Below are 57,671 nucleotides of genomic sequence, written 5' to 3' on the forward strand. Positions count from 1 at the left end.
GCAGGCGCCCATCACTTGGCGGTCAGCGTGCTCCTCACCACGACGCCGGGAATGGACCCGAGCTTGCCGGTCAACGCCCCTACCTCGTCACTGGTCCCATCCACGATGAGGGCGATCACGGCGACGTCGCGCTCCTTGTACGGCAGGCCCATCCGCCCGACGATGATGTCACCGTGCTTGCTCAGGATGTCCTGGACCCTGGAAGCCACCCTGACCCTGTCCTCGACCACGATCCCGACCACGCCTATCCGCTTGTCCTGCTGTCTCACCGCACCCGGTTCGCTCATTGCGCTTCCCCCGTTCCTGCTGTTCTCGCCTGCAGGCGGCTCAGGCTTCATCCCGGCCGCAACAACCGACGGCCCCCTTTGGGACCGCAAAACGAAACCCACCGGGAAATGCCCGGTGGGCGGTACTGTCGCCAGTGTTTCCTGGGCGTCGTCTCAAGTCCTGCCACAACGCCCCCGCTACCAGGTATTCCCCTCTCCTCAGGTATCCTTTCAGGCAACCCCTCGGTTCAGGTACCCCGGTATAACCCTCCCGTTCCCCTGCCTCCGCGGACTGAGTCGCGACGGCAAGCGCACGGTCAGGTATTTGTCGTTCCAGTTCTGATTGTAGCACGTGATGCTCGTCACAATCAACCGGTTGCGTCTCCCGTTGTGTCTCGCGTATCGTCGAGGCCGGCTTCATTCCCCGCCCATTACAGGCAACTCTCCGGTGTCGAGGAAAATCACCCATGTATCGAGTACTCGCCGCTCAAGCGAGTGTATCCCGGCGTCATGTGAATTGTCAGAACCGCCCGGAACGGAATATGGCCAGCAGCAGCCACCCACCCATTACCACGGCCAGGACGAAACCGATTTCCAGGAAGGGCAGTCTTATCCATAAGAAACCCTCCCCGGTTCCCGCAGCCAGGGCGGACGCCACCACAAGCCCTGCGATGACGATGGAGAAACCAAGGAGTGCGACACTGAAGGACAACTTATTGCCGATCCGGTCGAGGCGGGAAAGGGTCTCCCTTAGCTCAGCGTGTTCCAGCCTTAGAGTCAACCGGCCATCCTCAATCTGCTCCAAAACGCGGTCCATCCGCCTGGGTAGCCCGAAAAAGATGTCGCCAACTTCCCAGGCGTACTCTCCGAACTCCTTCCACAGATGCTGTAACCTATCCCGCATCAGGCGGCGGCCGAAGGGCTCGGCCACCTCCACGATGCTGAAGGCCGGGTCTAGCTCCGCCACGATTCCTTCCAGGGTAATCAGCGCCTTGGCTACCAGGCCGAATTCGGTCGGGATGCGGATGCGGTACTTGAAGGCGAGGTCCAGGATCTCCCCGACGGCCTCGCCCAGTTTCACCTGGCTCAGCGACACCTCGTAATAGCGCTCCCGGACGCGATCAACGTCCCGGCGCAATCCCTCCATGTCCACTTCCCGGCCAATGACGCCCATCTCCGCCACCGCCCGGGCGATTTGCCCGCTGTTCCGCCTGACCAGTCCCAGCACCAGTCGGACCAATTGCCGCTGGCGCTCTTCGCTCAAGCGGCCCACCATACCGAAATCCATCAAAGCGATCGTTTCCCCCGGCAGCACAGCAATGTTCCCGGGGTGGGGGTCAGCGTGAAAGTAGCCATCTACCAGGATTTGCTGCAAGATCACCCTGCTGAGGTTGTGGGCAATTCTCTTGAGGTCCTTACCTTGCTGCTTTAACCGGGCGATGTCCCCCACCTTCACCCCCGCCACGTACTCCATGGTGAGTACCCTGGACGTCGAATCTTCCCAGTACACCTTGGGAATGTATACGGTATCTTCGCCCGCGAAGTTTTGCCGGAAGCGCTCGGCATTGCGTCCCTCCGCCAGGTAGTCCATTTCCTGTAAGAGCGTACGGTGGAATTCCTCTACCAGATCCCCCACCCTGTACAGTTGCCCCCAGGTCGTGCGTTTCTCCGCCAGTTGAGCAATCGCGTGAAGGATCTCCAAATCAACCGCGATGATCCCTTCGATCCCCGGGCGCTGGATCTTCACCACTGCCTCTTCGCCGGTGTGGAGCCGGGCACGATGCACCTGCCCGATGGAGGCCGCGGCCAGAGGCTCGGGATCGAAATGAAGGAAGATCTCCGCCAGGGGCCGGCCCAATTCGTGCTCGATCACAGCCTGGACTTGCATGAAAGGAAAGGGGGGGACCTGGTCCAGCAGTTTGGCCAGTTCGCAGCGGATGTCCTTCGGCAGCAGGTCAGGCCGGGTGCTGAGCATCTGGCCCATCTTGACGAAAGTGGGTCCCAATTCCTCCAGCACCCGGCGTACACGCTCTCCGCGGGTAGGCGGCGGTTGGGCCTCCTCCAACCCCTGCGGCGATCTCCGCCTGTAGGAAGCAAGGTATTCAGTTAACCCCAGATGCCCCAGCAGGTAACCGAAACCGTGGTGAACCAGCACCCGTGCTACTGTCCGGAATCGCCGCGCATGCCGGTACCGTCTGGCGATGGCCATGTTATGCTCCTTGGATTGGGTTTCCTATTCGTCCGCCAGTTTTTCCGCCGCTTCCGCGCTCATCCGCTATCTCCAACATCCCCAAATATCTCACAAAAACCCACGTTGTCTTCTCCAACGCTCGCGGCCGAGTTCTCAAGTATCAAAAGCCGCAGGATTATGTCCAGTAGTAATTGAATTCGTATGGCGCGAAGCACGCCCCGTCCAGGCGGGCCGGGCTCGACTATCAATGGGTGGTGGAAGCGGCGTTGCCTGATAAGGCAAGGATATCCCTCAAATTCTATAATCTGGTGCACGAGGTTGCCGGCACGGCCGGCGAAAGTCTCGAGGTGGACCAGGTCACCCCATGGGGAGAGGTCATCCACAGCGCCTGCGCCAAATTCGGGCCGGAATTCCGCAGCCTGGTGATGCCCTCGCCCGGCACGCTGGGTCCGCAGGTCCGCATCCTGTTGAATGGCCGCATCCTTCTGGATGATGACCTCGAGCGCCCGGTCGGCGACGGCGGGGAAGTCGTGTTCTTTTCGGCGATCTCCGGCGGATAGGAGGGTCGCGGTGGTGAGACTGCAGCCAGATCCCCCTGAATCCGCACGCGCGCTGATAGCGAAAGGGGCCGCGTCCCGCAAGGGCTAGCCGGGACTCATCCCCTACAGTGGGCCGGATGTCCAGTGATGCAGTCCAGCCCGAGTTCCTTGAGTTTATCCGGGGTGGGGATTCCATTCCGGTCCCAGCCACGGAGCTCGTAGTATTCGTCGATCATCCGGTCAAGATCGATGACAAGGCCCTCCCTGACAACCGCGCCCTTCACAGGCTCGCCGTCCGGCCCGATATCGTATCTCACTACCTTTCCAGTTTCGTGAGTAAACCGCTTCGGCAGGGCGTCGTCCTTCCTATCCAGCCCGCACCTCACGTTGAACATCCTCTCGATGTTCACTACCCGTTCCCCTGCCTTGAGAAGCTCTTTCTCCGTGAACTCCAGGCCCAGCGCGGTCAAGCCCGCCGCGACATCGTCCGGATAAAGCGCGTAATTCTCGAGGGTGGAGAATTTGCACACTCCCACACAGTCAGTCACAGCGCTGTATTCTTCCGTGAACTTCACCAGGCGCGCCTTGTGTTTCTCGGAAATGAAATCCATGAGTTCCGGCATGATATCCGGGAACAGCCTCTCGCCCGCCTCGACGTTCCCCGCAAGGTCAATCGTCGGCAGCGCGTACAGGTGATCCGCCCCGCGGTTGGATACCGCGTGCCCCAGGCCGAACGCCTTGCACACCCTGGGTTCCTGCCTGGGTATCTCCACTCCCTTCACATGCATCGCCACTTCCACAGCCCTGCCACCAATCTCGGTGGCGGCGTCCCTCACCCCGTTCGCGAGGATGGCACCCAGCCCCCGCCTGTTCGCAATGTCGTGGATGAGTCCCACGATGCTGCGCCCGTCCCCCCAGCCCAGGCTGTAGTCCGGGGATTTGAGCAATCCGAGTTCGCCACACTCCATGGCGAAAGCGATTACCACGCCGGTGGATATCGTGTCGATCCCCAACAGGTTGCAGAGCTTGTTGGCGTATATCACGAGTTCGGGGTCATTATTCCAGATCATGGGGCCAAGCGCGTCCACACTCTCGTATTCAGGGCCTTCCAGCTCGCACTTGTACGGGCCGTCGCTCACCGCCGTCAGGCGCGAGCACTTTATCGGGCACGCGAAGCATCCCCTCGTCCCCGTCGTGTATTTCGCCAGCGCCTCGGCGTCAACACGATAGGACCACGGGAACTGCAGGAGCTGATGGTTCTTCGATGGGAGGTCGCCCTTGAGATTCTTATACTTGATGAGAATCGGGGTCCCCCACTCTGCGAGTCCCTTGGAGCCAGGGTGTCGCGACACCTTGTTGAAGGCCTCCCTGGCCACCTCCCTGAACGCGTGGCTCACCGGAGGGGATGCCCCCTTCACCGCAGCCACGGCTTTCAGCCGCTTGGATCCCATCACGGCGCCCATCCCGGTGCGGGCGGCTGCGCGGCCATAATCGTTGATTACGGCCGCAAACCGGACGAGATTCTCCCCGGCGGGGCCTATGGACGCCACCCTGGAGCCCGGGTGACGCCCCCTGAGGATCATCTCGGCACCCTCAGTGGTCGAACCCCAGATATCCGACGCGTCTTTCACCGTTACCCTTCCCGCCTCAACCAGTAGATACACCGGGTTCCTCGCCTTACCCGTCACGAACAGCATGTCGAACCCGGCGCTCCTCAGGGCCGGCCCGAAATGCCCCGACGCATTTCCGTACCCGTAGGCCCCCGTCGCGGGAGACTTCGCCGTCACCACATACCTGGCGGCAGTAGGCCACGGAGTTCCCGTCAGTGGCCCCACGCTGAAGATGAGCGGATTGTCCGGCCCCAGCGGGTCTGTCGCGGGGCCGGCCATTTCGTACAACGACGACGCAGCCATTCCCCGGGATCCGACGAACTGCCGGTATATCGCCTCGTCAATTTCCTCGTAGTCTATTGACCCGGAACCAAGGTCGACGAACGCTACTCTCCCGATCATGCCTGTAGCACCCCGCAGTCCAAAATGTCCAGAGCGGTTATCAGGCCACGCAATTACGGGCTTTCATGGTTATATCCCGCGAGTCGAAGGGCACCCGTGGGACAGACTGACGCGCACAGGCCGCAGTTACGGCAGAGAGCCTCGTTGACCCCGGTCACCTTGTTTTCGAGCGTCCTGGCCCTGTACGGGCACAGGACCACACAGCGCCTGCATTCTTTGCAGGCCGGGGCCGCGTACTCGAACGCCAGGGCCCCATACTTCGTCTCGCCGCGCAGGTGTGCCAGAGCAGCCCTCGAGGCGGCCGCGGGAGAACCGTATCCGAGTGTGTCCAGCAGGCTCGCGATGGCGGAATTCAACCTGCCGAAGACTTCCAGCCCGTGCATGATGGGCGCGGAACACACTCCCACAGCCGTGGCCCCCGCCATGAGCATCTCGACGGCGTCCTCGGCGGTCATCACCCCTCCTACCCCGACGATGTCCACTTCATTCTCGAGGGCAATCTCCGCCACCACGCGCAGCGCGATGGGCTTAATCGCTGCGCCAGACAGCCAGCCGCAGCCGCCCCGGCTTCCGAGCAGCGGCCTGCCACTCCTGATATCCACTCTCAGAGCGGGTCCCAGCGAGTCCGCCGCGGTGATGCCGCTCGCACCGGCTCTTATGCATTCTCGGGCCACTTCGGGAAGCCCGGTCCAGTTCGGGCTGAGTTTCGCCAGGACGGGAACACCCGATCCGGCCGCGATCCCCACCATGGGGACCATATCTTCTTTCTCATATGAGACCAGCTCTATCATGTCGGCGCCCGCCCCGGCAGCCCTGCGGGCATAAGCCTGCGCCTCGCCAGTGGTGTGACCGATGCTGGCAATGAGCGTACACCCTGCGGACTTCGCCCTGGGGATTTCCTCGTCTATCCACGCCTCGGGAGGGAGGTCCGACCAGAGTTCGCAGTTGATCAGGCTCGTGGCAGAAGAACGAACCATGTGCGGGGTCGGATTCACGGCCCTGGCCGCCCTTATCGTCTTTGTCACGACAGCCCCGGCGCCGGCCTTCGTGGCCCTGACCAGCGCTTCGGCCGAAAAGGACAGCGGCCCCGAAGCCAGCACGAACGGAGTGCTGAGCCTCACCCCGCACAGTGATGTCTCTATCGAAGACAACCCGGTCACCCCCAGAGTAGGGCATTGTGAGCGCCATCTTCTTTGAGTCTACAACCCACTGCGGATACCTGTCCATCAGCGCGATGCCTTTGGCGCATACGTCCACGTCTGGCAGGTTATCAGGTGTTTTTCTTTTAGACTACTCTTCAACACCCGTCCTTTCCTCAAAGTCGGGTATGTCACTCCAGCAGTCCGGCGACTGCCAGCGGCAACAACGTGTAGAATTGGTTGGCCCTCACCAGCTCGTCGACCCCCACCTGATCCTCTTTCGAATGGCAGTGTTTCGGGTTCCCCGGCCCCATTCCGATGGTCGGTATCCCGGCCACTCCCATCGTGTAAGCAGCGTCGGTGCTGAACGCCCAGCGGCCGACGCCCGGAGACAACCCCAGCGCCGCCGCCGCCCTGGAGCCCGCCCTCACAAGTTCGTGGTCCTCGGGCAGAAACCACGAGGGAAAGTATTCATCCGCAACGATCCTGGCCCCGGTATAGGCGGAGCCTTCGAACCGCATGATCTCGACGGTGGACCCGGGAGGCACGATCGACCCGAGCTCGGACAGTATCCGCTCCCTGTCTTCTCCAGCAGTCAGGCGCCTGTCGATATATACCCTGCACAGTTCAGGAACGGTATTGATGGAAGCCGCGACGCATTCAACTCGCGTGGCCGCAATCGTCCCGCGACCGAGAAAATCGTGATACATGAGGGACGGCCCCATGGTTGACAGGGTCTCAATGAACCTGCCGGCCTTGTATAGCGGGTTGTCCCCAAGTTCGGGGGTGCTCGCGTGGACGGCCTTGCCGGGAACGGTGACTATTATCGTAGCGCGGCCTTTGTGTCCCCTTTTTACCTGCAACTCGCTGGACTCGGCTACCAGGACATAATCCGGCCGGATTCCGGTCTCCTGGAGAAGGCGGCCGGTTGCCAGGCCCTCGCAGTTCTCCTCCCCTACCGCCCCCGCGACATAGAGAGTCACCTGCTCACTCACGCCCAGCGACTTGAGGCCCGCCCCGGCTTTGACCATCGCGCCCAGTGAGCCCTTGTCATCGACTGCGCCAAGGCCGTATATGATCCCGTTCTCCACCTCAGCAGCCAGGGGTGGATGGCTCCAGGAACCGGGGTCCATCGCTTCCACCGTGTCCATGTGGGCATCGTACAGTATCTTCACCGGACCCGAGCCGATCTTGCCGAGCACGCTACCAAGCTTGTCTACGTAAACCTCATCAAAACCAGACGATTTCATTTCGGCTGCGACGAGCTCGGCGACCGCTCGCTCGTTACCGCTCGGGCTGGGAGTCCTGACCAGATCGCGGACAAACCTCACGAGGTCGGGTTCGAGGATCCCGCTGAGTTCCCTGACTCTTGCGACGATATTTCCAGTGATCATGATTATCCCCCGTAAAGTGCTGTCCGGCTTGCCGCCCAGTTCTTCCCGATTGGTAAGCGCGGCACTGCGCAGGAGTGACTTCATCGAGAAGATGGCGAGCAGAGGCCGATCCCGTCAGCATCACCTGTACTGTTTGAGTACCGACAGCGGTGGGAACGTTATGGCTTCCACCGGACACCGCGGAGCGCAGTTGCTGCAGCCTACGACGCAGTTGTGCGGGTTCGCCACCACGAGCTTCTGATCTCTCGGCACCTTGAATGTCATTATTCTCCCCTCCGCATCGGCTACTTCTTGAACCACGCCTTTATCTGGGCCTTCGTGGGGATCTTCCCCTCTATCACCGGGTTATATCGTTATTTGACGATATAAGCATATGACCAGGCGTAGGGGGATGTCAATAAGGACCTTGCTATCCCCCGAGTATCGGGCTTGACACTTCCACGATGTCGCCGGCCTCGACACGGTCTGATTCCCCCGCCTTGACGCCGTTGATGGCGCAGATGAAGTACTTCCTCTGGACCGCGTCGCGGAAGAGTCGCCGCAGCACTTCAACCCTGTCCCCCACCTCGTCCAGCAACCGTCCGAGCGTCATGCCTTCACCTGCAGCATGGGATCGGGGGATCTCGAGGGTTATCTCACCGGCCGAAGCAATCTCGTTGAAGGGACTACCCAGCCTCACTGTCACGGAATCCGGCACAGCGTTTCCTCCTTTGCGTAGCCGGGCGCATCCTCAGGCGCCCTCGAACGAACCACGGGTGCGCTTGACTGTATGTGGTGGATCAGGATGGACCGGCGGTCCACGCCCGCCGTCTCGGCGAGCATTCCGTCACCGTACAGACACCCCCCAGGGCAGGCAAGGGCTTCAATGAACCGCGATTCGCGTGTACTGGGTGATAGAGAGGCCAGGAGACTGCGGCACTGGTCCAGTCCGGATACATCCAGAGCCAGGAGCGAGACGAGCACCCATCGGGGCGCGACTGCGTCCGGTTCGGTGGGTTCCAGGCGTGCGAGGTCAATCCCCTCGTTCGCAAACCACAACGCAAGTTCCGAGAAGGACAGCACACCATCAGCGGAACCGCACCGCTCTGCCTCGAAGGCCTTGGCGGTGCACGGCCCGATGAATACTACGGGGCCGCCCACCCTTTCTCGCATCCCCCGGCAATGGCAGCTCATCGGGGATGGCGCGTCAACCAGGTAAGTGGCGGCGTGCGGGAATTCGTCTTTGACCATGCTGACTACTCTCGGGCACGAATTCGATATGACAGGCGAACGATGCGACTCCAGGAGGCGGCGACGCCGTTCGAATATCTCCGGTAACACGCACGCCGTTTCTTCCACCCTGGAGAACCCGAGAAGCCGGAGTGCGGACACAATTCGGCCCGCCTCCACACCCGGGAATGCGCAGACGTACGACGGGGCAAGACTCACGGCGGCCACGGGGCTTGCGGCAATGAGCTTCCTGATCTCCGATGGATCTCTGGCAATACGATGGCGTGTCAATACAGTCACCATCACTATCCTACCGCATAAAGGGTCGCGGAGCCAAGACCGTTGACATACCGTAAGCCGGCAGTCTACGATTTGACCAGGGGGTGACGGTCTTGACTGTGGAGAGTGGTCTCACCTTGTCACCGGCAACACCGTCCGACCTGGACTCCGTCGTAGGCCTCGTGCGGTCTGCGGGCCTTCCCACAGACGGCATCGCCGAGAACCTTCAGCACTTCAAGGTGGCCAGGGATCCCGCCGGCAGGCTGGCTGGGGTCGCGGGCGCGGAGATCTACGGCGACCAGGCCCTGCTGCGCTCGGTGTGCATCGCGCCTGAGTACCGTGGTAAGGCCCTGGGCTCGCGTTTGACCGGGGCCATTATGGATTACGTCCGCGACGCCGGCTGCAAAGAGGTCTACTTGCTGACGACCACCGCGGCCGGCTACTTTGCCAGGAAAGGGTTCGCGCGGGTGGACAGGTCCGCCGTGAGCGGGCCGGTGCTGAAGTCAGTGGAATTCGCGACCGCCTGTCCAAAGACGGCGACAGTAATGCTCGCGCAGATGGACACCACCGGTTGACCGTGGACTGGCCGTTTTCCGCAAGGTGCGGGACGAGATCGGGCAAAGGGTGACCGGCCTGCTGTCATCAAACGTGTAGGCGTGACGGCGTTCCGGCGGCCGGTCGGCTCACGGGCTTGAACGTGAGGGCGCGCATTACGCACGCGGCCACGCACGCCGGCTGCTCTCCCGCAGCGAGGAGGTCGCTGCACAGGTCGCACTTCGCGGCCTTTCCGCGGCCCCCCAGCACCTGGACTCCGCCGTTCGGGCAGGCGTCCGCACAGGCGCCGCAGCCAGTACATAGCGCTTCGTCGATCAGGACCGCTCCGTCCGCCCTCCTACTGACCGCGCCGCTCGGACACGCCCCGGCGCAGGCGGGGCTCTCGCAATGGTCGCACGATAGCGACAAATGATAGACCTCGGGCCTCGGGTATTCGCCCCCCTCGAACGTGTCGACGCGCCGGATGAACTCCCCCACGCCGAGGTTGTTCCTGTCCTTGCATGCGATCTGGCAGGCCTTGCACCCGATGCACAGACTCGAATCGAACTGTATGGGGCCGCCCTGCGACGCCCCCTGGCTGCCGTCGCGTCGCACGCGCCGTCCGCCGTCCGCAGGGGGCCGGCCCGAACCTCTGTACCTCTCAACCTGGACATTGCACGAGTTCCACCCGGAATGCCCCTGTCCCGTGGGTATGGCGCCTACCAGCACGTTTGCCGACGCGCCCCTGTCGACGCACTCGTTCTCGTCCATGTCCGCCCACGCGCCCTCCGGGAGCGACACCACACCCGGCATGACCCGCGCCGTGACACGTACAGGGCAGATGATCCGGCCGTGCTTGCTCGAAACCACGACGGTGTCGCCGTCCGTTATGCCCCGACTAGAGGCATCGGCCGAACTCATGAGCAATTCCTGAGGAAACGCCTCGGTGAGCCAGGGTACGCCGGCAAGGCTGGAGTTGGTCCTTCCCCGCGCGTGCGGGGTAATCATCTGCAGCGGGTACCCAGCTCCACCCTCGGAGGCATCCTCGTACCCTTCGACCGGCCTCCGGTACTCGGGTAGCGGCGAAATGCGGTCCCACCCACACGACCGGACGAACTCGGCGATGACCCTGCAGTGGATCTCGAGCCTGCCGCTCCGGGTGTCTAGCGGGTACCGGGCCGGGTCCGCGCGGAATCTCTCAAAGGCGATGTGCCCCAGGGAGTCGCAGGCGGCGCGCGGAACCTGATAGATGCCACGTTCCTTGAACTCACGGAACGGGATCCTCCCCCGTTGCGGCCGTCCCTCCACGCCGATCTCCTCGATGTCGGTGGCGCTGATATCGACCAGGGGCTCGAAGCCGGAGCCGTCCGCCCTGGCGACGACGGCGCCGGCCACCTGATTGAACACCTGCTGCTTGAGCGGTACAGGGTCGATGGCCCCGGGGTCAAGGCCGAGACGCCTGCCGATCTCGACAGCAATCCAGGAGTCGTCCCTGGATTCAAACAAAGGCTCGACAACCTGACTCGCGAAGACGATTATCTCGCGGTTACCCGTCTTCACCAAGCCGAAACGCTCCCACGGCGTCGTTACCGGGAGCACGATGTCGGAGTACCGCGCCTGCGTGCTGAAAAACGGGTCCTGCGTCACGACGAACTCGACCCTGCGGTGAGCGTCGATCCCCTTCACCAGCCCGGTGAGCTGGTTGAGCTTCGCGGCGCCCGCATGGTATATCAGCCGGATACCGGCTTCTCCCTCCACGCCATCCCCAAGGGTGTACCTTCCCGTGAGCACCGCGTCCCAGACCTCGTTGTTGTTTACGGCAAGTGAGGCCAGCGGGTTGGCGATGTCAGGCACCCCGGGGTCACCCGCCCGGACCAGCGCAGGCCCGCCGTTCCCGGCGGCGGCGTAGGCGCTGACCCCCGTCATCCTACCCGGGAGCCCGAAGTGCCCGGTCATGCAGCCCAGCGCCATAAACACCTGCGGCCACGAGTCGGCGCTGTTGACCCGAGCCGGCGCCCAGCCGGTAAGAAGCGCGACCCGTTTGCGGCAGCCGATCTCCCTGGCCAGCCTGCGGATGGTTTCGGGTTCCACGCCGCAGATCCGCGATGCCCAGTCCGGAGTCTTCGGCTGCCCATCCCGCGTTCCGAGCAAGTAATCCTTGAAGTTGCTGCGCGGGTCCTCGCCGCCGGGCATGTGTTCCCTGTCGAACCCCACCGTGCAGCGGTACAGGAAGTCCCAGTCCATCAACGGATCGGACGAGGGGTCGTCTTCCGTCAGCAGGGTGTGCGCTATACCCAGCGCCAGCGCATGGTCGGTCGCGGGACGGCAAGGGATCCAGTCCCCACCCAGCACGCGAACTGAATCAGTGTAGACGGGGTCGATGAAGATGAATCTCGCACCCGCCCTGGCAGCCTGGAGATAGTTGTAGGTCGGGTTTCCACCGCTCGACAGCGCGGGATTGGCCCCCCACACCACGACGACCTCGCTCCGGCGAAGGTCGAAGCGGTCGTTGATGTACATGCAGCCACTACCCCTGTCGAGGCCGATGGCGGGGCCTGTATTGAGCCACGTCCCCCAGGACGTTGAACCCCACGACGTCAGGTACCCGCCGTAAAGCGACAGCATGCGGCCTATTTCAGCGCCCCACGCCAGGATCGAAGCGTTGCCGTAAGCGGTCTTCACGCGCTCTATCTCACCGGAGACCACATCGAGCGCCTCGTCCCACGAGATCCGCTCCCACTCGTCCCGGCCGCGAAGGTCCTTCCTGCCGCCGGGCGCCCAGTGCTTGCGCTTCATAGGGTGCCTGACGCGGTTCGAACCGAACACAGCCTGCCGGTAGGCGCGTCCCCGAGCGCACGCCCTTTGCTGCGGGAAGTCGGGACTGTCTGAGTGAGTGTCGTCGGTCTTCTGACGGATCGGTACCTCGCCGGCAACGTACACCCTGTTCAGGCAGCGACCACCGCAGTCGCCCCAGCAGGCGGCGGTAACCCACCTGCCCCCTGCTGCAGTATTTCCGGTGCTATCAGTATTGCCGGTGTTATGCTCCACTCAGCCGCACCCCCGCCCCGGTTTTCTGCACCGTACTCGTGTTCGCCCCCGCGGGCCCAATTCCTGCCCGGAGTTCGCGCTGTTTGACACGATCTAAAAGGGATTCCCGTCAGTGTAATTGAATGAAACACGCGTACAAAGGGTGGCGCCAGCGGCGAACTCGCCCTTTTCGGCGCCATTTCCGGGGGATGACAGGAGGCAGACCATGAGATTACAGCCCAATCCGGAGAAATGCACAGGCTGCCAGATTTGCGAGGCGTTCTGCTCGTTCAAGAAAGAGAGGGCGGTGTGGCCCGCCAGATCGCGCATCAGCGTCCTGAAGTGGGAGAAGGAAGGGGTGTACATCCCCTTTACCTGCCAGCAGTGCGAGAGGCCGCTCTGCCAGGAGGCGTGCCCCGTCGGCGCCATAGGAAGGTGCGAGGCGACGGGCGCCCTTGAAGTCGACTCCAGGCGGTGCCTCGGCTGCAAGATGTGCGTCACCGCCTGTCCCTTCGGCGGTATGGCATACGACCCCGACCGCGGGCAGGCGATAAAGTGTGACCTCTGCGGCGGCGACCCCGAGTGCGTGCGGATGTGCCCATTCGGCGCCCTCACGTTCATCAGAGAAGAGAAATACGCGCAGGTCAAACGCCGTGAGGCGGCGCGTAAGCTCGCCGGCCTTCTCGACCTGGTGGGGAGGTGACGGGCGTGTTCAGGTATAAGGGATACACCGGCAAGTACCTCGAAGTCGACCTGTCGACAGGCAGCGTGGAGGTGTTGCCCATCGACGAAGCCCTGGCGGAGGCTTTCCTCGGGGGCAGCGGCTTCGGGACGAATCTCCTGTGGCGCCGCGTGCCGGCCGCCGTCGACCCCCTTTCTCCGGACAACCTGCTGATATTCGCCACCGGACCGCTCAACGGCACGCTCATGCCGAACAGCGGCCGGATGGAGATGATAAGCAAGTCCCCGCTCACCGGCATCTATGGCGACTCGAACACGGGCGGGTTCCTCGGGCCCGAGTTGAAGTTCGCCGGCTTCGACATGGTGGTGATCCGCGGGAAAGCGCCGGAACCCGTGTACCTTTGGATAGAGGACGGAAAGGCGGAAATCCGTAGCGCGAAGCACCTGTGGGGCAAGGACACCGTCGAAACCGAGGACGCGCTGGTGGAGGAACTCCACGACCCCGGCGTCAAGGTGGCCTGCATCGGCCCGGCGGGCGAGAACCTCGTCCGGTACGCGTGCATACAGGCGACATCGTCACGCTCCTTCGGGCGCACCGGCGGCGGCGCGGTCATGGGGTCGAAGAACCTCAAGGCCATGGCCGTACGCGGGTTCGGGGCGGTGAGGATCGCCGACCCCGACGGATTCTACCGCGTGGCCGTGCGCTGCCACGAAGGCATCAAGTCTAACGAGATATACCCTGCGGTCCATCGCTACGGTACCCCCGGCATCGTCTCGCTGATGAACGTCATCGGGCGATTCCCCACGAAGAACTTCCAGCTCGGCGGATACGCGGACGCCGACAAGATCAACGCCGAAGCGCTGCGCGCCGGCTTCTTCGTGAAGGACATCGCCTGCTTCGGGTGTCCGGTCGCGTGCGACAAGATATACCGCGTGAATGAGGGCGAGTACGCCGGCACGACCGTCAGGAGCTTCGAATACGAGACCATCAACGCGTTCGGCGCGAACATCCTCAACCCGAAGCTCGACGCGATACTCAAGGCCAGCGACATCTGCGACAGGCTCGGGCTCGACTCGATCACGACCGGACGGTGCATTTCGTTCGTAATGGAACTCCTCGACCGCGGGATCCTTACGCGCGCCGGCGTGGACGGTCTCGATCTGACCTGGGGCAACGTCGAGGCGGCGATGGAACTGGTGCGGAGGATCGCCTACAGGCAGGGGGTCGGGACGCTGCTCGCGGAGGGCGTGCGCCGCGCTGCAAAGGAGATCGGCAAGGGCGCCGCGGATTACGCGATGGATGTCAAGGGGCAGGAAATCGCCGCTCAGGACGGCCGCGCACAGCAATCGATGGGGCTCGCCCACGTCACCTCCAGCAGGGGCGCGGACCATCTGAAGGCGTTCCCCACCATTGACGAGACGGGTTATCCCACCGAGGCGCGGCGCCGTTACGGCGACGCGTACCTGCCGGACATGGCCGACCCCCGTTCGACGAAGTACAAGGGTTTCCTCGTAAAGGACGGTGAGGATTACGCCGCCGTGGTTGACTCGACGGGGACCTGCAAGTCCGGCGGCAACTTCGTCCTCGCCCAGATCTACTGGGACGACGTGGCCGAGGCGGTCAGGTACGCGACGGGGATGGACATCGACGTAGTGGGACTGAAAGCCGCCGGAGAGCGCATCGTCAATCTGCAGCGGGCTTACAACGCCATTCACGGGATATCCCGCAAGGACGACACGCTGCCCAAGCGGTTCATCGTGGAGCCTAACTACCAGGCTACCCCGGAGGGCGCCGTGTGCAGGCTGCACGAGATGCTCGATGACTACTACCGGCTCCGCGGCTGGGACCGCGAGGGGCTCCCGACCGCCGAAACCCTGCGCAGGCTGGGACTGGAAGACACGATCCCGCGGCTCGAGAGCGAACTGGCCGGTCGCCCGTCCAGGAGCCCGTAAACGAGGTCTCCGAACGAGCGCCAGCGATGGTCCGGAGATCCTGGAGGTGCCCAAACGCATCCCTCCGTCTCTCAGGCCTTGCCCATCGCTGCTATCCGCTCGGCCTTCGTCCTGAACGTCTTGACTATTCGGGCCAGATACGGGGGCGCGGAGGATGCGCGCCCGAAGGCCAGCAGCGAGTCCCTGTATGCCCCGCACCTGCACAACGATATACCCGCGAGGTTCCAGAGCGTCGAGTCGCCGCCCTCCATCTTCAGGGCGTTCCTGAACTCATCAATTCCCCCCGCCCTGTCACCGAGCACCTTGTGCAGGAGGAGCCCCTTCTCCAGGGTGCAGTCTGTATCCAGCGCAGGGCTTTCGGCGAGTCGTTCGAGGCGAGCCCTCGCAACCCTCGCGTACCGCGTGAGTATCATGTTGGTATCCACCCAGGCCGCGAGGAATACGGCGATCGACGCGATGCCGGCGGGCGACGTGGTCCGCCCTCCGGCCAAGACGCGCGCTGCGAGGAACGGCGCCAGGAAGGCGAGCCCCCTGTACGTCTGCCCGAGGATGTTGTACGGGACGAGCATTATCCATCCCCAGAAGGCGATGCCCAGCGCCATGAGGATGTTTATGGACTTCCTGTCGGTACCGTAAGCACGGACCACGTAGTCCCGGAGTGCTGCGTCGCCACCGAAAGCCGCCGGGTCGGTAAGCAGTACATCCTGCTGCAAGCAGGCATTCCCTCCTTCGCCGCGGCAACTCGCGTACGTCCCGGCTCAGTCGGTAATACTGCAAGTGCCCCTGATAATCCTGTCAACGGGCAGGCTGGGTCCGGACGCAGCGGGTAACCCGGCCCTGGAGACGGGGTCCTGGCGCTTCTGCTATAATCCAGTTATGGACGCATCCGATCCCGCCGGGACAGGCAGATTCCAGGAGACCAGATGGGGCAATTTCACCTGGTTGCGTGAGCCCTCCGACCCGGGTCGCGGCAGGTTGAGTATAGCCATGACCCGCTTCAACCCCGGCGCCCACCAGCCCCCGCACCGCCATGCATCCGAGGAGCAGCTCATTTACGTCATATCGGGCGGGGGCACTTCCGTCTACGACGGCGAGACGACAAACCTCGCCCCGGGCACCATCAGCCACATGCACGCCCACGGCATACACGAGGTGTGGGCTTCGCAGAGCGGTCTCGAAATGCTGATGGTGTTCGTCCCGGCGCCCGTCGACGTGCCGGCGGTCCCGCGTGGGCGGCTGGGCTTCGACCGGTCAATCCTCGGGTCAGTGCTGGCTGAGCAGATGATCCTCGAGTACGTCCGCAGGCTTGGCTCCCTCCTCGACATGGGAATCGCGCTTGCGGATCCCGCGGGCCGCATGCTCATCGAACCAGTCAACGCCCCGCCGGAATGCGTTTCGAAGTGCTTCCTCCGGGCACGGGGGCCATGGAAGGCTCTGGGCCAGGTGAACCAGGACACGATTATCGAGTGCTGTCCGGGCAATTACTTTGTCGCCGTCCCCGTGCTGGAATCCACGACTGGCGAACTGAGCCCGCTGTACCTGTTCGCCGGTCCCGTGAACCTCGGGCCCGAGCGCGCGGTCCCACGAAGCAGGCTGTATACTGCAGCGGAGGCCACGCAGACGCTGGCGAACCTGATCGAGACCGTCGCCAAGCAGAAAGAACAGGAGCTGGTGATGGCGGCGCAGATGTTGTCCATCGGCTTACCCAAAGACCAGCGCGTCGAGCAAAGCCTGTCGCCGTACCCCGCCATCCAGAACCGCGCGGTCTCCAGGGTCGTTTCCCTCCTGCACAAGAACCCGGACAGGCGGATAAACCTGGACGAGGCCTCGCGTGTAGCCGGGTTGAACCCCTCGCATCTGTCCAGGGTTTTCCGCAGGGACATGGGCATGAACTTCGTCAGGTACGCCACGTTCGTCAAGATGGCCAGGGCTAAAGCGTTGCTTGTCACTACCGACCTCACAGTAAAGGAGATCGCCGACAGGCTCGGCTTCTCGAGCTCCGCCTATTTCGGGCAGGTATTCCGGCGTCTCGAGGGCACTACTCCCCGCTCTTACCGCGTCTCATCAAAAAACCTATAATCTAACAATAAATTCTTAGCAGGTGACGGATCTCCCCTCGCAGAAGACTCCGACCAAAAGTCCGGCCCAGTATGTCCTCGTCGTTTCGTTCGTCTTCCTTCCGATCAAATCACTGGGAGGGGTTCACAGTTGATCAGCGATTCGGTTAAGAAGGGTATCGAGAGAGCACCGCACAGGTCATTGTTCTACGCCATGGGATACACCTCCGAGGAATTGTCCCGTCCGCTCGTGGCGGTGGTCAACGCCCATAACGAAGTCATCCCGGGACACCATCACCTGGATTCTCTTGCGGCAGCAGCCAAGAGAGGAATAATCGCAGAGGGCGGGACGCCCGTTGAGTTCCCGGTTATCGGGATCTGCGACGGCATCGCGATGAACCATCAGGGGATGAAGTACCCGCTCGCCTCCAGGGAACTCGTTTGCGACTCCATTGAGGCGATGATGATAGCGCACGGGTTCGATGCCATGGTGTGCATCGGCAACTGCGACAAGATCGTGCCGGGCATGCTGATGGCTGCCGCGAGACTGAACGTCCCGGCGGTCTACGTGAGTGGCGGGCCCATGCTCGCGGGCTGGCACAAGGGGAAAACAACGGACCTCATATCCGGCCCCTTTGAGGCGGTCGGCGCGTGCACCGGAGGAAAGATCTCGGAGGACGAACTCGAGCAGATAGCGATGGAAGCCTGCCCAGGGTGCGGCTCCTGCGCCGGCCTCTTCACAGCCAACAGCATGAACTGCATGGCCGAGGTATTGGGCATCGCCCTGCCGGGGAACGGCACCATCCCGGCGGTCACGGGCAAGCGCCTCCAGCTCGCGAACTACGCGGGGCGCCAGGCAGTGCGAATGCTGAAGAAGAACGTGCGTCCTCGCGACATCCTCACGCAGAAGGCGTTCGAAAACGCCATCGCCGTCGACATGGCGATAGGCGGATCGAGCAACACTGTACTCCACCTCATGGCGATCGCCCAGGAAGCAGGGGTCCCTCTGGACCTCGGCGCGTTCGATGGGATCTCGAGGAAGATGCCCAACCTGTGCAAGCTGAGCCCCGCCGGCGTCCACCACCTCGAGGACCTCGACAGGGCCGGAGGCATTCCCGCCGTACTCAACAGGGTCAAAGAGGCAGGGCTCCTCCACGCGGACGCGCTGAGCGTGAGTGGGAAGACCATCGGGGAAATCGCCACGGGCGGCCAGGTATTCAACGACTCCGTGATAAGGCGCCTCGATTCACCCTACCTGAACGAAGGCGGGCTGGCGGTACTGTACGGCAACGTAGCCCCCGAGGGCGCCGTCGTGAAGCAGTCCGCGGTCCTGCCCGAGATGATGCGCCACTCCGGCCCGGCAAGGGTGTTCGACTCGGAGGACGACGCCTTCAAAGCGATAACCGGCGGCCGCATCAAGCCCGGCGACGTAGTTGTCATCCGGTATGAAGGACCGAAGGGCGGCCCTGGTATGCGCGAGATGCTGAGCCCGACTGCCACGCTCGCGGGCATGGGCCTGGACAGCAAGGTAGCGCTCATTACCGACGGGCGTTTCTCGGGTGGGACCAAGGGCGCCTCCATAGGCCACGTTTCGCCCGAGGCTGCCGAAGGTGGGCCTATTGCGGCCGTGCGAGAGGGTGACATCATTTCCATCGACATCCCCGCCAGGAAGCTCAACGTCGAGCTATCGGCGGGGGAGATAGCGAAGCGCCTCGAGGAATGGAAGCGCCCCGAGATCCGCGCGACGAAGGGAACCTACCTGCACAGGTACGCCCGCCTCGTCACGTCGGCAAGCAAGGGTGCGATCATGTCGTAGGTCGGCGCCTCCGCGCACGCCATGGAGTTGCCCGTCGGAGAGAACAGATAGATCGAGGGAGGGGGATCTGGGTGAAAAGGTGATCGGCTTTACTTCTCGTAGCGGTGCTGGTATCGTCCCTGCTTCTCACCTCGTGCGGTGGCAGTCAGCCGGCGCAGCCCGCGCCGAAGCCCGCCGAGCAGCCCAAGGCTGAGCCGCTTAACGAGGCTATCGCCTCAGGTCTTCTGTCACTGTCCCGTAATAAGTACGTGATCCTGCTCCTGATCGACATCGTGATACTCATCGTCGGGACGTTCATGGAGACCGCCTTTACGTCGCGGGGTCGGTGTCGGGAATCTCAATGGAGCGCATCAGCAAGGCGGTGGTGCCGATGGTTGTGGCGCTTGTCCTCGTGCTACTGATTGTCACGTACGTTCCATGGACGGTGCTGATCGTCCCAAATACCCTGGTGCCGTAGCTACCGCGAATGCAGGAGTCCGATCGCTGCCCACCATGGCGCATATAGCAGCGCGACGCTCAGCAGCGTGAGCGCGGTGATGAATGGAGCGAACCGCATCGTTTCGACAATCCCGTAACCGTGCGGTTCGTCCTGCCCCACGAGTATGATCAAGTTCTGGAATGGGAACACGAACTGCATGTTGGATACTATGTAGACAATCAGGCAGGGTATCGCGGGGTTGAACCCCAGCCTTGTGCCCACAGGAATGAGGACCGGACCCGCGAGTGCCAACGCCGTAAGCGAACTGCCGACCAGCAGGTGCGTGACAATCACTGCGACCGCCGCCACCAGCGCGAATTCCAACACGCCGGCCGGGAAATTCACCGGCGTCAGGAGCGACGACAGCCACTCGGAGATGCCCGCGCTTCCGGCGACGTTGCCGATCGCGGATGCTCCGGCCACGAACACAACGGTCGGCCAGCTGACACTGCGGCTCAGGTCGTCCGCGGTGAGCACCCCGCCGGTATAAGGAAGGGCCAGTCCCACCGCGCACACAAGCGAGACCCACGCGGGGTTGACGCCGTGCAACCTGTCGGTCGCCCAGAGCACTACCGCTACCACCGTCCAGAGGAGGGTCCGCTTCTCCGCTGCGGTCATTGGGCCCATGAGACCCATCTCATCACGAAGAGCCCTGCCATCGATCTCTTCGGTGAGCTGGCGCCTCATCGCCGGGCCGAACACGGCCAGGAACAGGGCGCAGTGAAGCGCGCTGGTCAACAGCGACGGTACGGCCATCAGCTTTGCCCAGTCGAGCCAGGAGACCGTCCTGTCAAGGAGTGAAGTGGCCGCCAGGTTCAGGGTTGAGTCCGCTGTAAGAAATGCCATGGATGTAGCCGGAGAGGCTGAGAATACCGCGAAGCACATCCGCCTCAGTAGAATACCATGGTGACTGCGAACTTCGATTTGAGGGACACCGCGTTGAGCCGGGCCGCGGGCTCCAGGTGCAAGGCCCTGGCCCGTTTCAATTCTGTCGCATCCGGACCTGGCTGCCTCCGCCGTCTCCGGTGGCGGGAACCACTTCGAGATAGCGCGGCAGCCGGTCCCTGAGCTCCCTGACGTGACTGATGACACCGACCATCCGGTCCCTGTCGTGAAGATTCTCGAGCGCCGACACCACCAGCTCCAGTTTCTCCTCGTCCAGCGTCCCGAAACCCTCGTCGAGGAAGAAGAATCCGAGCGAGTACCTGCCACGGAGCTGTATCTTGGACGACAGCGCCAGCGCCAGCGCCAGTGAGATGAGGAACGTCTCCCCGCCGGAAAGGGTCGAGACCGGGCGCCGGAGCCCGCCGTTGAAGTCGTCTCTTATGGTGAATCCACAGCCATCGGACAATTCAAGGGCGTAACGCTGAGCCGTCAGCCTGCCGAGCCGCTGGGACGCCTCGGCCGCCATGTCCCTGAGGTGCTCCTCCGCGATGAACTGCACGAATTTGCGTCCCTGCAGGAGTCTCGCGAGCGTGCCCGCGAGGTCCATCCGGCGCCTGAACCGGGTGGCCTCCTCCTCGAGTCGCTGCCAGGCGGAGTGCTTCTCGTTGAGTGAGGCAAGCCGGTCCCTGGCCACGGCGAGGTCCTCCCTCGCCCTGGAGAGCGATCCCGCCAGTGCGTTCAGGGTGTCCTCGAGCGCTGAGAACCCCGCCTCGTCGAACGCCCTGCCGGCAATGGCTTTCTCGAGCCGGCTCAAGTTCACCCCGATCACCCTGCGCTGGTCGTCGTATTCCTTCATGTGTCGCTCGAGTTCGTCCTGCTCGGACTCCGCCAGCATCGCGGCTTCCGCCTGGTCCACTCCGGTGAAACCCGCCTTTTCCAGGGCGTCGAGAAGGGCGGCGCGGACGCGGTCGAGGGACTGACTGTTGGCCTCCAGGCGGGCCCTCAGCGCCACTACCGACGTCTCAAATCTCTCCACCCGGCTGCGCACGTCCTCATGGAGCGTGCGGGTCTGGGCGGCGGTCCGCCTTAGAGCCTCCAATTCCCCTTCGATCTCACGCGCCACGACCGTGGGCTCCCGCCCGCCTGTCACCGCATCGACCTCGGCCCGCAAGGCCTGCACCTGGTCGTCTATCCCCTCGATCTGCTTCTCTCCCGTAGCCACCGCCGTCTCCAGCGTCCTCAACTCCGAGTCCAGCCCCTGCCTGCGGGATTCAGCGCCGGCTCGCCTGTCGTGGGCATTCCTGATCCTGTCCTGTAGCGCAAACAGGGCTTTGTCGAGCGTCGCCATCTCGCGTTGCCGCGCCCTGACGGCCGCACGGTCGCGCCCTCCCCGTACTCCGTCGAACGCGGCCGCGGCGCGACTCACGGCCTGGCGACGCTGCTCCAGCAACATCCGGCACCGGTCCCTCTCGCGGGCGCCGTTTTCCCACCGGGCCAGGGCCGAGAGAACCCTGTCCCGCCAGTCTCCCACGGCCTCCCTGCGCCGCTCGCATTCACGCACGGCGCTGGTAAAAGCGTCGAGGCCGCCCGCCACCCCGCCCTCCACCGGGCGCGCGGGCGCCGGATGCTCTGTCGAACCGCACACGGGGCACGGCTGCCCGTCGACGAGCCCCGCCGCCATTAGAGGCGCCTGTGCGCGGACCCTGGCGTCATCCAGGGCCGCGCGGGCTTCCCGGAGACGCCGTTCCACCAGGTCAACCTGTTCGGCGGCGACGGCCCTCACGCCGGAGGCCGATTCCACCGGTCGTCCGGGGGCCATCTCGCCGGTGAGCGCCACCACACCCGCCCACGCCCCCGCGATCTCCCGCTCCCTGGCTTCTGCCTCGGTCGCGGCCTCACGCAGGAGGCCCTCCTGCTGCTCGAGCGCATCGAGCGCGCGGCAGGCCAGGTCGACCAGTCGCCTTTCGTTGGGATCTATGGAGAGCCGCTCCTGTTCGGCCAGCAAGGCGGCGTATTCGCTGGCTGCGGACTGCGCCGCCGCAGCGAGATTCGCGGCGTCCGCGCGGAGCCGCGCGGCGTGCTCCGACTGCGCCTTTACCCGGGCGGCCAGCCTGGACCGCTCCTCGACCAGGCCTCTAACGCGTGAATCCTTGCGCACCGCCTCCAGGACCACGGCCTGCCGCCGCGACAGCTCCGGGACGCCGTCCTCCAGGCGTTTCTCGGCCTCGGCGCGCTGGCCGGCCGCCTTTTCCGCGGCGGCCCTGGCGGCGTCGACACGTGCAGTCTCGTCCTGCAGGGCGCGGCCATCCTCGCGGATCTGGTCGGATATCCGGCGGTCCTGCTCGATCAGGGGCCGAATTGGCGCGGCCCTGACTGCCGCCGCAAGCGTCTCTCTTAACAAAGCGAACTCCGCCGAACGAGCGTCGAGCTCGCGCATCCTGGCCTCGGCGGCGTACTTCTCCACATAGAGGGCCCTCAACCCGGAGGCATCCCTGTGCCGCGTTTCAACCTCCCTGTGCCTGCCCTCCAGGTCGTCCAGCATAGCGGAATGCTCACGGACCGCTTCCTCGGCCTCCGCCACCGCGGCCCCCGAACAGTCCCCCAGGCCTCTCTGCTCACCCTCGATTTCCCGCACCCGCATTTCACAGCGGTTGAACAGGTCCCTGGCCCTGGTCGCCAGCGCGTCGCCGAACCGTTCCAGGTTGAATATGTGCTCGAGCATCCTGGCGCGCTCACCACCGGTGAGCTTCAGGAACTCGTCGAACTTTCCCTGGGGAAGCACCACCGCCCGCGAGAACTCGTCACGCCGGAGCCCGAGGAGCGCGATCACGGCCGCCGACGTCTCTCTCGGGCCCGAAGCGATGACGATCTGGTCCTCCGCTCTCCCTCCGCCCCTTGCACCGGCGCCGGCTTCGCGGCCCGGCAGCCTCCTGAGCCGCGCCGACCTCACCCTGGCCGACTCGGGATCACCGGGTTCCCTGTCGTACCGGCGTTCGACGAGGTACCGTTCACCGCCCAGCTCGAACTCGAAAGAGACCTGCAGCGACGACTCCAACTGGTTGATGATGCCGCGCGTCCCGCGCTCGGCCCTCTCCACGTGGCCGAATAGCGCGAGCGTGATAGCGTCCAGTATTGTTGACTTGCCACTGCCTGTCGGCCCGAACACCCCGAACAGCCCCGCCGCGCCCAGACTTTCGAAATCCACCACCTGCGGCTCGCGGTAGCTATGCAGCCCGCGGAATTCCAGTCTCACAGGTTTCACGGCGCCTCACCCCCCGGCGCCTCGCCTGCCGCGCCGTCGTCACTGGCAAGCTCGAGGAAAAGATCCAGGAGCTCCCGTTCGGGGGCGGCGCCCCGCTCGCGCGTCACGAAGCGGTCGAACTGCTCCGCAAGCGTGAGCTCGGACAGGCGCTGGCCCTCGTCACGGACGGCCGTCTCCGGGAGTATCACCCTCACGTTCACGATCCCCGGGTGGACCCGCCGGAGTTCTGAGACCTGGGACGCGCTCAGCGGCTGCAGTGACTCAACCTCGAGGTCAACCCAGGACTCCAGGTTGCGCGGGTCGGAGCACCACGCCTGGACCTCCGCCAGGTTGCCCGCGCGCCACCGCTTGAGTGGCTTCCCGCACGACAGTGGTACGGGGGTAACCGACGCCTGCCTGCGCGGCCCGGCGTCGACGATGACGACCTCTTTCTGCCGGTCGGCCTCGGAGAAACTGTAGGCCAGCGGCGAGCCCGAGTACATGCACGGCGCACCCGGCAGGTTGACGGCCTGCGGGCGGTGCAGGTGGCCCAGCGCCACGTAGTGCGCCGCCGGCAGCGCGACCGGATTCACGGCCATCGCCCCGCCGAGCTGGATCTGCCGCTCCGAATCGGATTCCCACCCACCGCTCACGAACAGGTGCGCGACGAGGAGGTTCACGGCGTCCGCGCGGAACGCCGAACAGGCATCCGCGAACAGCCGGGCGACGCGCCCCGAGTACGCCTCCCTTTCAGCCGCCTCCCCGAGGGCCTCGCTGAGCACCTCGTTCAACCTCGACTCCGACGGGTACGGGATGGCGTACACCACCGCCGTTTCTCCGAGACCGCGCAACCCCACCTCGATCCAGCCCGGGCCCGTCGACACCCTTGAAGCCCTCCCGCCGGAGCCGCCGGTCGCGAGCAGTTCAAGCGGGTAACCCAGGAGAGATATCCCGTGCCTCGACGCGAGCGGGTTCGCGGCGTGTAACCGGTCCGGGCTGTCGTGGTTACCCGCGATTACCACAACGGCGCGCTCGCCCCCGTCCGCGAGTCGCTCGAGCGCGTCGAAGAACATCTCCTCCGCCTCGGCGGGGGGGTTGTATGAATCGTACACGTCGCCGGCGAGGAGCACGATGTCGGCGCGCTCACGCCGGGCGATGTCGCATATCTCCTCTATGAATTGCGCCTGTTCGGGCAGGCGGGACTTTCCTTCGAGTGTCCTCCCGAGGTGCCAGTCGGAAGTGTGCAGTATCCTCACGAATTCGTACCCCCGCGGCGTGCACCGCTGGCGACGCCATGTCCCGGTGTTCGACGCGGCTCCAGAGCGCCCCTGCCCGGGCGGGTCTCCACCACTGAGATCTCGCGCTCGTTCAACCGGGACAGATACTCACCGGTGGACGGTGAAATAACAAAGGCGTGCGATAAACTCGCCGCCTCCATTGAATCCGCGCTGCCTGTGCCGTACGGTATCAACCTGTTCGAGAAGTCCCGCGCTTCGTCCTAGCTGTCGCCCTGGCGGTCGCCGCCCCCATCAGCCGGTCCCGCGGACTTGCCCGGGCCGGCGTTGAGACCCTCTTCCCCCGTCTTGAGGTGGTTGAGCAGGTTCTCGCTTGCCTTGCCTATGTGCTCGTTCAGGAGTCTCTCCGCAAGCTCCGGCTGCCTGTCCTTGATCGCCTGGAAGATAGCCCTGTGCTCCTCCAACGACTGGCCCAGTCTCCCGGGCACCCTGAGGGAGGCCACCCGCGCCCTCTGGATGTAGTGGTTGAGGCCGCCCAGCGCGTTCTTCAGCGGCCTGCTCTTGCTGGCCTCGATCATCAGCGTGTGAAATCCGGTGTCGAGGCGGGTGACCTGGTCGACGTTGCTGCGGAGTGTGTAGAATTCCATGAGGGCGATGGCCTCGTCCATCCTGCCGATCTCCTCGGGCGTTGCCCGTTCAGCGGCCCACCTTGCCGCCAGGCCCTCGATAAGCCCGCGGATGGCATATATCTCGTAGACCTCCTGGGTGGTGATCCCCTCGACTACGACGCCGCGGTTTGGGACCGAGCGTACGAGTCCCTCGAGTTCGAGCTGCCGGATTGCCTCCCTGACCGGTGTGCGGCTGACCCCGAATTCCTCCGCCAGCTTACTCTCGATCAGGCTCTCGCCCGAGCGGTACGCCCCATTGACGATGTTTTCGCGGATCGATTCGAATATGCGCGTTCGCAGGGATGGTGACTCGTAATCGCCCTCGGTAAGGGAAGAACGCTTCATGGCTGCACTCCTGTAGTCCGGCGTCCATACCCATTCTAGGTGAAACGCGCAGTCTTTACAAGATTCCCGCAGCCTGTGAATCGTCATAGCGCAACACCGCGTCAAGGCGCCCGAGGCGCCGGCTCAGTATTCGAACGGCAGCGATGCCAACATGTAGTCCAGGATGAACTCCTTCATGACCGACTCGTCGTCCTCGTCCCCTGCGTCAGCCTCAATCCCCCTGACGAAAGCCCCCGGCGACAGCGCCTGATTCCTGTTGACTCCCTTTGCGCGGCTCACGGGTCAACCCCCTTCCGGCCGCCTGCGACCGTATCCATGCCCACCTGTATACACGTATACAACGAGAGCCGGGGGGTGTCAAGGGGAATTGTAAGGTTTTCTGCGATCGATGAGTGGTTTTCGTGTGGCAGGGCCGGTCCGGGGATGGTCACGCCTCGCGGCCCGCGAGGATCGCCGCCGCCAGGGTGGCAGGCAGCCCGAACCGGGTAATCTCCTCAGCCACCGCGTCCGTGTCGTAGGCCACGCGGATTATCTCCGCGCGAACCCGCGTACATGGGTCACCGCCGGCGCAGGCCGCAGCCCAGATCTCGATGATCGCGTAGCATGCCCGGGGGTCGCCGTCCTTGGGCTTGCCGCAGCTTCCGGCATTGACGTAAAGCCGCCCTTCCGTGCTGAGCACGTACGGGACGTGGGTGTGGCCGAAGCAGTAGACTGCGGCGTCGAGGCAGGCGGAGACACGGGCCGCCGCGGAGTCGATGTCGCCGGACCTGAGATAGTGGTAAGGCGACCACGGGCTGCCGTGAAAAAGCCCGATGCACCGGGTGGTCTCGGGCGCCGGCCGGCCCTGCGCCAGGGCGCCGCCGTCATCCGCCGCAAACGGAAGCGACATCGTGAGAGGCAGCGCGGCCAGTTGCTCAAGGGACCCGCGGTCCATCCTCTCACGCGTCCACCTGAACGCTGCCATCTCGACAGCCTCGTCGCGTCCTACGGGAATGACGACGCGCGACTCGTCCCCGGCGACGCATTCCAGATCGCGGTTCCCCGCCACGCACGCGGCGGTGACGTCGCGGACGAGGCCGACCGCCTCGACCGGCCGCGGACCGTAGTTCACGAGGTCGCCGGCGCACAGCCACAGGTCGACCCCCCTGGCCCTGCCGTCGGCGAGGACGGCCTCCAGCGCGACCGCGTTTCCGTGAACGTCGGAGAAGACCCCAACCCTGAAAGACTCTCTCACTCCGGCACCCGCCTTTCCGGAAGCCGTCTGAAAATGAAAATTGACCGCAAACGCACCGCCTTGCCGCATCCGCCTGGCTAGACGCCGGGCGTGCCGCGCGGTGAAGGTGGCGCGGCGCCGGGTGGCGAATACCGGACGGTGTAACAAGGGGTGAACGCCTTGAAGATCACGGTCAGGTTCTTCGGCTACACCATGGTAGTCGCGGGCCTCGCGGATATCGCCCTCGAACTGAGGGAAGGCTCCACCGTCGGAGACCTCCTGGAGGAAGTCGGACGGAGACATCCGGCTCTCGTCCAGGGACAGGGAAAGGGAACCGGCGCGAGCGCCACGGCGCTCGTGAGGGACGGCTACATGCTGGTATCAATTAACCGCAAGCACCTCGACTCGCCACCGGAGCGCGCCCCGCTGGCGGATGGCGACGAGGTGTGGCTCCTACCCCCCGTGGCCGGCGGCTGAGCAAGACGCCGAACGTCTCGTTGACCCCGCCATCAGCAGCCCCATCTCCTCTATGTCGGCGTTCCTCCCGTCAAGTATCCCGGCGATCTCGCCCTCGTACATGACCGCTATCCTGTCCGACAGGGCGAGGATCTCCTCGAGTTCGACGGAAACGAGCAATACCGCGCAACCCCGTTCGCGTTCGGCCAGGATCCGCGAGTGTACGTACTCGGTGGCCCCGACGTCGAGACCGCGGGTGGGATGCATGGCGACGAGCAGTCTCGGCTGGCGCGACAGCTCCCTGGCCAGTATCACCTTCTGCTGGTTCCCGCCGGAGAGGAGCTTCACCTTGACGTCCTGGTTGGGAGTCCTGATGTCGTACTGGCTGATGAGGCTGTCCGAGAACCTGCGCACCTCGCCCTCGTTCAGCATGATGCCTCGCGAGATGGGCGGGCGGTAGTACGTCTGCAGTATGGCGTTCTCCGCGACGCTCATCTCGAGTATCAGGCCCGTCCTCTGCCTGTTCCCAGGGATGTGCGCCATACCCGTCTCTGCCAGCGGCCTGGGGGGCAGCCCGGTACAATCGCGACCGAGCACGGCCACGCTGCCGGATTGAGCCTTTCTGAGCCCCGTGATGGCCTCGATCAGTTCCATCTGACCGTTGCCGTCGACTCCGGCGATACCCAGGACCTCGCCGGCCCTTACTTCGAGGGAAACCCCCTTCACCGCACGGAGGCCGCGGTGGTCGTTGACGACCAGGTTGGAGACGCTCAACACGGTCTCGCCCGGGGATGTCCTCGCTCCCGAGGTGTCCAGCCCCACCTCGCGGCCGACCATGAGCCTCGCGAGTTCAGAGGGGTTCGTGTCACGAGTGTTGACCGTAGCCACGACCCGCCCATCCCTCAGCACCGTGACCCGGTCACTCACGTTCATGACCTCGTTGAGCTTGTGGCTGATGAATATGATCGTGTGACCCTGGGACGACAGCGTCTTCATGACGGAGAACAGCTCCCGCGTTTCCTGCGGCGTCAGCACAGCGGTTGGCTCGTCCAGGACGAGGATCCTGGCACCGCGGTAGAGCGCCTTGAGTATCTCGATCCTTTGCTGCTCGCCGACGGACAGGTCTGCCACCCTCGCGCGGGGGTCGATCCGGAACAAATACTCCGCGGCCAACCTGGTGACCTCGGCCTCGGTGGCCTTCAGGTCGAGCAGCGGACCGCGGCCGTCGTCCATGCCCAGGACGACGTTCTCGGCGACGGTGAGGGCGGGGATCAGCATGAACTCCTGGTGGACCATGCCGATACCGGCGTCGAGGGCGTCCCGCGGAGACGATATCCTCAGGGGGCGACCGTCGATACATATCTCGCCATCGTCCGGCTCGTACAGTCCGTAGAGGATATTCATAAGCGTACTCTTGCCGGCGCCGTTCTCGCCCAGGAGGGCGTGCACCTCGCCCTTGCGCACGCTCAGCGAAATCCCGTTGTTCGCCACGACGCCTGGGAAACGCTTGACTATGCCTCTCATCTCAAGGAATTCCAACGCCCTGACCTCCCTGGGAGCCGCGGGGGCGGGGTCGCTCCCGCCCCCGCGCGTTGATCGCCGGCACAAGCCGCGAGCATCCGGTACCACCCGGCAGGCGGCCGCGGTCCACTACTCCAGGCCCGCTATCACTCGGGCGTCGGCTTATCGAGCACCGGCACCTGGATCTTGCCGTCGATGATGTCTTTCTTGGTCTTCTCCATCAGGTCCTTGACCTCTTTCGAAACCTTGCTGTCGAGGTCGTGGAACGACGCCCAGCCGACCGCGTTGTCCTTGAGGCCGTAAAGGAATACCTTGCCCTCGAACTTGTTGTTCTTCACCATGTCGACGGCGAGTTCGAACATCCTGTCCACGTTCCTGAGGCTCGACGTGATCATGACCGTCGGCGCCAGGTGGTTCTGGTCGTTGGTGTTGCCGATACAGAGTACGTTGCGCGACTTGCACGCTTCGTACGCGCCGTGCGCGGCCGCGTCGGCGTTGACGTGGATGAAGTCGCACCCGCTGTCGATGAGCGCCAGGGCGGCTTCTTTCGCCTTGTTGACGTCCTCCCAGCTACCGATGTAGGTGGCGCTGACCTTGATGTTCGGATTGACTGACTTGGCCCCGGCCTTGAAGGCCTCGATGGGCCGGACGATCGACGAGATCTGGTGCGCGCCGACCGCGCCGAGCTTGTTGCTCTTCGTCATCTTCGCCGCCAGTACGCCGAGGATGTAGTCGGTTTCCCAGTTGGCGAACCTCATCGACGCGAAGTTGGCGCCGTTGACGCCGCCGTTGATGCAGATGAAATAGGTCTTCGGGAAATCCGGGGCGACCTTCTTTACCGGGTCGCCGAACTCAAAACCATGCCCGAACACGAGCTGGTACCCCTTGGCCGCGTAGTCCCTCAGGGCCGTTTCGATGTCCGCCTGCGCGACCTTCTCCGAGAACGCGACGTCGGCCGTGCCGTTGTCCTTCATTTTCATGAGACCCTTGTACGCCGCGGCGTTCCAGCCCGCGTCGTTTATCGAGCCGGGCAGCACGAGCGCGATCTTCATCTTGGTCCCGCCGGCCGGCTTGGAGCCCCCACCGCACCCGGCCAGGAGCCCGGCCACAAGTGCCAGGGCGAGCAAAACAAGACCAAACCTCCGCATCATTCATTACCCCTCCCGTTGTGTTCGATAATGTACCGCGATGCCTCAAACGCCGATCGTCCTCCGTGCCCCGGGCACCCCTCCCTCCACAAACAGGAACAGCGAACCCACCCCAAAAGCGTCATCCGCGAACCCAGCCTCGGCCTGTCCGCGACAGCCCGCGACCAGTCCCGCCTGCCGTGCAATTCCTATTTCTCACCCTTGACGTACGGCCGCCCGCCGGCAGCGGGTGCGCTCGCGCGGCCGATGAGCCCCGCCAGGGTGACCATGGTCAGGACGTAGGGCAGCATGAGCGGGAACTCGGGCGGGATCCTGAACCCGAGCGCCTGCACGCGGAGCTGGATGGCCTCCGCGAAACCGAAGAGTATGGCGGCACCCAGCGCCCCGAATGGCGTCCACTTGCCGAGCACGACGGCCGCCATCGCCATGAACCCCCTGCCGGCGGTCATCTCCTCGGCGAACATGTTGAGCTCACCCAGCGAAAGCACGGCTCCTCCCATGGCGGACAGCGCGCCGCACACAAGAAGGCACAGGTATCTCACCGCGAAAACGTTCACACCAACCGTGTCGAGCGCGCGGGGGTGCTCGCCAGCGGCCCTTATCTTCAGCCCGAGCCTGGTGCGGTACAGCACGAACTGCGCCACGGGCAGGATGAGATAGGCGATGTAGACCAGCGGCACGTGGGTGAAGAACACGGGACCGGCGAACGGTATGCCGCTCAACAGAGGCACGGGCATTACCTTGAACGCGGGGACCTTCACCGGGGACGTCGTTATCCCGAAAATCGCGCGAAAGAAGAACCCCGTCAGGCCTGTGCACAGGAAGTTCAGGGCAGTCCCGGCCAGGACCTGGTTGACCGCAAGAGTCACCGTGACGAACGCAAAGACCAGCGCAGTGACCAGCCCCGCAACGATGGCGGCCATCATCCCGAGCCAGGGGCTGCCGAGATAGTGCGAGCCGAGTACACCCGCGAGGCACCCGGCGAGCATGGTCCCCTCGAGACCGAGGTTCACGACCCCCGACCGCTCCGAGTAGACGCCGCCCACCGCGGAGAGTAGAATCGGGACCGACATCCTTACGGTGGCCAGGCACAGCATCTGCCAGAACGCCATCGTCAGGAGAAGGCCGAGGTTCATGCCGCGTCCCTCCTTTCAACCCGCGCCGCGGTGGGTCTCGGAAGGATCGAGTTCAGCCTCCTGGTGATGTACTTGAGGTTGTAGGCCGCCACGACGAACATCACCACGAGGCCCTGTATGACGTAAACGATGGTTATCGGGACCCCGTGACTGCGCTGCATCTGGTTCGCGCCCGTACGCAACGCGCCGAACAGGAAGGCCGAGGCCACCACGCCCTGCGGTGTGCTCTGCCCGAGGAGGGCGACCGCCACCCCGTTGTACCCGACCCCGCCGGCGAAATACTCGATGAGTCTCTGGTGTACGCCGATCACCTCGACCGCGCCCGCGAGGCCGGCCAGGCCGCCCGAGATGAACATGGCGACAACCATGTTCCGCCCGACGTCTATCCCGCCGTACCTGGCTGCCTCGGCGTTCAGGCCCACGGCCCTGATCTGGTATCCCAGGGTGGTCTTCCACAGGATGACGTAGACCGCGTACGCGGCGAGGAGGGCGAGGATGAACCCCAGGTGAAGCCTTGTGCCCTTGACCAGGAGGGGCAGCCTCATGGCCGGTCCGAACTCGGGGCTCTGTGGGAACATCCCGGCCTCTTCCTGGAGTGAGTGGTTGAGCAGGTACGTTGTGCTGTACACCGCGATGTAGTTGAGCATTATGGTGTTGATGATCTCGCTGACGCCGAGGCGCGCCCTGAGCCAGCCGGGGATCGCGCCGATGATGCCGCCGCCTATGAAACCGGCGATGATGGCCAGCGGCTGGGCGACCCAGGGCGAGGAATTTCCTAACTGCAGCGCGACGATGGTGGCTCCCACCGCCCCCGCGTATAGCTGCCCTTCCGCACCGATGCTGAGCATTCCGCATCGCCTGGCGAACGCCACTGATAGCCCCGTGAATATGAGGGGTGTCATCTTGACCAGGCTGTCGCCGAACGAATACGCGCCACCGAACGCCCCCTGGAACAACGACCAGTAAGCGCCGAACGGGTTGACCCTTATCGAGGCTATGAGCAGCCCCCCGACCACGAACGACGCCAGGACGGACAGCACGGGCACTGTCAGGGATTGCGCCGTGCGCCTCAGCGCCTGGCGGGTGTCCTGGAGTACAATCGCCTTCGGTGACAACCGCATCACCCTTTCGCTGCATGGTCGGGGGTTGTCCCGCCCACGGGCGCGAGTCCCGACCGCAGGGCCAGGTCGAGCGCCAACCGGTCGAACCGGCGGTACACTCGCTCCGCGTCGACCTTCGTGACGCGACCCTCCCACACCACCGGCTCGCCGCCGACGAACACGTGCCGCACCGCGCCGGGCGAGGCGGAAAACACGAGCGACGCCGCCGGGTCGTGCACGGGTGACGTGCTTGGTGCCGACCTCTTCATCAGGAACATGTCCGCCCTCTTCCCCACCTCGATCGAGCCGGTGACCTCCGCCATTCCGATGGCGCGCGCCGCCCCGGTAGTCGCCATTTCCAGCGCGTCCCACGCCGTCAGCGCTACGGAGTCGCACGAGGCGATCCTCTGCAACAGCGTCGCGAGTTTCATCGTCTCGATCATGTTCATGCTGTTGTTGCTCGCCGCCCCGTCCGTACCCAGGCACACTGTCACGCCGGAATCCAGCATGTCCCGCACCGGCGCGGCGCCGGAGGCCAGGTACATGTTCGACGCGGGGTTATGCGAGACTCCCGCGCCGCGGCGGGCAAGGATGTCGATGGTATAGCGGTCGCATTTAACGCAGTGGACGGCAAGGAAATCGGGGCCGAACAGGCGCGCCCCGTCCATGACGTCAACGGCGCGCGTGCCGTACCGCTCGAGGCACACGGCGTCGTCGGTCCCCGTCTCGAACGTATGCATCGTGATGCGGGTCCCGGATGAATCCGCGAAACGGCGGACCTCCTTGAGCGCGTCCTGCGTGAGCCCCCATATCGCCGTGGGCGCAATCCATACGTCCATGCGGTTCATGCCGGCGGCCCGCGACTTCAGGCGTTCAACCTCGCCGAACACGAACGAGGTGTCCTCGATGAGCTCCGGCGGGAACCCCCTGTCGGCCCCCGTGTTCCTGAACCCACGCGCGAACACCGACCTCACGCCCGTCTCCGACATGCCGTCCATCACCGCGTCGCAGAACTCCGGCCGCCTGTTGGCGTACATGAAATCAACTATCGTGGTCGTCCCGCACAGGAGCGCCTCGACGCACCCCGCCAGGGCCGAGTACCTCACGTCCTCCAATTCGAGATTAACCGCGGCCGGTTTGATGACGTCGTGCCACCAGGTCTCCAGCCGCCTGTCGCTGCCAATCCCCTTGAGGAGGCTCTGGAACAGGTGCGCGTGCGTGTTGATGAGGCCGGGAAATAGCACGTCCCCGCCCGCGTCGATGACCCTGCGCCCGCCGCGCGGCTCTGCGGCGGTAGGAGCGGTGAGCGCGTCACAGGCAAGAGCGCCGTCCGCCAGACCCTGTGCTGCACCGGGCGCCACCAGCGCAGGGACGATCGCCGCAATGACTCCGTCTCGGACGATCACGTCGGCCGGGTCTATAACCCGGCGCTGCGCGCCCATCGTCACGACCGTTGCGTTCTTGATGATCAGCTCTGTCACGGTACTCCTCCGGCTGCCGTCACCGGCGACGATAGCCCGCGGAACCTCGACGGCGAGAACCGCCTCACGTCCGCGGGGTCCTTGCCGAGAACCATGTCCGATATGCGCCGGCTGACCCAGGGTCCCATCGTTATCCCTGACCCCTCGAGCCCCGATGCCACGAAGTAGCCTTCCATGCCCTCGACCGGCCCGATCACGGGCATCCCGTCAGGCGTGTACGGCCTGAGGCCGGCGAAAACCCTGATTGCGCTGAGGTGTCTAAGGTACGGCACGTACCTCACCGCGTTCCTGGCTACGGCCTCCATGATGTGCGGGGGGCAACCGCGGTTCTCGCCTGCGAATTCCCTGGAGCTCCCGATGATGAAGTTGCCGGGAGCTGCTTGCTCGATCGCAAGCCCGATGAGGACGCCGGGGCTGGCCGGGGCCTTCTCGGCCGAAAGATACCCCGCCGAAAGGATGTTCGACGAGGCGCTCGTGGGGCTTGGCTCCGTTACGATTACCACGCCCCTCCTCGGGGTTATGGGGAACGACACCCGCGGAGCGGCGACGCGTCCCGCATGAATCCCGGCGCAGTCGACGACGTTGCCTGCGCGGATCTCGACGCCCCCCGCGGATAGCCCTTCGACCCTCTTTCCCGCGAGCAAGAGCGAGTCTGCCCTCAGGCCGGTGATGAGCCTGGCCCCAAGCCGGCGGGCCGCCGTAAGGAACCCATGCGTGACCAGGAACGGGTTTACCAGCCCCTCCAGCCCCGAGTACCCCGTGAGGCCACCCGCGCAGCGGCTGTGGTCGATGAGCGGCTCCCGCGCCGCAACCCCTTTACGGTCCAGCATGACAGCGTGAAGACCATGTTCGGCGCAATCGCCTGCAACCCTCTCGAGCGAGTCAAGGCCGGCCTCGTCTTCTGCCACGTAAATGAGACCGCGACCCTGGTCGAGCTCCACGTCACACCCGAGATCCCTCTCCAGGTCGCGGTACATCTCCAGACTTGCGCGGGACTGCTCAATCAGGTCCGCCGCTTTGCCGATGTAGCTCAGCCCGCCGTTGCAGGCACCGGTCGCTCCTGCGCATGGAAAGCGCTCCTCGATCACGACGGCGCTGAGCCCCTCTCTGGCCAGGTAGTAAGCGACCCCGCTCCCCACGATCCCTGCTCCGATTATGACTACGTCCACATCGCGGACTCCGGTGCCGCCGGTGTTATCGATGAGCCGTTCCCCCAGGTCAATACGCTTTTCTCAGAAATATTAAACTCACGAGGTCCGGATTCATCAGGGCCTTCGTAACCGCAAGTGGTCTGTCGTCAACGCTGAAATGCGTCTCCTCCCAGATCACGAGGGGTGTGCCCTCGGTGAGGTTGAGGGCTCGGACCCCCTCCTCCGTTGAGGCGGCCCCGATCCTCGCGAGGGTATGGCTGAGCTCGCACCCCGCTGCCAGGCGGAGAAACTCGAATATGGAACCCTGCAGCGCTTGCGGTAGCGCCTGTTGCGCCATCCAGGCAGGCACGTAGTTCTTGCAGAAAATGGCCGGTATCCCATCACCGTAGTGGAGCCTGGTGAAGACCGGAAGCGGCACACCGGCTTCGAGGCCGAGCATGGACGCTACGTCGGGGGCATTCTCCTCGCCGGCGGGCATCAGCGGGGAGGCCGAGGGCGAACGGCCCGTGGCCGCGATGATGTCCATGAAACTGACGCGGGCGTCTACCACCGACCTGACCCTGAGTACGCTCGAGTGGACAAGGTTGCCGACGCCCTGGCGTTTGGTGATGATCCCCTTCTCCTCGAGGGACCGCAACGCTTCTCGGACCGTGCTCCTGCCGACGTCCAGCATTTCCGCGAGCGCGTCTTCAGGGGGAAGCATGTTTCCTTCGCACACGCCCGGGCGGGTCGTGAGCAGCGAAATCATCTGTTCGGCTGTCTTGGTATATAGCGGCCTCGCCACACGACCACCGTCCCGGTTCGCCCGGCGCGCCCGCTCACCGGCGGCGGTAGCGCCGGACTACTGCTGTCGATTCATCTGATATGTGCCAAAGACATCTGAGGACTTACTTATGATAATGCCACCACATCCACGATGTGTCAATTCGCGTGAACGGCCCTGTGGCGTCCCGGGCCGGCTGGGCGGACGGTGGGGTCGCGCCGGTCACCCGAGTACTGACGACCCTACCGCCGCGCCGCGGCCGACGCCTGCCTCGCGCGTTCCAGGGCGTGCAGGAAGAGTACCACTCCGATCACGGCGTAGGCCACAAAGACGCGGAAATACTCACCTACCTGGGGATTCCCCATCAGGCGCTGCCCCGCGTACGGAGACACGATAAAGAGTAAGTGGAAGAGCAGTGTCCCGACAACCGCCTGGCCGACGGTGGCCTTGACCACGGTCGCGCCGCCTACCAGGAGAGCGGCGATCGCGAACATCCCCACCTGCTCGTGACTGTTGTATGTGTTGATCGTCCCCACGTTCTGGAGGAAGATAATGTGCCCGGTCGAGGCCAACACCGTCGAGAGCACGAGGGCTATTGTGCGGGTCCTGTCCACGTTGATGCCGGACACTTCGGCGATATGCATGTTCTGTCCAACCGCTCTGAAGTCCTGGCCCAACTTGGTACGGTAAAGGGCCGTTATCGCCCAGCCCGTGGCCGCTATCACGGCAAACGTGACCACCGGTATCAGGATCCCGCCCGGGACAATCGCCAACAGGTTATCCAGGGCGTACTTCATATACTTGAGCTCCACGGTATTCCTCAAGCCAAAGCCCTGGGGGAGAACCAGATCCGGGTTCCTTATGGGGAACACGGTCCCGCACAGGAACAGGTACACGAACTGGTAGACCCCGTTCATGAAGAAGCCGAGTATCATGCCCGCGATCATCTCGTGCCCCCTCGCCCTGTTGAGGACCGACGCGGCTAGCAGCCCGAGCGCCACAGCCAGCGGAATAGAGATTGCGACCGCGGAGAGTAACCCCGCTATCCCCGGCACCTTCAGATGCGTCACGATAAACAGACCGGTCTGCCCGGCCATTGCCCCCAGCACGATCCCGAAATTCAGACCCAACCCGGCGACCACCGGGATGGTCAGCGACATCACCGTGAACGTGTTCCTTCCAAGCCTGGTAATGATCTCCTGGATGAGGAATTGCGGTGATTTCCCGCAGAGCGCGACACCGAACGTGCACAGGATGAAGAACAGGAGCGGCACGGCGTTCTCCGAGAGCCCCTCGCGGGTAAACACGTGCCGGAAACGCGCTCCCGGTGTGCGTGAGACCCTTTCTTGCCTGATACTCATGACCCGTTCCGCCCCCTTGTCAGGGCATACAGGATCATGCCGTTGGAGATGATTATCCTCGCCACCTCGGACATGTCCCCCTGGATGAGAGTCTGTGCTACAGGCAGCGATGTGGTTAGCAATGCCTGGAAAAGGAGCACGCCCACCACAGCGTGCAGGACGGTTGCGTACTGAGTACTCGCCCCTCCAATCAGGACCGACGCGACGGCGGGAAACGCCATCATGAGAGGCGCGGTGTAAAGCTGGATGAACCCGAGGCTCTGCGCATAGACCACGATTCCCGCGGCGCCCAGTACCGTGGACAGGATCGATCCCATCAAGCGAGCTTTGTCCACGTCAATGCCGCAAGCGGCCGCGAAAGCGGGGTTACTGCCGGCGACACGCATGGCGATACCGCGGGGTGTCCGCAGGAACACCCACATTAGCAGGCACGCCATGGCGAAGAACCCGAGAAGACCCAGAGGGATCTCGAACCCGCCGGCCTTCAACCTGAAGAGGTTGTCGAGGACGTGACCGAAGTTCTCGTCTATCGCGAAGGTTACTCGAAGGCCTTGCCCTCCGACCACGAAGATCATCTTCGGGTTGTGAAACGGCGCCATCACCCAGAACATGCACATCCCCGCGACTATCGAGAAGCCCGCATACGTGCCAACCATCATCTCCTGCCCTTTGACGCGGTTGAGCAGGTTGCCATATACATATCCCACAACGGTACCCACGACACACCCTATAAAGAGGGCAACAAAGAACCCCGCAAACCCGATTAGGTTCCACTCGAACGCGAGCACCAGCCCGAGAAGCCCGCAGATTACTCCGACAGGAAGGCCGAAGTTCATGCCAAGGCCCGCTTGAATGCTGGGAACCATCGCCAGCACAAGTAGCCCGTTCATACCGGCCCTGGTGAGAGAATTGGAGATTAACATGGGGATAGGCAGGCCCTTGATACCGGCGAGAATGAATATGAGCAACAGAAACCCGGCTATCACGAGGCGCGCCGCCCCAAGGCTCCTGAGGGATAGGGCCGCTCTAGCCAGCATGTGGAAGCTCCTTTCCGGCCATCGCCAACCCGAATGCCGTATCGGAGGCCGTAGGCTCTAGAATAGCGCTTATGCGACCGTTGTGCATTATCGCGATCCGGTCGCAAACCTTCCTCAGCTCGTTCAGTTCGCTTGACGTCATGACGATGGTTGTTCCCTTTTCCTTGTTGAGGTGGATCAATTCATCGAGGACGCGTTCCTTTGCCCCAACGTCAATCCCCCGCGTGGGCTCGGAAACCAGGAATACCTGGGGGTCGAGCGTCAACGCTTTCGCCACGCACACCTTCTGCTGGTTTCCGCCGCTGAGCTGGCGCACCCTCTGCCTGGTATCAGCGCACCTGATGTCGAGCATTGACACCATCCTGGAGGCATGGGCCCTCACCGCGGCCCCGTCCCTCATCACGATCGGCAAAGGCCCCATGCGCCGCAGGAACCTGCCCTGGGTCTGCATTGCGGCCACCGCAATGTTGTCTTCCACCGGCTCATCGAGGAGTAGTCCGACACCCCGGCGGTCCTCGGACAGGAACGCAAGGCCCGCGCTCAAAGCCCCGAGGGGGTGGTTGAGCGGAATCCGCACGCCGTCCTTTTCGACCTCACCGCGGGCTGGCTGCAGGCCCATGATGCCGTTTGCCACTCCCAGTTTGCCGTGACCGGCCAGCCCCCCGATTCCGAAAACCTCGCCCTTGAACACGTCGAAAGAGACCCCTCTCACCATCTCGCCCGGCATATCCACCTCAAGGTCCCGGACCCTGAGCGCCACGTGAACGCCCTCCATCCTGCCCCCGCTTCCGGTCCGCGACATCTGCCCAAGGCTTCTGCCAACCATGAGCGCCGCGATCTGGTCGACCCTTGCCTCGCTCCCGCGCATTCTGCCGACCACCTCGCCGTCTCGTAGGACGGTGATGGTGTCGGAAACCTCGATAACCTCGTCGAGCCTGTGGGTGATGAACAGAATGGCGATCCCCGACGATGAGATTACTTTCATCGCCCTCAGCAGGTTAGACGCTTCGCCCTCGGTAAGGACAGCGGTGGGTTCGTCGAGCACGAGGAGAGCGACCCTGCTTTTGTCTATTTCCCGGGCGATTTCGATGAACTGCATGTGCCCCACGGGCATGCCTGCTACCGGTAACCACTCGTCTATGGAGAGTTCCAGCCTATCTAGAGCGCGCCTCGAGTCCCTCCTCATGGAGGGGATGTCCAGGGTTTCCATCCGCTTGCCAAGAAACCTGCTCAGGATGTTGGGGTCGGTGGTCTCGCGGTTGAGCTTGATGTTCTCGGTTACGGTGAATCCCGGGATAAGCATGAACTCCTGGTGGACCATACCGATCCCGGCGTGCATGGCGTCCCTCGGGTTCCTGAAGTCCACTTTGGACCCATTGAACCGGACTTCCCCCGAAAAACCGCCGGTCTCATGGATTACGGGCATTCCGAAGACGATGTTCATCAGCGTGGATTTTCCGGCGCCGTTTTCGCCTACGAGGGCGTGTATCTCCCCCTCCTGAACATCGAGGTCTATGCCCTTGAGGACCCTGTTTCCGTAAAACTCCTTTTGAACACCCCTCAAAGACAGGACTGGACCGCTCGGCACTTTGTCATCCCCCATTGCCCGCGAATATATAGCCGGGCGGGGTGCCCCGCCCGGCCAGCCGAGCTACAACCTTATTTCTTCCCGAAGATGTACGAATTCTCAATGCCCAGGTACATGTTGCGGCCTTCTATGTACCTCGACACCTGAATGCTCACCCCCGACTCTTTCTCGAGCGCCTTCTTCACCGCGTCGAGGTCACTCAACTTGAGCTTGCCCTCTATCGCTCCCATAGACAGCTCTGCTGCCGCCTTGACGGCCACGTAGTTGTACGGGGCAGGCCACGTGGCGAAACGCCCGGCCCCGCCCTTCTCGACGATCTTCTCTTCAGTGGCCTTCAGGATCGCGGGGAAGTTGCCCGCCATGCCCTTCACGTCAATACCAAGCGCCCCGGGGTAACCGTGGGTCGGACTGGGGCAGCATTGCTCGGCGAAGATCCCGCCGCTCGCCAGGGTCGCCTTGATGAGCGGCTCCTGCATGCCGCAGTTCGTGCTGAACAGGCAGATGTCCTTGCCATGCTGCTGGACCTGCATCGGGACGTTCTCGAGAATGAACTTCTGCGCGCCGGGAATGCCGTCCGGACCCATCGGATCGGGCGCGGTCACGAACACGAACTCTATGCCTTCCGCCGCGCACGCTTCCTTCATCAAGTCACGACGCTTGGCGAGCAGCTCCATCGCCATGTGCCTCGGGAACGAATAGTGGATGAACTTCTTCGCTCCGAGCTGCTTCGCCATCTTGATGATGGTCTTGCCCCTCGCAAGGTCGTCCGCCTGGAAGACCAGGTCCGCCTTTTCCGATACGATCTTCGGGTCCTCGTGCGCCTCGACGACCGTAATGACGATATCCTTGCGCTTCTGCCTTATGCGGTCTATGGCGGCGGCCGTTCCCGGCACACCCTGCGCGACGATGATCGCTTTCACCTTGGGATCGTCAGCAAGTCCCGCTATCTGGCCGATGGTCGTTTCCTGCTCCTGCATGAAGTTATCGGGATAGGTGACATGGACAACGCGGTCCCCGTACTTGGCCTTGACCGCCTCCGCAGCGCGGTATTCGTCCTCGTTCTGCGTTACCGTGGTGGTCGCCAGACCGATCTTGTAATCCTGGGACACCTGGCCGCCGCCGGCGCCGCCACCGCAACCCGCAACACCCACGAGTAGCCCTGCCAAGAGGAACACACCGATGAACCGTTTCACATTGGTCATGGTTACGAAACCTCCTCCCGAGTTTGAGTCACGGAGCGTCAGATCGCGTCTTCTGAGTGGACCCCCCTCCAGATTCAACCCTATACAATGATGCATCTACGGCTTGTCGGTATTCTACAGCGCTGCTTTCCATTCCTTCCTAAAATCGGAATTAGCGGAGATTTGAATTCACCGGAAGGCGTAGTCGAAAGGGGCAGGTCAGATGGGGCTCCTTTTGAACCGCGAACATATAGCCGGGCGGTATATCGACAATGCTAGCGCGGGACAGAAAAATTACGGAAATCGGAGCGCAGCGGTGTCAGGCAACGTTCGGGGTATGAACTCTCCGCGGGCCAGGTCGCCGGACCGCCCGGGCGGGTTTTCCCGGCCGGGGTTGCTACGGTAGACCGGCAGGCCCCTGAGAACCGTCATCACGACTTGCCCGCGCACCGGCCTACCGTCGTATATGCTGTAGTCCCCGCCCCCCGGGAGGTTCTTTGAGGACACCCGACACCTCGGCGACGGGTCGAACAACACCAGGTCCGCATCGAAGCCGGCCGCGACGGCGCCCTTCCTCGGCCACAACCCCATGATCCTCGATGCGTTACAGGACGTGACCGCCACCAGCCTCTCGAGGCTTATGCGCCCCGCCTGGACCCCTTCGGTATACATGAGTTGCAGGATGAGTCCGGTCGACCCCACGCCGTTGGGTATCTCATTGAACGGCCGCCCCTCGCATGCAGAGAGGGGGAACGGACAATGATCGGACCCCACGCAGGATATCTCGCCCAGTGCCAGCCCGCGCCACAGGCGCTCGCAGTCCGCCTTCGTCCTCAGCGGAGGCGACATCACGTAGCGGAATCCATCCTGTGCCGCGAGGTATGAGTCGTCCAGGAGCAGGTAGTGCGGGCACGTCTCGGCCCACACTGTCTCGCCGGCGCGCCTCGCCGCCGCAACCGCCTCCAGGGACTCTCCGGTCGAGAGATGGACGAAGTAAAGCCTCCCGCCCGCGGCGCGGTTCAGTACCAGCAACCTCTGCACCGCCTCGACCTCGGCGAACGAAGGCCTGCTCATGCCATGGTAATATGGCGCTGTCTTGCCCTGTTCAAGGAACTCAGCGGTATAATGCCGGATTATCTCGTCGTTTTCCGCGTGGGCGCACACGAGCGCCCCGGACTCCGCCGCAGCCAGCATGACAAGCCACAGCGATCTCGTATCGAGGGCGAGCCCTTCGTAGGTGGTGAACACCTTGAACGAGGAAACCCCCGACTCCACGAGGTGCCTGATCTCGTTCGCGGTCTCCCGGCCGACCTGATTGACCACGACGTGAAGCGAGTAATCCACTCCCACCGCCGGTCCCGCCGTCGCGCCCGCCACCCCGTCCGGCGCCCCGCCGGCGCTGCGAATTCTCGCCTCGAACGCTGCAGTAAGGCCCTGCCCCTGCTCCGGCTGGGCGAAGTCGATTATCGTCGTGACGCCGCCGGACGCGGCGAAAGCCGACCCCGACGCCCAGTTGTCCGACGTAGGGACGCCGCCTGTGCCCACGTCGTTCATGTGGGTGTGCGGGTCTACGAGTCCCGGTAACACCAGGAGCCCCCTCGCGTCGACCTCGGTGGCGGCCTCGACCTGCTGCCTGAGGTCGCTGCCTACGGCATGGACGCGGCCGTCCTTTATGGCGACGTCCTGGGGAGCGCTGCCCCACGCGTTGACGACGACGCCTCCATATACGAGCGTGTCTACTCTCATATCCCCCGACCACCTATCCGGAGCTACACCCCCCATAACCTGGACGCCGCGCGCCTCGTACCCTGGAGCACTGTCTCGCGGTCCAGCGTGAGCACGGCCCCGCTGGACTTCACGAGCTGGCCACCCACCATCACGTCGCGCACGTCCTTCGGGTTCCTGTGCAGGACCACCTGTTCGAATACGTTTCCAGCCGTCACCGGGGTTGAAAGGTCCATCTGGATGGTTATCAGGTCGGCCGGCGCGCCCGGGGCGAGTGTTCCGAGGCCCGCCAATTCGGCGCGCCGCGAAGCCCCCGCTACCACTACCCCTCCCAGCCTGGTTGCCATGTCGTACACCGTCTTCGCGGGCATGACCCGCGGGTCTTCCCTGTACGCCTTGTGAATCAAGAACGCGCCGCGCATTACCTCGAAGAAGTTGTTGACATAGCCGTCCGTGCCCAACCCGGCGCTAACTCCAGCCGCCAGCATGTCGGGAACGGGCGAAACGCCTCCGCCGACCTCGCAGTTGGACAGGGGCATGTGTGATACCTTGACTCCGCCGTTGGCGAGCAGGGCTATCTCCTCGGGGCTCACCTTCACGCACTGCGAGGCGACGAGGTCCGGACCCAGGAAGCCCATCTCGTCGTACAGCGCCGCAGGGCGCTTGCCGTACTTCCTCTCGCACCACTCCGGTTCGTATGAGCTCTCCGACATGTGGATGTGCATCCCGCAGCCGATTTCCCTGGATATGTCCCTGGCGCGAGCCAGAAACGCCCGCGAGCAGGTGAACGTCGTGTGGATGCACATCATGCCGCGAACCCCGGAACCGCCGGACCTGGATGAAGCGAACCGGGCATTTTCCTGCAGCCCCATTCCCGCCCTATCCGGCCCCGACCTCTCGGTCGCCTCGAACGAAAGGAATCCGCGCAGGCCGGTGTTCTCGACCTCCTCCGCCTCGACGTCGAGGCAGCCCGGCAGCGCGTTGGGCGCCTCCAGCACGTCCGCGAAGCAGGTAACGCCGGAGTCGATCATCTCGTAGCAGGCGGCGCGCACCGCCGCGCGCAGGGTTTCGTGGTCGAGGCGGTCCTCGACGTACGGCCACCAGAACTCCTCGAGGAACGAGTAGAACCCCGAGGGGGCGGCGTGCACGGGGATGCCTCGCGACAGTATGCCGTACATGTGCATGTGGGTGTTGACGAACCCGGGCGCCACCAGCGCCCCGGGCGCAGCGATCTCCCGGGCGGCCGGCCGTTTCGCCTCGAGTTCGCCTACAGGCCCCACCGACGCGACCTTACCGTCCTCGACGAGCACGCCCCAGCCATTCCTGATCCCATCTTGCGCCGATGCCAGCAGGTAGTCGCCGTACACGAGCACGGGTTCCACACGGACACCCCCTGTCGCCAGGCCGACGCTTGCTCTACCGCCTTCCGGTCGCGCGGGAGCTACATCGTGCAGGCCATTATCGACTTGTTGATGTGCAGCCTGTTCTCGGCCTGATCGTAGATGACCGAGTGCGGGCCGTCCATGACCTCCTCGGTGACCTCGATGCCGCGGTCGGCCGGCATGCAGTGCATGTATATCGACCGGGGCTTCGTGACGCTCATCTTCTTCGAGTCGACGACCCACCCGGGGTACTTGTCTATCAGGGCGATGCCCTCTTTCTCGTCCTTAGTGTAGGCAATCGGCCCCCAGCTCTTGGGGTACACGATGTCGGCGTCGCGGAACGCCTCGGTCATGTCGTTCACGACCTCGAACTTGACGCCGGCCTCCTTCGCGTTGTTCTCGGCGGCGGCCATCACCTCGGGCAGGAGATGGAACTCCCTGGGTATGGCCAGCGTGACGTCCATCCCGAAGCGGGGCATGAGGGTGACCAGCGAGTGCGGCATCGACAACGGACGCACGTACTTGGGCGCGTACGTCCAGGAGCAGACGAACTTGCGGCCCCTCAGGTCTCCGCGGAACTTCTCCATGATCGTCATCAGGTCGGCGAGCTCCTGAGTGGGATGCCACAGGTCACACTGCATGTTGATGACGGGGATCTTCGCGTATTGCGCGATGGCGTTCATGTACCTGTTGCCGACGCCGAAGGTGGTGTTGCGGATCGCGATACCCTCGCCGTACCTCCCCAGCACCTCGACGGTGTCCTTCGGCCCCTCGCCGTGGTCGATCTGCGTGGCCTTGGGCGTCAGGTAGATCGCGTGCCCGCCGAGCTGGTGGATGCCGGCCTCAAACGAGTTGCGTGTCCGCGTGGACTCCTCGAAGAACAAGAGGAATATGCTCTTGCCGTCGAGGATCTTGTGGGGTATGCCGAGCGAGCGCATCCGCTTCAGTTCCAGCGCGGTGTCGATTATCGTCTCGATTTCTTCCTTCGTCCAGTCCTGGCACGTGATCAGGTGCTTGCCCTTGAGATCGCTCTTCAAAATCTTTCTCCTCCCCCGCTCAAATGATCGGTCCCCGACGACCCCCGCCACGTAGAGCGTGACCCGGTTGTGCAGCCCGAGTGAGCGGCCTTCTCAAGGCCCGCCGTGGCGCCGTCCACTGCCTTTAGCCACGCAGTGTTCACAATCATCAAACTAGCCAACTGGAAGTTCTCCAGGCGTCAACATTTTCCTGCGTTCAGAACGTCGCCGGCGTGCACACCACCAGGACCCTTGCCATCTCATCCGTGGGGTTGCTCCACCCATGGGGGGATTCGGCGGGGTAGTTGATTATGTCCCCCGCCTTCAGCCGGTACTTCTCATCGGCTTCGTATACGAAGTCCACTTCGCCCTCGATAACGTAACAACACTCGTCACCCTGGTGCGACACCGGCTTCCCCGACGACGCGCCGGGCGGCAGCGTCATCCCCGTCGCCTCGAGCTTCAGGTTGTCGCTGACGAACAGCATCCTCACGTGCGCCTTGTGCTCGAGCATCGTCTGGACGACGTCGTTACAGCGGATGTGCTTTATGGGCCCCCGCTTTTGGTCCATGAAGAAGAACACGGTCGAAACGCCGAGGATATCGGATATCTGTTTGAGAACGTCTATCCTCACGTTCGCCTTGCCCGTTTCCATCTGGCTGAGGTAGGACGCCGACAGGTTGAGCCGTTCGCCCATGTCGCGAAGGGTTATGCCCTTCCGCTTGCGCAGGAACCTGATGCGGCGGCCGATGCTCTCGAGGAACTCTTCCCTGCCGTCTGTCTCCACGGTGGCCTGTATGCCCCGCTGGGCGCCGGTTTGCACCACTCCGTCCTCCGCCAGCTCACGCGTCACCGTCGTGCTCATCTCCCGCACCATTCCAGCATGAGCGCCTGCGCCGCCACCCTCCTGCCGAGCAGGCGGAGCATCTCCATTCCCTCGGCGTCGTCGCGGACGCCTACCTCCCCCTGGTCGCGCGACCAGACCGTGGCGCCGCCGTACAGAGGCCGGCCGCCCACGGGCATTACGCCTCGCGCCAGGTAGAAGTTGTGAATTGCCTGTATCGTGGTCTCCTGCCCGCCATGCCTCGTGCCGCCCACGGCTACGGCCCCGCCAACCTTGCGCAGGTACTGCTCGGTGCTAATCACGGGGTTGAGCGCCCTGGTCCGGCTGAACAGACTGTAAAGCTGCGGGGTGACGCCCATCACGTACACAGGCGAACCGATTATGTAGGCATCCGCCCAGAGCCACGCCTCGGCGAATTCGCCAAACGCATCGTCAAACGCGGGGCACCGGCCCTGTTTTTCCTTGAGACACCTGTCGCAGTGGATGCAGCCGTTTACCTTCTTTCCGGCGACGCCGAAGAACCGCGTTTCCACGGTCGCGTCACGGGCTGCCTCCTGGGCTGCTTCCAGCGCCACCCGCACCGCGTGTTCCGTCCCCGCGCGACGGGGGCTGCCGCTAATGCCGAGTATCCGCGCCAAGTCTTAGCCTCCCGTCAGGTACTTGCTCATATCCACCAGCGGGTACACGACCTTCGAGATCTTCCCGCGCTTTTCTTCGTCGAGCGTGGCGTCGATCCCCATCTTGATCTGCACGCCGCGGTGGTCCGACGTGGGATCGAGCTCGTGCCCCTGCGCGTTGGGTATGAAAAATATGTCCTTGTCGGGGCGCACGCGGGTCGATAGCGACCACATCACGTCCTGCGGGTCGAATACGTCGACATCGTCGTCCACGACTATCACGTTTTTTATGTTAACGTGCGCGGTCATGGCGGCAAGCGCCACGTTCTTCGGCTCCCCGGGGTTTGACTTCTTAAGTGAGATGATCGCCAGGAAGCCCGCGCCGTACGGCGCGATGTGGACGGCTCTGACTCCCCCGGATACGTGGGTGACGAAACGCTTCAGCAGTGGCTCCCTCGGCCACACATTACCGAGGTTGACGTGCTCGAACCCCGCCCCGGCTATGGTCTGGTAGATGGGCGAATCCCTGTGGCATATGGCCGTCACCCGGAAGACCGGGCTGTCCCAGGGCGCGCCGTAGTGACCCGAGAACTCGGCGAGCGGTCCCTCCATTTCCCTCACACCCGGCAACAACTCGCCCTCGATGACTATCTCGGAATCCGCCGGTACGAGCAGGTCGTTCGTAACACATCTCGCCACGGGGTAAGGGCGCCCGAGGAGCGATCCCGCGATCTCGATCTCGTCCCCTTCGTACCTGATCCCCGCAGCGATGTACACCACGGGATCCACTCCGATCGCGACCGCCACCGGCAGGGGATCCCCCGCTTCCTCGGCTCGGTCGTGAGCCACCCGGAGGTGGCGCCATTCGTTTATCATCATGCCGGTGGTGTCCGGCCCTTTCACGTGTTGCCTCTGAAATGAAAGGTTCTGTACGCCGGTTGCGGGGTTTCGTCCCACGGTGACGCCGCCCGTGATGAACGGCGCCGCGTCCTTCGGCGCGTGCCGGGGAATGGGCAGAACACCGAGGTCAGGCCCCTCTTTGATGATGTTACGGTAAAACGGCGCGTCACCGACGACCGCGGGTTTGATGGGGTTGTCCATCGCGTGGCCGATGCGGTCGACGACCTCCTCGCGGCTGCATTCAAGCGCGAGCGCGACCCTGGCCTGCGAGCCCAGCACACCACCCACTACGGGAATGGTGTGCCCCTTCACCCGCTTGAACAGCACCGCCTTCTTCTCGAGCCTCTCGGCGGTCACCAGGACACTGCCGAGTTCCACATCCAAACTGACCTCGGTCCCGATTTCGATGATCTCGCGGGCGTCCCTGAGTATGTCAATGAAGGGTCTCAGCCCGGTTTGCCTCTCGAGCGCCACTTGAGGTATCCCTCCCCCAACCCCTGCTCAGCCGCGCGCATCCCTAAGCAGCCGGTCTACCTCGGCCACCTTCGCGCGCTCCGCCGCCCACCAATCCTGGCTCCTCTGCGCGTTGAGTTCCGCCACGGTCTTCCCCTGCTGCTCAACCCAGGTATAGTACTTGAGGTTGAACCACCTGTCGCGGTTGTTCGCCGTCCCCTCCTGGATCCAGTCGAGCTTGACGCCGCGGAATATGCCCCAGAAGCGGCTGGCCGACTTCTCCGCATCCAGCCTGCCGAACCTCTCGTCGAGCGCGGCCATGACCGAGTAGTACCTGTCGATGGTGTCGGTCGCGATGGTCACGACGTTCTGGCGCGCGTCCAACCCCCAGAACTTCGCGGCCTTTATCGCCCCGAGGACGTTGCACACGCCGGATATCCCGAATATCGTCGACATCTCCCGCGCCGCCGCCTCGTCGATCCCCGACTTCGCCGCGAGCCACTCCATGCCGGCGGGGTCGGTGAGGAGCTGCAGCCCGAGTTTGCACTCCATGTCGTCGATGCACATCATGGCGTCCGTGTTCATGACGTTGTGGATCCAGGTCACGTGCTTGTCGCCGATTCCCTGGATGTCGTGGTCGCCGTAACCGTTGTTGTAGAGCGTCGGGCACTGGATGGGCTCGAGGCCCACGATGCGGTTCTCGGGGAATACCTCCTTCACCCTGTCCCCCGCTGCGATGGTGCCCGCGGAGCCCATCGCGGAAACGAACGCCGCGCACCTTCCGTTGCCGATGCCCTTCCGCCCGAGCTCGGACACCAGGTCGACTACTGTGTTGCCGGTCACGTAGTAGTGGAACCTGTAGTTGCCCATCACCTCGAACTGGTTGAGTACCCGCATGTTGGGCTGCTTCTTCAGTTCCCAGCACTTGTCGTAGATCTCCTTGACGCTGGACTCGCAGCCCGGGGTCTTGATGTACCTCGCCCCGTACGACTCGATCTTCTGGAACCTCTCCCGGCTCATCATCTCGGGGAGTATGACGAGAGAGTCGTACCCCATACGTGGGCCGACCCAGGCCCCACCTATTCCGTAGTTCCCGGTCGATGGAAACACGATCGTGTGCTCGCCCGGGCGGATCTCGCCCGCGAGCTGTTTCTCCACCGTGACCGAGTACGTGGCGCCGACCTTGTGGGAGGCCGTCGGGAAGTCGCGCCCGTAGAGGACGACGACGTTCGCCTCCACGCCTGTGAGTTCCCTGGGCAGGACCATGTAGCAGGGCGAGCCGTCGGGCTGCTTCCAGGTGATGTTGTAGAGGTTAATCTCGTTGAGCGGGTCGGCCTTTTTCGCAAGAAGCGCCTTCTCGCGGACCTTCGGATCTATCTTCTCCGGGTGCAGCATCTCCTCGAAGGTAGGTCCCCACACGAGCCGCTTTGACATCTCGAATCCTCCTCGATGCTATACTCCGTCTATTTCTACGAGCGCCGGCCATGTCACGCGCGGGGCAGCATGCCCCGGGAGCGCAGCGCTTTCACGAATTCATCCAGGTCCGGTTCGACAGCCACCGGCTCACCACACGCCTTCCTCGCGCTCGCGATGTCCTTGAGCCCGTTACCAGTAACAACCACCGCAACCGTGTCGGTTTCACGCAGCCCGCCCTCCATGGCCATCTTCCGGAAACCTGCGTAACCCGTGACGCCCGCCGGCTCGCCGAACACACCCGCCTGCCTCGCGAGCTCGCGCATGGCGTCCAGGATCTTGTCATCAGTCACCGTTATCATGTCGCCCCGGCTCAACCTCGCGGCGCGAAGCGCCTTGGCCCAATTCCGCGGCGCGCCGACCGAGATGCTGTCGGCGAGGGTGTTGGACGGGCCGAATTGCACCCTCTCCCGCCCCTCCTTGAACGCGTTGTATACCGGGCGGCACCCGTCCGCCTGCACGCCGCACAGCCTGGGTATGCGGTCTATGAGACCGATCTGCTCCAGATCCCGGAACCCCTTGTACAGCCCGCTCAGGCAACACCCGTCTCCAACCGAGATGAACACCCAGTCGGGGACCTCCCAGTCGAGCTGCTCCGAGATCTCCATCGCACAGGTTTTCTTCCCCTCCACCAGGTAGGGGTTGATGGCGCAGTTGCGGTTGTACCACCCGAATTCCCCGATGGCGGCCGTCGAGAGGTTGAATGCGTCCTCGTAAGTGCCGTTGACGAGCATTACGCGGGCGCCGTAGATGAGCAGTTGGGCCACTTTCGCCTCGGGGGCCGTCTTCGGTACGAAGATGAAGCTCTCCAGGCCCGCGACTGCGGAAAAACCCGCGAGTGAACTCGCGGCGTTGCCGGTCGACGCGCACGCCACCGCGCGCCTGCCGTGATCGAGCGCCTTTCCTACGCCAACGGCACTCGCCCTATCCTTTAACGAGGCCGTGGGATTGCGGCCGTCGTCCTTGATGTACAGCCGCTTCACGCCGTACTCGGCGGCGAGCCTGTCGCTCCGGTAGATCGGGGTCCAGCCCACAGCCAGCGGCTGGACGTGCGCCGTCTCGCGCACCGGCAACACGGGCCAGTACCGCCACAGGCTCCTGTCGGGGTTCGCGGCCATGCCGGCGCGGGTCATCTGCGCGCCTGCGTCGTCGAAGTCGTACAGGACGTCCAGGGTCCCGTCGATGCCGCAAGACGTGCAGGTGTAGTCGACCTCACCCTCGCGGTACGAGCGCCCGCACAGCACGCATTTCAATTCCGCGACTTGTCCCATGCGCAAACCTCCACATAGACCTCGAACCCGGGGTCTGGGCACCCGCCGGCGCCGGGCGTCAGGACCGTCCGCCGCACACGATCGCCCCGGCTATTGCGTAATAGCCGGCGCACGCACCCACAAGCTGCTCGATTTCCACGTACTCGTCGGCGACGTGGGCCAAGTCCTCCCGGGACGGCCCGAACCCGACCGTGGGGATGCCGGCGACGCCGGCGTAGTAGCTTCCGTTGGTGCAGAAGCTGTAGTGCGAAACGGAGGGATGAAGACCGGCGCTCCTCAAGGCGCCGAGGCACAACGCCACGAACCAGTGGTCCTCGTCGAACAACCAGGCGGGGGCAAATCGCTCCGCCCTGATGCTCTCACCCGTATAGCACTTGTCTTCGCCAACTGCGACACCTACGGACGCCGAGACCGACGGATCGGCCTCGTGGACGCGCCCGATAATACGGCGTATCCCGCCGAGCACGTCTTCCCTGGTTTCACCGGTGAGGAGCCGCCTGTCGAACGTGACCCGGCATCGTTCCGGGATTACGCTGGCCCCGGGGTAAGGCGAGGAGATGATGTCCGTGGGTTCGAGTATGGCGTCACCCAGCACGGGGTGTGTCCGGGGGATGTACCCCGCCTCGATCGCACCGAGCACGGCGACCATCTTACTCAGGGCGTTCAGCCCCGCCTGCGGATTGGATGAGTGTGCCGCCTTCCCCACTGTCTCGAGGACCAGTTCGGCGCGCCCCCGCTGGCCGCGCTTGAGGTCCAGCTGCGAGGCCTCGCCGATCACGACGCAGTCCGGCTCGAATGCGCGGGCGATCTCGCTGCAGGCGACACCTTCGAAGCATTCTTCGTGGACCGACCCGGCGACGATGATGTCGCCTTGTCGAACGGGGTGGTCGCGTTTCACGTAGGCGGCGGCGAGCACCATGGCCGCCAGCCCGCCCTTCATATCGCTTGCCCCGCGCCCGTATATCTTTCCTCCTTCGACCTCCGCGCCATGCGGGGCCTTCGTCCAGCGGCTGACGTCCCCCGGTCCGACGGTATCCATGTGACCCTCTAAGAGCACCGTCGTACCGCGCGTCCCGCTATCCGCCCCGCGGGTTGTCCGGCCGGGCAAGGTCGCCGCGATCCTGCCGGCGACGTTGCCCAGCCTGTCCACCACGACCTCGTCGTAGCCGAGCGCCGTCATCGTTTCTCTAACGAGGCCCGCCAAGCGGTCCTCGTGACCCGACGGGCTGGGCAACTGTATCATGTCGCGGCAGAGTCGTACGAGCTCGTCTATGCGGGTGGCGCTGAGCATTGGGTCCCCCTTCGCAAGGGATGCGCCAGTGTTACGCCCATCGAACAACAGGCGCGGTTGTTTGGCCTGCGTGCAATATTCTCGCTCCCTGCCCCCGCACCTTCTCATCTTGAAGCGTGTATCGAACAATCCCCACCCGCAGACGTCGCGCAATCCACTACGCGCGCGGGCGAATGAGCAGCACGGCCGCCCCATTAATCGCGCCCTGCTTGAGGGCGATAAGCGCCTCGTTCGCCTCATCGAGTGCGAACGTCTGAACCTCTGTCTGCACAGGAATCCTCGCCGCGAGGTTTACGAACTCCTCAGCATCGCGCCGCGTGGCGTTGGCCACGCTTTTGATCGACCGCTCCCAGTAGAGCAGATCGTACGGAAAAGCGGGCACACCTTCGAGGTGAACCGCGTTTATCGCGAGGGCGCCACCCTTTCGCAGCACCTTCAGCGCCTCCGGGATGAGGGACCCGGCGGGAGCGAACGTCACAGCCCTGTCGGCGAGAAACGGCGGCGTTTCGCCGGCCGAACCCGCCCACGCCGCCCCGAGCCTGATGGCCATGTCCTTGTGCTTCTTGCTCCTCGTGAACACCGCCACCTCGCACCCCCAGAACCGCGCGATCTGGATAGCGATGTGGGCGGACGCCCCGAACCCGAAGAGGGCCAATCTCTCGCCGGGCTGGAGCCCACTCACCTTCAGCGAACGGTATCCGATAATCCCCGCGCAGAGGAGGGGCGCCGCCTCGACGTCGGCGAACGAGTCCGGCAGCGGTACCACGAAACCGGCGGGTACCACTACATACTCCGCATAGCCGCCGTCATGGTGGAGACCGGTGAACCGCGCAGACTCACAGAGGTTCTCTTCTCCCCTCCGGCAGTAGCCGCACACGCCGCACGAGCTGTACAGCCACGGGAATCCGACCCTTGTCCCAGGGGCAAGGCCCGTGAGGTGATGGGGGCCGCCGCCCGCTTCGGGGCCCGCACCGCCAGCGCCGCCGGTGCTACCGGTTCCGACCTGGTCGATTATCCCGACTATCTGGTGCCCGGGAATGATAGGGAGCACGGAGCGCAGCTCCCCCTCGACTATGTGCAGGTCGGTGTGGCAAACCCCGCAAGCCGACACCCTGATCCTCACTTCACCTGGACCGGCCTGCGGTTCGGGCAGGTCGCGGCTGACCAGAGGCTTCGTCGTCACAGGGGCGGGCTGAATCAACACCATCGCTTTCACGGCCTGCGTAATCCTTCCCTTCAGTGTGTTCCTACCAAGTCGGGGCATCCAGGTGAATAGCTGTCCTCCTCAAGGGTTCTTCCCAGGGTAAGGTTTCCCCTGTTGCGGGACGGTCCGGCCGGAGCACCAGGGCAAATCGATGGCCGGAGGCATACACTGCAACGGGCACGATTCGAGGGGTGGGGCCGGGTGGAAACGCGCAGTGGGGACGTCCGCATGCTGGTGAGGACCGCGTTCCTGGCGCTCGCCTGCGCGGTGATGTACACCACCAGCCGCGCCATGCCGGTCGCCCTGCGCTGGCTCAAGTACTTCTGCCCCGTAACGACTGCGCTGGTCGACGGGGGGTTTGGCTACCGGCTGCGCCACGTTTTCGTGTCGGCACTTATTATCGGCCTGGTGTTCCACCCCGGGGAAGCGCTGTCGTACTTCCTGCTCATTGGCTCGTTTGGTCTCGTGTTTCGCTGGGACCTGGCGCCGGCTTTGCCGCCCCTGAACACCGCCGCCTCGATGGCGGCCTACACCCTGGCGTTCGTTGGCTGGATACACGCCGTGCCGTGGATAGCCGGCTTCACATTCGAGGAACTCGCAGGGGGCCTGCTGGTCCCCAGGTATGTGCTGCTCAAACCCATCCTGGATGCCGCCGGCGTGAGCCGCGATCAATTCATCGAGGGCGCCGTGAACGCCGCGCTCCTGACCAGCGCGGCGCTGGGCTTGACGTTCTACGGAATGCTATACGCGGCCAACGCATTTTTGCTGGTCTGGGTGAAACGAGCCCTACCCCGCCACCCCGAACCTCCCGACCGACATCTTCAAACCCTGGGCAAGGTCTGACAGCGACCTGGCCGCGGACGCCAGCCCCGAGGCGGACTCCTTCATGGTCGCCGCTCCGGATGACACTTCCCCCGCTATCCTGGAGTTCTTCTCCGCAAGCGACGCCGCCTGTTCCACCGATGCCAGGACCTCCTTGCTCGCCGCGCTCATCTCCTCGGTGGCCGCGCTGTTGCGCGTCGTCACGGCCGCTACCTTCTCCGCGGCGGTTGCCACAAGTTCGCCGTGGCTGCTGAGGCCCTGCACCACCGGCGCGATCGCGTCTATCGTGGCGACTGCGCCGGTAACGGTGGACCGGATGCCCTCGATGGCGGCCGCGGCCCGCTCGCCGAGTTCCTTCCCTCCGGCCGCCTCCTTGAAAGCGTCCGCCACGTGCGACGCGGCCGCGCCGCCGTGCGACTCCACTTCCCTTATGAGGTCCGCGATCTCCAGCGTCGAACGGGACGTGCGGTCGGCCAGTTTCCGCACCTCGTCAGCCACCACGGCGAACCCCCTGCCATGTTCTCCGGCGCGCGCGGCTTCGATGGCCGCGTTCAGCGCGAGGAGGTTCGTCTGGTCCGAGATCTCCCTTATCGTCCCGAGTATAGTGGTAATTCGGTCGAGCGACCCGCCGAACTCGCGCATCGCTTCGGCCGCGTCCTGCGACTTCTGCCGTATCACGTCGAGGCCCCCGGCGACGCGCTCGACGGCCTGCACCCCATTGTCGCACACGTCCCTGCTCTTCTCCATCGCGGCCGACGCTCGCGCGGCGCTGTCCGCCACCTCGCGTATGGCAGCCGTCATACCCTCCACGGCCGAGAGCGCGTCGGACACGGCGGAACTCTGCTCCTGCGCTCCCGCTGCGATCTCCTCGATGGCCTGCTGCAGTTCGTGCATAATGCTTCTCGCCGTGCGCATCCCCGCCGCTTGCTCCTCGGCGGAGGACACGGCCGCAGCCGCCGCGCCGCTCATGTTGTCGGTGAGCGCCGAGACACCTTCAGCCCCGGCGGAAATGACCGAGCTCGAGCCGGATACGCGCTTGGCCGCCTCGGACACCTGGCCGATCAGCGACTTCAGGCCGGATATCATGTCCGCGAACGCCCTCGAAACGTCCTCGGATTCGTCCCGCGTCCTCATGATTCTGAACTCGTGTGTGAGGTCCCCCGAGGCGACGATCGCGCTGGCGCGCGCGAGTTGCATCAGCGGTCTCACGATGTTGCGGTTGATGAGCAGCGTCAGTAATACACCAATGATGACGGTAAGCGCGCAGGCACCCAGCACGACTCCCTGGGACGACCGGAATACGCCGTCAGCCTCGACCTCCCTGCCCTTCGCCGACTCCCTGGCCAGGTTGACTATCTCCTTCAATGACTTCTCGACCTCGTACAGCGCCTCCCGCGACTCCCCGCGCAGGTGGTTGAGGGCGCTGCTCTTCTGGTCGTTGAAGCTCATCTCGACCAGCGGGGCGTGCGCGGCCTCGTACCTCTCCCAGCCCTTCTTGAGGTCCTGGACCACCCCGGCCATATCACCACTGGAGGCTGAGGCAAGGAGGTCTACAAGCTTCCGGATCGCCTTTGCCGAGGACTCGCCGCGGTTCTTGTAATCGTCCATTTCGCCGATGGTGGTACTGAGCAGGTGTTGGAGTTCCCACTGGCGGTAGAGCCCGACCTCGGTCTGGATCTGGGTGGCCAGATCGACCACGCCCATCTCGTGAGTGGCTATCTGCCGTACGTAGCCGTGGACTAAAGACAGGGACGAGACTCCGGCCCATCCGACGATGAGGACGAAAAGAAGCGGGACGGCCATTGCGCCCCCCAGTTTGAAAGCAAAACGGAACTTCACGCTCGCACCTCCCCCGGCGACAGGGTCTCACCAAGTATATCGTCCTCAGGGGAACGCATGGTTAGTTTTGGGAGGTCATACCGCGCAGTTCTGTCTCACGGCCCGTCGTCGTCGCCGCGCTCGGGCCGGCCGGGGTATGAACGCAGCAATAGCGTGAGGCCCGTCAGAAGGAGCATGGTGAGAAGGGTGCCGGCCATCCCCCGCGCGAGCACTTCAAAAGACCTGTACAGGACCTCGTTTCCCATGGTCACCATCCCCCCGTCAGGGCGCTACTTGATGAGCGACAGTACCAGCGCTCCGGCCACGATCGACCCGATCTGCCCCGCAACGTTCGCGCCGATCGACGACATGATGATGTGATTAGTGCAGTCTTCCTTCAGGGCCATCTTGGCGACGACGCGCCCCGACATGGGGAACGCCGAGATGCCCGCCGCGCCGATCATGGGGTTAATCTTACGCCTGAGGAAGAGGTTGAGGAACTTGGCGAACAGCACTCCTCCGGCCGTGTCGAAGACGAATGCCGCCAACCCCATGGCGAGGATGAGTACCGTCCGCGGGGACAGGAACGTCGCGGCGTCCATGCTGCCGCCTATCGTGATGCCAATCAGCAGCGTGACCAGGTTGGCGAGCTCGTTTTGCGCCGATTTGGCAAGCCTGTCCACGACCCCGCTTTCCCTGAGGAGGTTGCCGAACATCAGCAGACCCACCAGCGCGGTGCTGACCGGGGCTATGGCGCCTGCCACAAGGGTCACGAGGATGGGGAACAGTACCTTGACCACCCTGGGTATCCTCCGCCCGCCTGCGTACGGCATCCTGATACACCTCTCCGCTGGCGTCGTCAGCAACCTGATCACGGGCGGCTGGATTACCGGCACGAGCGACATGTATGAGTACGCGGCCACGGTAAGTGGCCCGAGCAGGTGCGGCGCGAAGCGCATCGCCACGAATATGGTGGTGGGCCCGTCCGCGGCGCCGATGATGCCGATGGAGGCGGCTTCCTTCAGCGAGAACCCGAAAGCAGCCGCGAGCGATATGGTGGCGAACACCCCGAATTGCGCTGCTCCGCCGAACAGCATCATGATCGGGTTCTCGAGTAGCGGACCGAAGTCGATCATTGCGCCTATCCCTATAAAGATGAGGACGGGGAACAACTCGGTGGTAATGCCCGCCCTGTACAGCAAAGTGAGCGGGCCGTGATCGCCGACCGCGGCAGAGAAGGGGATGTTGCCAAGGATGGCGCCGAACCCTATCGGGAGCAGGAGGACCGGCTCGTAATCCCTGGCTACGGCGAGGTATATCAGTACCGCCCCGACAGCCATCATGACGACCTGCTGCCACGTAAGGCCGCTCAGGCCCGCGAACAACCCGTACACCAGGTTCACCCCCGCCGGTATTCTGCCCCTGGAAGCCAGCATAGCACCTTCCACACCACTTATCCAGACCAGCGCCTCCCAGGCGCAAAGAGGTCTCCGGCCGTTCACCAGGCAATGGCCTCAGGCGGGACAGCCGGAGGTGGAACGCCTGATCCGCACGAGAACAGGCGGTGGATTCCTTCGTGAAGGCTGCGGTGAAGGGCCAGGCGGCTCAGTCCGCGGCGCGGGGCGTGGGGCCGGCCGGCGCCGAGGAGACGTCCCACCGCGGGCACTTCCCGCCCCAGCGCGACACGACCCTGCCCGACATCGAGATCTCGACGATCTCGCACCTGTTGGGGCAGTGCGGGCACTCGAACGACGAGCCGTTGAACGGTAT

At 64.0% G+C, this 57,671-nt stretch carries 49 protein-coding genes (1 of these 49 running past the window's edge); 8 read left to right on the top strand and 41 right to left on the bottom strand.

Translation table 11 applies throughout. The features are described from left to right. Window positions 1-11 precede the first annotated feature (11 nt). Window positions 12-287: a CopG family transcriptional regulator gene (locus tag HPY55_06200; GenBank protein ID NPV70221.1), complete on the bottom strand. Its 276-nt coding sequence runs from the start codon at window positions 285-287 to the stop codon at window positions 12-14. Between the two features lie 499 nt (window positions 288-786). Next, a complete protein-coding gene (locus HPY55_06205; protein NPV70222.1) occupies window positions 787-2,475 on the bottom strand; it encodes an AarF/ABC1/UbiB kinase family protein in 1,689 nt (562 codons plus the stop codon). Window positions 2,476-2,648: 173 nt separating this feature from the next. Between HPY55_06205 and HPY55_06210 the strand changes: the two genes are divergently transcribed. Next, window positions 2,649-3,017 carry a MoaD/ThiS family protein gene (locus HPY55_06210; GenBank protein ID NPV70223.1) on the top strand — a complete coding sequence of 123 codons (369 nt, stop codon included), beginning with the start codon at window positions 2,649-2,651 and terminating at the stop codon, window positions 3,015-3,017. A gap of 95 nt (window positions 3,018-3,112) precedes the next feature. Here HPY55_06210 and HPY55_06215 read toward each other — a convergent pair whose 3' ends face one another. From HPY55_06215 to HPY55_06240, 6 genes are all read right to left on the bottom strand, one after another. Beyond that, the gene (locus HPY55_06215; GenBank protein NPV70224.1) at window positions 3,113-5,008 is read right to left on the bottom strand and encodes an aldehyde ferredoxin oxidoreductase family protein; all 1,896 of its coding nucleotides are present in this window, start codon (window positions 5,006-5,008) and stop codon (window positions 3,113-3,115) included. 53 nt (window positions 5,009-5,061) lie between these two features. Next, window positions 5,062-6,159, bottom strand: a complete 1,098-nt coding sequence (locus tag HPY55_06220; GenBank protein NPV70225.1) for a 4Fe-4S binding protein — start codon at window positions 6,157-6,159, stop codon at window positions 5,062-5,064. Window positions 6,160-6,338: 179 nt separating this feature from the next. Continuing rightward, window positions 6,339-7,541, bottom strand: a complete 1,203-nt coding sequence (locus tag HPY55_06225) for a YgeY family selenium metabolism-linked hydrolase (GenBank protein NPV70226.1) — start codon at window positions 7,539-7,541, stop codon at window positions 6,339-6,341. Window positions 7,542-7,661: 120 nt separating this feature from the next. Then, window positions 7,662-7,805 carry a ferredoxin family protein gene (locus HPY55_06230; protein NPV70227.1) on the bottom strand — a complete coding sequence of 48 codons (144 nt, stop codon included), beginning with the start codon at window positions 7,803-7,805 and terminating at the stop codon, window positions 7,662-7,664. 145 nt (window positions 7,806-7,950) lie between these two features. Further along, complete coding sequence (locus HPY55_06235) at window positions 7,951-8,238, bottom strand: MoaD/ThiS family protein (protein ID NPV70228.1); 288 nt, start codon at window positions 8,236-8,238, stop codon at window positions 7,951-7,953. Continuing rightward, window positions 8,223-9,041, bottom strand: coding sequence for a hypothetical protein (locus HPY55_06240; protein ID NPV70229.1), 819 nt, complete (start codon window positions 9,039-9,041; stop codon window positions 8,223-8,225). Before HPY55_06240 ends, HPY55_06235 begins: the two co-directional genes overlap by 16 nt. A gap of 101 nt (window positions 9,042-9,142) precedes the next feature. On the opposite strand from HPY55_06240, the gene HPY55_06245 reads away from it, so the two are divergent. Beyond that, window positions 9,143-9,604, top strand: a complete 462-nt coding sequence (locus tag HPY55_06245) for a GNAT family N-acetyltransferase (GenBank protein ID NPV70230.1) — start codon at window positions 9,143-9,145, stop codon at window positions 9,602-9,604. Window positions 9,605-9,671: 67 nt separating this feature from the next. Here HPY55_06245 and HPY55_06250 read toward each other — a convergent pair whose 3' ends face one another. Continuing rightward, on the bottom strand, window positions 9,672-12,611 hold the full coding sequence (locus HPY55_06250) for a molybdopterin-dependent oxidoreductase (GenBank protein NPV70231.1): 2,940 nt from the start codon (window positions 12,609-12,611) through the stop codon (window positions 9,672-9,674). A 205-nt stretch (window positions 12,612-12,816) separates the two neighbouring features. Here HPY55_06250 and HPY55_06255 point away from each other — a divergent pair, with 205 nt between their 5' ends. Further along, on the top strand, window positions 12,817-13,293 hold the full coding sequence (locus tag HPY55_06255) for a 4Fe-4S dicluster domain-containing protein (GenBank protein NPV70232.1): 477 nt from the start codon (window positions 12,817-12,819) through the stop codon (window positions 13,291-13,293). 5 nt (window positions 13,294-13,298) lie between these two features. After that, complete coding sequence (locus HPY55_06260) at window positions 13,299-15,224, top strand: aldehyde ferredoxin oxidoreductase family protein (GenBank protein ID NPV70233.1); 1,926 nt, start codon at window positions 13,299-13,301, stop codon at window positions 15,222-15,224. A gap of 71 nt (window positions 15,225-15,295) precedes the next feature. On the opposite strand, the gene HPY55_06265 is transcribed toward HPY55_06260, so the two are convergent. Further along, the gene (locus HPY55_06265; GenBank protein ID NPV70234.1) at window positions 15,296-15,937 is read right to left on the bottom strand and encodes a hypothetical protein; all 642 of its coding nucleotides are present in this window, start codon (window positions 15,935-15,937) and stop codon (window positions 15,296-15,298) included. Between the two features lie 64 nt (window positions 15,938-16,001). Here HPY55_06265 and HPY55_06270 point away from each other — a divergent pair, with 64 nt between their 5' ends. Continuing rightward, complete coding sequence (locus HPY55_06270) at window positions 16,002-17,303, top strand: AraC family transcriptional regulator (GenBank protein ID NPV70235.1); 1,302 nt, start codon at window positions 16,002-16,004, stop codon at window positions 17,301-17,303. A 129-nt stretch (window positions 17,304-17,432) separates the two neighbouring features. Continuing rightward, entirely contained in the window at window positions 17,433-19,097 is a 1,665-nt protein-coding gene (gene ilvD / locus HPY55_06275; protein NPV70236.1) for a dihydroxy-acid dehydratase, read from the top strand. A 457-nt stretch (window positions 19,098-19,554) separates the two neighbouring features. Here ilvD and HPY55_06280 read toward each other — a convergent pair whose 3' ends face one another. The 6 genes from HPY55_06280 to HPY55_06305 all read right to left on the bottom strand — a co-directional run bounded on the left by HPY55_06280 (window position 19,555) and on the right by HPY55_06305 (window position 27,183). Beyond that, window positions 19,555-20,460 carry a hypothetical protein gene (locus HPY55_06280; GenBank protein ID NPV70237.1) on the bottom strand — a complete coding sequence of 302 codons (906 nt, stop codon included), beginning with the start codon at window positions 20,458-20,460 and terminating at the stop codon, window positions 19,555-19,557. 97 nt (window positions 20,461-20,557) lie between these two features. Then, window positions 20,558-23,722 (bottom strand): SMC family ATPase, encoded by a 3,165-nt coding sequence (locus HPY55_06285; protein NPV70238.1) that lies wholly within the window; start codon window positions 23,720-23,722, stop codon window positions 20,558-20,560. Continuing rightward, a complete protein-coding gene (locus HPY55_06290) occupies window positions 23,719-24,957 on the bottom strand; it encodes an exonuclease SbcCD subunit D (GenBank protein NPV70239.1) in 1,239 nt (412 codons plus the stop codon). Before HPY55_06290 ends, HPY55_06285 begins: the two co-directional genes overlap by 4 nt. A 242-nt stretch (window positions 24,958-25,199) precedes the next feature. Beyond that, window positions 25,200-25,949, bottom strand: coding sequence for a GntR family transcriptional regulator (locus tag HPY55_06295; protein NPV70240.1), 750 nt, complete (start codon window positions 25,947-25,949; stop codon window positions 25,200-25,202). A gap of 123 nt (window positions 25,950-26,072) precedes the next feature. Further along, window positions 26,073-26,228 (bottom strand): hypothetical protein, encoded by a 156-nt coding sequence (locus HPY55_06300; GenBank protein NPV70241.1) that lies wholly within the window; start codon window positions 26,226-26,228, stop codon window positions 26,073-26,075. A 148-nt stretch (window positions 26,229-26,376) separates the two neighbouring features. Then, window positions 26,377-27,183 carry a metallophosphoesterase family protein gene (locus tag HPY55_06305; GenBank protein ID NPV70242.1) on the bottom strand — a complete coding sequence of 269 codons (807 nt, stop codon included), beginning with the start codon at window positions 27,181-27,183 and terminating at the stop codon, window positions 26,377-26,379. Window positions 27,184-27,342: 159 nt separating this feature from the next. On the opposite strand from HPY55_06305, the gene HPY55_06310 reads away from it, so the two are divergent. Then, window positions 27,343-27,639: a MoaD/ThiS family protein gene (locus tag HPY55_06310; protein NPV70243.1), complete on the top strand. Its 297-nt coding sequence runs from the start codon at window positions 27,343-27,345 to the stop codon at window positions 27,637-27,639. Here the strand turns inward: HPY55_06310 and HPY55_06315 are convergent. The 21 genes from HPY55_06315 to HPY55_06415 form a co-directional block, all read right to left on the bottom strand. Further along, the gene (locus tag HPY55_06315; protein NPV70244.1) at window positions 27,616-29,142 is read right to left on the bottom strand and encodes an ABC transporter ATP-binding protein; all 1,527 of its coding nucleotides are present in this window, start codon (window positions 29,140-29,142) and stop codon (window positions 27,616-27,618) included. The genes HPY55_06310 and HPY55_06315 overlap by 24 nt on opposite strands. A gap of 143 nt (window positions 29,143-29,285) precedes the next feature. Beyond that, window positions 29,286-30,290, bottom strand: coding sequence for a BMP family protein (locus tag HPY55_06320; GenBank protein ID NPV70245.1), 1,005 nt, complete (start codon window positions 30,288-30,290; stop codon window positions 29,286-29,288). A gap of 185 nt (window positions 30,291-30,475) precedes the next feature. Then, window positions 30,476-31,423 carry an ABC transporter permease gene (locus tag HPY55_06325; protein ID NPV70246.1) on the bottom strand — a complete coding sequence of 316 codons (948 nt, stop codon included), beginning with the start codon at window positions 31,421-31,423 and terminating at the stop codon, window positions 30,476-30,478. Then, entirely contained in the window at window positions 31,420-32,538 is a 1,119-nt protein-coding gene (locus HPY55_06330; GenBank protein NPV70247.1) for an ABC transporter permease, read from the bottom strand. Before HPY55_06330 ends, HPY55_06325 begins: the two co-directional genes overlap by 4 nt. A 5-nt stretch (window positions 32,539-32,543) precedes the next feature. After that, window positions 32,544-34,004 carry an amidohydrolase gene (locus tag HPY55_06335; protein ID NPV70248.1) on the bottom strand — a complete coding sequence of 487 codons (1,461 nt, stop codon included), beginning with the start codon at window positions 34,002-34,004 and terminating at the stop codon, window positions 32,544-32,546. Next, a complete protein-coding gene (locus HPY55_06340) occupies window positions 34,001-35,173 on the bottom strand; it encodes an FAD-binding oxidoreductase (protein NPV70249.1) in 1,173 nt (390 codons plus the stop codon). Before HPY55_06340 ends, HPY55_06335 begins: the two co-directional genes overlap by 4 nt. 49 nt (window positions 35,174-35,222) lie before the next feature. Beyond that, window positions 35,223-35,939, bottom strand: a complete 717-nt coding sequence (locus HPY55_06345; protein ID NPV70250.1) for a GntR family transcriptional regulator — start codon at window positions 35,937-35,939, stop codon at window positions 35,223-35,225. 221 nt (window positions 35,940-36,160) lie between these two features. After that, on the bottom strand, window positions 36,161-37,279 hold the full coding sequence (locus HPY55_06350) for an ABC transporter permease (protein NPV70251.1): 1,119 nt from the start codon (window positions 37,277-37,279) through the stop codon (window positions 36,161-36,163). After that, on the bottom strand, window positions 37,276-38,316 hold the full coding sequence (locus HPY55_06355) for an ABC transporter permease (GenBank protein ID NPV70252.1): 1,041 nt from the start codon (window positions 38,314-38,316) through the stop codon (window positions 37,276-37,278). The genes HPY55_06350 and HPY55_06355 overlap by 4 nt, the downstream gene beginning before the upstream one ends. Continuing rightward, complete coding sequence (locus tag HPY55_06360; protein NPV70253.1) at window positions 38,306-39,919, bottom strand: sugar ABC transporter ATP-binding protein; 1,614 nt, start codon at window positions 39,917-39,919, stop codon at window positions 38,306-38,308. The genes HPY55_06355 and HPY55_06360 overlap by 11 nt, the downstream gene beginning before the upstream one ends. A gap of 56 nt (window positions 39,920-39,975) precedes the next feature. After that, on the bottom strand, window positions 39,976-41,106 hold the full coding sequence (locus tag HPY55_06365; GenBank protein NPV70254.1) for a DUF3798 domain-containing protein: 1,131 nt from the start codon (window positions 41,104-41,106) through the stop codon (window positions 39,976-39,978). A 273-nt stretch (window positions 41,107-41,379) separates the two neighbouring features. After that, complete coding sequence (hydA, locus tag HPY55_06370; protein ID NPV70255.1) at window positions 41,380-42,831, bottom strand: dihydropyrimidinase; 1,452 nt, start codon at window positions 42,829-42,831, stop codon at window positions 41,380-41,382. Window positions 42,832-42,854: 23 nt separating this feature from the next. Next, entirely contained in the window at window positions 42,855-44,192 is a 1,338-nt protein-coding gene (locus tag HPY55_06375) for an amidohydrolase family protein (GenBank protein ID NPV70256.1), read from the bottom strand. A gap of 59 nt (window positions 44,193-44,251) precedes the next feature. Then, the gene (locus HPY55_06380) at window positions 44,252-45,229 is read right to left on the bottom strand and encodes an ornithine carbamoyltransferase (GenBank protein NPV70257.1); all 978 of its coding nucleotides are present in this window, start codon (window positions 45,227-45,229) and stop codon (window positions 44,252-44,254) included. A gap of 196 nt (window positions 45,230-45,425) precedes the next feature. Then, window positions 45,426-46,073, bottom strand: coding sequence for a cupin domain-containing protein (locus tag HPY55_06385; protein NPV70258.1), 648 nt, complete (start codon window positions 46,071-46,073; stop codon window positions 45,426-45,428). Beyond that, the gene (locus HPY55_06390) at window positions 46,070-46,690 is read right to left on the bottom strand and encodes a flavodoxin family protein (protein ID NPV70259.1); all 621 of its coding nucleotides are present in this window, start codon (window positions 46,688-46,690) and stop codon (window positions 46,070-46,072) included. The genes HPY55_06385 and HPY55_06390 overlap by 4 nt, the downstream gene beginning before the upstream one ends. A gap of 3 nt (window positions 46,691-46,693) precedes the next feature. Further along, a complete protein-coding gene (locus HPY55_06395; protein NPV70260.1) occupies window positions 46,694-48,019 on the bottom strand; it encodes a UbiD family decarboxylase in 1,326 nt (441 codons plus the stop codon). 51 nt (window positions 48,020-48,070) lie between these two features. Continuing rightward, complete coding sequence (locus HPY55_06400; GenBank protein ID NPV70261.1) at window positions 48,071-49,456, bottom strand: pyridoxal-phosphate dependent enzyme; 1,386 nt, start codon at window positions 49,454-49,456, stop codon at window positions 48,071-48,073. A gap of 53 nt (window positions 49,457-49,509) precedes the next feature. Continuing rightward, window positions 49,510-50,766, bottom strand: a complete 1,257-nt coding sequence (locus tag HPY55_06405) for a threonine synthase (GenBank protein ID NPV70262.1) — start codon at window positions 50,764-50,766, stop codon at window positions 49,510-49,512. A gap of 58 nt (window positions 50,767-50,824) precedes the next feature. Next, window positions 50,825-52,057 carry a YgeY family selenium metabolism-linked hydrolase gene (locus HPY55_06410; protein ID NPV70263.1) on the bottom strand — a complete coding sequence of 411 codons (1,233 nt, stop codon included), beginning with the start codon at window positions 52,055-52,057 and terminating at the stop codon, window positions 50,825-50,827. Between the two features lie 157 nt (window positions 52,058-52,214). Next, window positions 52,215-53,273 (bottom strand): zinc-dependent alcohol dehydrogenase family protein, encoded by a 1,059-nt coding sequence (locus HPY55_06415; protein NPV70264.1) that lies wholly within the window; start codon window positions 53,271-53,273, stop codon window positions 52,215-52,217. A gap of 189 nt (window positions 53,274-53,462) precedes the next feature. Between HPY55_06415 and HPY55_06420 the strand changes: the two genes are divergently transcribed. After that, a complete protein-coding gene (locus tag HPY55_06420) occupies window positions 53,463-54,104 on the top strand; it encodes a hypothetical protein (protein ID NPV70265.1) in 642 nt (213 codons plus the stop codon). Here HPY55_06420 and HPY55_06425 read toward each other — a convergent pair. The 4 genes from HPY55_06425 to HPY55_06440 form a co-directional block, all read right to left on the bottom strand. Next, window positions 54,048-55,922, bottom strand: coding sequence for a HAMP domain-containing protein (locus tag HPY55_06425; GenBank protein NPV70266.1), 1,875 nt, complete (start codon window positions 55,920-55,922; stop codon window positions 54,048-54,050). The genes HPY55_06420 and HPY55_06425 overlap by 57 nt on opposite strands. A gap of 95 nt (window positions 55,923-56,017) precedes the next feature. After that, window positions 56,018-56,167, bottom strand: coding sequence for a hypothetical protein (locus HPY55_06430; GenBank protein NPV70267.1), 150 nt, complete (start codon window positions 56,165-56,167; stop codon window positions 56,018-56,020). A 24-nt stretch (window positions 56,168-56,191) separates the two neighbouring features. Further along, window positions 56,192-57,337, bottom strand: coding sequence for a sodium ion-translocating decarboxylase subunit beta (locus HPY55_06435; protein ID NPV70268.1), 1,146 nt, complete (start codon window positions 57,335-57,337; stop codon window positions 56,192-56,194). Between the two features lie 169 nt (window positions 57,338-57,506). After that, on the bottom strand, window positions 57,507-57,671 hold the final stretch of the coding sequence (locus HPY55_06440; GenBank protein ID NPV70269.1) for a 2-hydroxyglutaryl-CoA dehydratase. It continues 822 nt past the right edge of the window; 165 of the gene's 987 nt are visible here — the last part of the coding sequence; its start codon lies beyond the right edge, outside the window; its stop codon occupies window positions 57,507-57,509.

Source organism: Bacillota bacterium, from assembly GCA_013178305.1.
Classification (GTDB): domain Bacteria; phylum Bacillota; class Sulfobacillia; order JABLXB01; family JABLXB01; genus JABLXB01.

Excerpts from the sequence above, each read along its gene's own strand:
- HPY55_06200 (NPV70221.1), bottom strand. The coding sequence starts at position 287 with ATGAGCGAACCGGGTGCGGTGAGACAGCAGGACAAGCGGATAGGCGTG.
- HPY55_06205 (NPV70222.1), bottom strand. The coding sequence starts at position 2,475 with ATGGCCATCGCCAGACGGTACCGGCATGCGCGGCGATTCCGGACAGTA.
- HPY55_06215 (NPV70224.1), bottom strand. The coding sequence starts at position 5,008 with ATGATCGGGAGAGTAGCGTTCGTCGACCTTGGTTCCGGGTCAATAGAC.
- HPY55_06225 (NPV70226.1), bottom strand. The coding sequence starts at position 7,541 with ATGATCACTGGAAATATCGTCGCAAGAGTCAGGGAACTCAGCGGGATC.
- HPY55_06230 (NPV70227.1), bottom strand. The coding sequence starts at position 7,805 with ATGACATTCAAGGTGCCGAGAGATCAGAAGCTCGTGGTGGCGAACCCG.
- HPY55_06255 (NPV70232.1), top strand. The coding sequence starts at position 12,817 with ATGAGATTACAGCCCAATCCGGAGAAATGCACAGGCTGCCAGATTTGC.
- HPY55_06280 (NPV70237.1), bottom strand. The coding sequence starts at position 20,460 with ATGTGCTTCGCGGTATTCTCAGCCTCTCCGGCTACATCCATGGCATTT.
- HPY55_06295 (NPV70240.1), bottom strand. The coding sequence starts at position 25,949 with ATGAAGCGTTCTTCCCTTACCGAGGGCGATTACGAGTCACCATCCCTG.
- HPY55_06315 (NPV70244.1), bottom strand. The coding sequence starts at position 29,142 with ATGAGAGGCATAGTCAAGCGTTTCCCAGGCGTCGTGGCGAACAACGGG.
- HPY55_06320 (NPV70245.1), bottom strand. The coding sequence starts at position 30,290 with ATGATGCGGAGGTTTGGTCTTGTTTTGCTCGCCCTGGCACTTGTGGCC.
- HPY55_06325 (NPV70246.1), bottom strand. The coding sequence starts at position 31,423 with ATGAACCTCGGCCTTCTCCTGACGATGGCGTTCTGGCAGATGCTGTGC.
- HPY55_06350 (NPV70251.1), bottom strand. The coding sequence starts at position 37,279 with ATGAGTATCAGGCAAGAAAGGGTCTCACGCACACCGGGAGCGCGTTTC.
- HPY55_06355 (NPV70252.1), bottom strand. The coding sequence starts at position 38,316 with ATGCTGGCTAGAGCGGCCCTATCCCTCAGGAGCCTTGGGGCGGCGCGC.
- HPY55_06360 (NPV70253.1), bottom strand. The coding sequence starts at position 39,919 with ATGGGGGATGACAAAGTGCCGAGCGGTCCAGTCCTGTCTTTGAGGGGT.
- HPY55_06365 (NPV70254.1), bottom strand. The coding sequence starts at position 41,106 with ATGACCAATGTGAAACGGTTCATCGGTGTGTTCCTCTTGGCAGGGCTA.
- hydA (NPV70255.1), bottom strand. The coding sequence starts at position 42,831 with ATGAGAGTAGACACGCTCGTATATGGAGGCGTCGTCGTCAACGCGTGG.
- HPY55_06385 (NPV70258.1), bottom strand. The coding sequence starts at position 46,073 with ATGAGCACGACGGTGACGCGTGAGCTGGCGGAGGACGGAGTGGTGCAA.
- HPY55_06400 (NPV70261.1), bottom strand. The coding sequence starts at position 49,456 with ATGTCAAAGCGGCTCGTGTGGGGACCTACCTTCGAGGAGATGCTGCAC.
- HPY55_06405 (NPV70262.1), bottom strand. The coding sequence starts at position 50,766 with ATGGGACAAGTCGCGGAATTGAAATGCGTGCTGTGCGGGCGCTCGTAC.
- HPY55_06410 (NPV70263.1), bottom strand. The coding sequence starts at position 52,057 with ATGCTCAGCGCCACCCGCATAGACGAGCTCGTACGACTCTGCCGCGAC.
- HPY55_06430 (NPV70267.1), bottom strand. The coding sequence starts at position 56,167 with ATGGGAAACGAGGTCCTGTACAGGTCTTTTGAAGTGCTCGCGCGGGGG.
- HPY55_06435 (NPV70268.1), bottom strand. The coding sequence starts at position 57,337 with ATGCTGGCTTCCAGGGGCAGAATACCGGCGGGGGTGAACCTGGTGTAC.